32 protein-coding genes and 1 pseudogene are annotated in these 42,310 nt (G+C 62.5%); 15 read left to right on the forward strand and 18 right to left on the reverse strand.

Going from position 1 to position 42,310, the window contains the following annotated elements:
* The 12 genes from yut to CWO89_RS08475 form a co-directional block, all read right to left on the reverse strand.
* Positions 1–1,017, reverse strand: a complete 1,017-nt coding sequence (yut, locus tag CWO89_RS08420; protein ID WP_130578166.1) for an urea transporter — start codon at positions 1,015–1,017, stop codon at positions 1–3.
* Positions 1,018–1,079: 62 nt separating this feature from the next.
* Positions 1,080–2,030 carry an urease accessory protein UreD gene (locus tag CWO89_RS08425; protein WP_130578167.1) on the reverse strand — a complete coding sequence of 317 codons (951 nt, stop codon included), beginning with the start codon at positions 2,028–2,030 and terminating at the stop codon, positions 1,080–1,082.
* On the reverse strand, positions 2,027–2,671 hold the full coding sequence (gene ureG, locus CWO89_RS08430) for an urease accessory protein UreG (protein WP_130578168.1): 645 nt from the start codon (positions 2,669–2,671) through the stop codon (positions 2,027–2,029). The genes CWO89_RS08425 and ureG overlap by 4 nt, the downstream gene beginning before the upstream one ends.
* Before the next feature lie 18 nt (positions 2,672–2,689).
* Positions 2,690–3,475 (reverse strand): urease accessory protein UreF, encoded by a 786-nt coding sequence (locus CWO89_RS08435; RefSeq protein WP_130578169.1) that lies wholly within the window; start codon positions 3,473–3,475, stop codon positions 2,690–2,692.
* Positions 3,393–4,085, reverse strand: a complete 693-nt coding sequence (locus tag CWO89_RS08440) for an urease accessory protein UreE (protein ID WP_130578170.1) — start codon at positions 4,083–4,085, stop codon at positions 3,393–3,395. The genes CWO89_RS08435 and CWO89_RS08440 overlap by 83 nt, the downstream gene beginning before the upstream one ends.
* A gap of 10 nt (positions 4,086–4,095) precedes the next feature.
* On the reverse strand, positions 4,096–5,817 hold the full coding sequence (locus CWO89_RS08445) for an urease subunit alpha (protein ID WP_130578171.1): 1,722 nt from the start codon (positions 5,815–5,817) through the stop codon (positions 4,096–4,098).
* Between the two features lie 40 nt (positions 5,818–5,857).
* Positions 5,858–6,295 carry an urease subunit beta gene (locus CWO89_RS08450; protein WP_130578172.1) on the reverse strand — a complete coding sequence of 146 codons (438 nt, stop codon included), beginning with the start codon at positions 6,293–6,295 and terminating at the stop codon, positions 5,858–5,860.
* Positions 6,296–6,314: 19 nt separating this feature from the next.
* Complete coding sequence (locus tag CWO89_RS08455) at positions 6,315–6,617, reverse strand: urease subunit gamma (RefSeq protein WP_130578173.1); 303 nt, start codon at positions 6,615–6,617, stop codon at positions 6,315–6,317.
* 308 nt (positions 6,618–6,925) lie between these two features.
* The gene (locus CWO89_RS08460; protein ID WP_130578174.1) at positions 6,926–7,561 is read right to left on the reverse strand and encodes a response regulator; all 636 of its coding nucleotides are present in this window, start codon (positions 7,559–7,561) and stop codon (positions 6,926–6,928) included.
* 204 nt (positions 7,562–7,765) lie between these two features.
* On the reverse strand, positions 7,766–8,386 hold the full coding sequence (locus CWO89_RS08465; protein WP_165421060.1) for a response regulator: 621 nt from the start codon (positions 8,384–8,386) through the stop codon (positions 7,766–7,768).
* Positions 8,387–8,458: 72 nt separating this feature from the next.
* The gene (locus CWO89_RS08470) at positions 8,459–9,667 is read right to left on the reverse strand and encodes a sensor histidine kinase (RefSeq protein ID WP_245475824.1); all 1,209 of its coding nucleotides are present in this window, start codon (positions 9,665–9,667) and stop codon (positions 8,459–8,461) included.
* Between the two features lie 357 nt (positions 9,668–10,024).
* Complete coding sequence (locus tag CWO89_RS08475) at positions 10,025–10,738, reverse strand: Bax inhibitor-1/YccA family protein (protein ID WP_130578177.1); 714 nt, start codon at positions 10,736–10,738, stop codon at positions 10,025–10,027.
* 335 nt (positions 10,739–11,073) lie between these two features.
* Here CWO89_RS08475 and CWO89_RS08480 point away from each other — a divergent pair, with 335 nt between their 5' ends.
* The 10 genes and pseudogenes from CWO89_RS08480 to CWO89_RS08520 form a co-directional block, all read left to right on the forward strand.
* The gene (locus tag CWO89_RS08480) at positions 11,074–11,319 is read left to right on the forward strand and encodes a hypothetical protein (protein WP_130578178.1); all 246 of its coding nucleotides are present in this window, start codon (positions 11,074–11,076) and stop codon (positions 11,317–11,319) included.
* 113 nt (positions 11,320–11,432) lie between these two features.
* The gene (locus CWO89_RS08485) at positions 11,433–12,005 is read left to right on the forward strand and encodes a DUF992 domain-containing protein (protein WP_349644870.1); all 573 of its coding nucleotides are present in this window, start codon (positions 11,433–11,435) and stop codon (positions 12,003–12,005) included.
* 205 nt (positions 12,006–12,210) lie between these two features.
* The gene (locus CWO89_RS08490) at positions 12,211–13,281 is read left to right on the forward strand and encodes an HlyD family secretion protein (protein ID WP_130578179.1); all 1,071 of its coding nucleotides are present in this window, start codon (positions 12,211–12,213) and stop codon (positions 13,279–13,281) included.
* Positions 13,278–16,064, forward strand: coding sequence for a ribosome-associated ATPase/putative transporter RbbA (gene rbbA, locus CWO89_RS08495; protein WP_130578180.1), 2,787 nt, complete (start codon positions 13,278–13,280; stop codon positions 16,062–16,064). The genes CWO89_RS08490 and rbbA overlap by 4 nt, the downstream gene beginning before the upstream one ends.
* Before the next feature lie 2 nt (positions 16,065–16,066).
* Entirely contained in the window at positions 16,067–17,179 is a 1,113-nt protein-coding gene (locus CWO89_RS08500; protein WP_130578181.1) for an ABC transporter permease, read from the forward strand.
* Between the two features lie 409 nt (positions 17,180–17,588).
* Complete coding sequence (locus CWO89_RS48800) at positions 17,589–17,711, forward strand: hypothetical protein (RefSeq protein WP_283813520.1); 123 nt, start codon at positions 17,589–17,591, stop codon at positions 17,709–17,711.
* Positions 17,708–18,805, forward strand: a complete 1,098-nt coding sequence (locus CWO89_RS08505) for a transporter substrate-binding domain-containing protein (RefSeq protein ID WP_245475826.1) — start codon at positions 17,708–17,710, stop codon at positions 18,803–18,805. The genes CWO89_RS48800 and CWO89_RS08505 overlap by 4 nt, the downstream gene beginning before the upstream one ends.
* Before the next feature lie 180 nt (positions 18,806–18,985).
* Entirely contained in the window at positions 18,986–19,756 is a 771-nt protein-coding gene (locus CWO89_RS08510) for a Crp/Fnr family transcriptional regulator (RefSeq protein WP_130578182.1), read from the forward strand.
* A gap of 202 nt (positions 19,757–19,958) precedes the next feature.
* Positions 19,959–21,998 carry a beta strand repeat-containing protein gene (locus tag CWO89_RS08515; RefSeq protein WP_165421061.1) on the forward strand — a complete coding sequence of 680 codons (2,040 nt, stop codon included), beginning with the start codon at positions 19,959–19,961 and terminating at the stop codon, positions 21,996–21,998.
* A gap of 104 nt (positions 21,999–22,102) precedes the next feature.
* Positions 22,103–23,410 (forward strand): annotated as a pseudogene (locus CWO89_RS08520) (autotransporter outer membrane beta-barrel domain-containing protein); the annotation flags it as partial.
* A gap of 55 nt (positions 23,411–23,465) precedes the next feature.
* Here the strand turns inward: CWO89_RS08520 and CWO89_RS08525 are convergent.
* From CWO89_RS08525 to CWO89_RS08535, 3 genes are all read right to left on the reverse strand, one after another.
* The gene (locus tag CWO89_RS08525; protein ID WP_130578185.1) at positions 23,466–24,983 is read right to left on the reverse strand and encodes a DASS family sodium-coupled anion symporter; all 1,518 of its coding nucleotides are present in this window, start codon (positions 24,981–24,983) and stop codon (positions 23,466–23,468) included.
* Between the two features lie 87 nt (positions 24,984–25,070).
* Positions 25,071–25,871, reverse strand: coding sequence for a protein-L-isoaspartate O-methyltransferase family protein (locus CWO89_RS08530; protein ID WP_130578186.1), 801 nt, complete (start codon positions 25,869–25,871; stop codon positions 25,071–25,073).
* A complete protein-coding gene (locus tag CWO89_RS08535; protein ID WP_130578187.1) occupies positions 25,868–29,362 on the reverse strand; it encodes an ATP-binding protein in 3,495 nt (1,164 codons plus the stop codon). Before CWO89_RS08535 ends, CWO89_RS08530 begins: the two co-directional genes overlap by 4 nt.
* Positions 29,363–29,505: 143 nt before the next feature.
* Between CWO89_RS08535 and CWO89_RS08540 the strand changes: the two genes are divergently transcribed.
* The 4 genes from CWO89_RS08540 (at position 29,506) to CWO89_RS08550 (ending at position 37,481) form a co-directional block, all read left to right on the forward strand.
* The gene (locus CWO89_RS08540; RefSeq protein WP_130578188.1) at positions 29,506–35,970 is read left to right on the forward strand and encodes a non-ribosomal peptide synthetase; all 6,465 of its coding nucleotides are present in this window, start codon (positions 29,506–29,508) and stop codon (positions 35,968–35,970) included.
* Positions 35,971–36,093: 123 nt separating this feature from the next.
* A complete protein-coding gene (locus CWO89_RS08545) occupies positions 36,094–36,279 on the forward strand; it encodes a hypothetical protein (protein ID WP_130578189.1) in 186 nt (61 codons plus the stop codon).
* Positions 36,280–36,300: 21 nt separating this feature from the next.
* A complete protein-coding gene (locus tag CWO89_RS45765; protein WP_165421062.1) occupies positions 36,301–36,459 on the forward strand; it encodes a hypothetical protein in 159 nt (52 codons plus the stop codon).
* Positions 36,456–37,481 (forward strand): LLM class flavin-dependent oxidoreductase, encoded by a 1,026-nt coding sequence (locus CWO89_RS08550; RefSeq protein WP_130578190.1) that lies wholly within the window; start codon positions 36,456–36,458, stop codon positions 37,479–37,481. Before CWO89_RS45765 ends, CWO89_RS08550 begins: the two co-directional genes overlap by 4 nt.
* Positions 37,482–37,500: 19 nt before the next feature.
* Here CWO89_RS08550 and CWO89_RS08555 read toward each other — a convergent pair whose 3' ends face one another.
* From CWO89_RS08555 to CWO89_RS08565, 3 genes are all read right to left on the reverse strand, one after another.
* On the reverse strand, positions 37,501–37,728 hold the full coding sequence (locus tag CWO89_RS08555) for a hypothetical protein (RefSeq protein ID WP_130578191.1): 228 nt from the start codon (positions 37,726–37,728) through the stop codon (positions 37,501–37,503).
* Between the two features lie 100 nt (positions 37,729–37,828).
* Positions 37,829–39,307, reverse strand: coding sequence for a GH1 family beta-glucosidase (locus CWO89_RS08560; RefSeq protein WP_130578192.1), 1,479 nt, complete (start codon positions 39,305–39,307; stop codon positions 37,829–37,831).
* Positions 39,297–40,310 carry a glycoside hydrolase family 16 protein gene (locus tag CWO89_RS08565; protein WP_130578193.1) on the reverse strand — a complete coding sequence of 338 codons (1,014 nt, stop codon included), beginning with the start codon at positions 40,308–40,310 and terminating at the stop codon, positions 39,297–39,299. Before CWO89_RS08565 ends, CWO89_RS08560 begins: the two co-directional genes overlap by 11 nt.
* A 230-nt stretch (positions 40,311–40,540) precedes the next feature.
* Between CWO89_RS08565 and CWO89_RS08570 the strand changes: the two genes are divergently transcribed.
* Positions 40,541–42,133 carry an EAL domain-containing protein gene (locus CWO89_RS08570; RefSeq protein WP_130578194.1) on the forward strand — a complete coding sequence of 531 codons (1,593 nt, stop codon included), beginning with the start codon at positions 40,541–40,543 and terminating at the stop codon, positions 42,131–42,133.
* The last annotated feature ends 177 nt before the right edge of the window (positions 42,134–42,310 follow it).

Raw genomic sequence — 42,310 nt, forward strand, 5'->3', positions numbered from 1 at the left:
CTAGGTTGTGCGCGCTTTCACGACATCGCCAGCGCCAGCCGCAGTCGGCTCGAAGCATTGGCGCGGAAGAAGGAAGATCCATGTGACGAGCACAAAAGGCGCGGTCAGCGCGGGGATGGCGAACGGCGTCAACGCAACGTTCAGCGCCGCTTGTGCGATGACGGTGAACAGCGTGCCCAGCATGGCGTAGATCGCGACTCGCCAGCTCGGTCGGTAGAACACGGTACCCAGCGCGATCGCGGTCAGTACCGGGCTGAAGCCGAGAAGCCCGCCAGTGATCAGGTCGCTTTCAGCGCCGAAAAGATGGGCCACCAGGACTGCCAGTATCGCGCCGGCGAGAGCGAACGCGGCGGCAGTCAATGAGTTCACGGCCAGGCCAGCGAGCAGCAGCAGGGCCGCCACAGCACTCGCCTTCAGGAAGACCTGTGAGATGCTTTGAAGCACGCCCTGGAAGAGGTCGATGAGCTTGAGCGGGCTGGCCTCATAGGGTTGAAAGGCGGTGATGACGTTGCCGGACGGCAGCGCAGTCCCTACGAGACCGGAAAAACCATACGTAGCCAACAAGAGGAGCCACGTCGTCAGCACGAATGGAAATGTGAGGCTGGATACACCCCAGGGCTTGACGGCGTTGGCAGTCCCGAGCATCACGATGACCGAAACCGACGCTCCCAGCACCACATACACCCACATGAGCGCGCTCGGCGATAAAAATGTAGCCAACGCGAGTCCGACAAGGACGGCGTTGTATCCATAGAGCCCGGAATAGAGCGGCTCGTTATCGACGTGAAGCCATTGCGCCGTTAGGTTTGCCACGACGACCGCGACGATCCCCGCAATTGCCACTCGGGGTACGCCGGCCGCGTATGAACCCCAGGCGATCGCGGCCAGAAAGAGAATCCCGGTCAGCGGGTTGTTCTGAAACATAACTTGTCCGATGCTGCGCAAATTGATGTCCAAGAACCGCAATGCACCTGACGATGCGGAGAGGTGTTCCCACTTTGCCAAGATCGTTTCCATTGCAGCCTCCTTGAACGTGTCGGCACCGGCTGTTGGAGATCATCTGTTGGCGCCGTCGATCCCTATCGCCATAGATAAGGCGGAGGTAGCGCTGCGCCGATGACCTCCTTGCGTACCAGTCCCCAGAACTCCCGTACTTTGGCTTTCACCTGCGCGGTTTCACGGCCCAGCACCTTGAAGATCAGGCCGGCATCATTGGGCAGATGACAGGCGCCGAACGCCACGCCTTCCGCGAGGTTCACATCGGCTTCCGCACGCTCGTGGATGCGTTCTGCCTTGTCCTTGGGGGCGCACAGGATCACGTTGGCGAACACATCAAAGGAGTTCATCACGCCAGTTTGCCGCATCAGATATCGGCGCGGCTCGATCACCAGCTTCTCTGCGAACAAGGGGCGACCATCGGGCCGCGTGGCCGACGTTGATATCGACAATACGGTTGCTCCGAAGCACTCGTCCGGACGATGGTGCTTGCGGCCGGGTTGAATGATTTCCGAAAACAGCAGTGTGGCCGACGGCGCCACGCAGATCTGTGTGTCGCTGAGAAACCGCGAGTGCCGGTGCGGGATCACGGGATCCGGAAGAAACTCCAGGTATGCGTCATCGGCAAGCGTGATAGTCTGGCTCTGCGCCGCATAGTTGGCGTCCATCGCGTGAATCTTGGTTGCCGATTGCGAGGTGAGGTGTGCCTGCGCGCGCGGACCAAGGGTAATGTCAAGAGCGAGCCGGTCCCCCTGCAGCACGCAGCCGGTGGTGGTGATTAGAAACACGCAGGCCATGTCAGGCATTTCTTCATCGCAATGCAGCGCGCGCTGCACCATGTACGGCGCCCGCCGCTGCAAGTTCGCCAGGATCGTTTGGCCGGAGCGGTGCTCGAAGCCCAGACGCAGGGAACCTGTCTTGCCGACACTGCCACTCCTCATCTGCGGCGGTTCATCCTGGAACGGAGCGAATTCCGGCATCGATGCGCCGAGCGCTTCGGCGCGGGCCCCGGGAGGGAAGGCCGCCGGTATCATGCTGGCCGCCGTGCTCGCGGATTGATATCGAACAGAAACTCCCGTTCGATAAGCGCAACCAACTCCGGAATGCCTTCCCCCGTCTTGCAGTTCGTGAACAGGAACGGCTTTCTGCCGCGCATCATCTGTGAATCCTGTTTCATCACCTCAAGGCTGGCCCCGACATAGGGTGCAAGATCGGTCTTGTTGATGACCAGGATGTCGGAATACGTGATCCCGGGTCCGTTCTTGCGCGGGATCTTGTCGCCCGCGGCGACGTCGATCACATATATGAAATAGTCCACCAACGCCGGCGAGAAGGTCAGCGTCAGATTATCGCCTCCACTTTCGATCAGCACGACGTCGCTATCCGGAAAGCGCCGTTCCATATCCTCGACCGCGGCGAGGTTCATGCTTGGGTCTTCGCGCACCGCGGTATGAGGGCAGGCACCTGTCTCCACGCCGAGGATGCGTTCCTGGAGCAGAACGCCCTTGAGGGTGCGCTGAACGTGCTTGGCGTCTTCGGTCGTCACGACATCATTGGTAATGATGAGCACCTTGATGCCGAGATCCAGCAAGCGCGGTGTAATGGCTTCCACGATCGCGGTCTTGCCTGACCCGACCGGGCCACCAATGCCGATGCGCGTGATACTTTTCGACATTCCAAGCTCCATTCAACGTCAGTTCATGAACAGGCGCACATGCGCTCTGGTGTGGACGGCGGCCAGAATTTCCGTCAAAGGCGCAAAGCCTGCCATGTCCGACAGTCGAGCCGCCGCGGCGGTCGCGTACATCTCGTCTAATTGCCCGGTGAGCTCGTAGAGAATCTTCTGCGTCTCGATGTGGCTGACCTTCATCAGTCGCAAGGCCGCGCCGAGGATCGTTGTGGCAACGCCATACTGGTGCACGACAAACGCTTGGTAGGCAGTCAGATTCTGTACGGCGAAATTAATCGCCAATGCGATGGGATAACAACCGGGAGTAACAGACGTCGCTATGCATTCACGCCATCTGTAAAGCAGCGGCGCACCCACCACCTCGACCCCCATCTCCGTGAACTTCTTGCCCATGCGAACCGACATTGCTCGCGCTTCGTCGGAAAGCTTGCGCGCGTATACCTGCGCATCGATTCGGGCGAGGGTGTCGACCTCTCCGGCAGTTGCGGCGCGATGCGCGGCGATCAGCGCGATGCAGTCACCGCGCGCCGCCTGCTCTACCGCGGTGCGCGCGAACGCTCGAAGTGTAGCCGCGTTGGTGACGACGCCCTCCTGAACGGCGGATTCCAGGCCGGAAGAAAACGAGAAGCCGCCGATGGGGAACATCGAGTCACCAAACTGCAGCATCCGCGAGAGAAAAGCGGCGCTCCTCGACGCATCGACACGGTCATTCTCGGTGGTCACGCGCAGAACCGGCCGTTGCCGGCGATGTTTGTCCGTGAGCGGCGGCTCCCGGATGGGAGTGGGCATGCGTCGGCGGATGTCCGTACGCGCGTCCGGTCTCCGCCTCGACGCCGGCATAGCTCTCGTGCGTGTGTGAATGCACCGGCCCCTCCGCGCCACCGAAAAGCCGACGGGATTCATGCGGAGCGAGGTAGGGAACGACCTCTCGTCCGGCTACGAATTCGTATCGGATTCCATCAAAACGGTGCGTATTCATGACAGACGTCATCACCTTGCGATCGACCGTCAGCGGGACATAGACGCGGTTGTCCTTGACCAATGCCGGCCAATGCTGGTTGCCCATGGCATGGCCCAGTTCGACGCATGTGCGCATTGCCATCTCGGGCGCGAGGCTCGTTAGACCGTCGAGGTGCACGATCATCACGTCACGCAGCTCGATTCGAGCGACGAGTGCCGAGAGCGCCTGGGCATTCCAGAGCAGCACGTCCCCATCGTGGATGTGTGTGCCGCGGTCGATAGAGATTGCAACCTCCGCGCCTTTTGTGGTCGTCTTGCGGAAGCGGGTCTTCTGCGCCTCCCACTGGTCGATCTCGATCAGATCTATATCGGCGCCAGACAGCCGCCCAGCCCATTCGGGATCGCCGATATTGCCCAGAACGGTTTTGATGAGGATCATCGCGCATTCCTCAACTGAAGAAATATTTCTGGTTTAGCGAGACCGTCGTCAAAGGCTGCACGGTTGCGTGCTTGCCGTCGACGGTCACGGCGAAGGTTTCCGGACTGACCTCAATTTTGGGCGTCCCGGTATTTCGAACCATGTCGCGCTTGCCGACCTTGCGCACATTTCTCACCGGCATCACCTGCCGGCGGAGCCCTAGCCGCTCCTTGATCCCGGCAGCATGCGCGGCGCCGGAGACGAATGTGATGCAGTTGGCCGGCAACGCATCACCATAGGCGCCGAACATGGGCCGATAGTAGGTGGGCTGCGGGGTCGGCAGCGACGCGTTTGGGTCGCCCATCACTGCCCAGCTAATGAAGCCGTTCTTGATGACGATCTTGGGCTTTGCACCGAAGAACGCGGGCTCCCACAGGACGAGGTCGGCGATCTTTCCCACCTCGACCGAGCCCAGCACGTCGGCAATACCGTGCGTGATCGCCGGGTTGATCGTGATCTTTGCCACGTAGCGCAGCACCCGGAAATTATCGTTGCCCGGCGCGTCCTCCGGCAGCTTGCCGCGCCCGGTCTTCATCGCATCGGCGGTTTGGATACAACGCAGCCAGCATTCGCCGATGCGTCCCATGGCCTGCGAATCGCTCGAAAACATCGAGATCACGCCGAGATCCTGGAGGACGTTTTCCGCCGCGATGGTCTCGGCGCGGATGCGGCTTTCGGTGAATGCCACATCGGACGGGATGTCCGGGCTGAGGTGGTGACACACCATGATCATGTCATACAGCTCCGCCTGCGAATTGATGCCGTAGGGGAGCGTGGGGTTGGTCGAAGATGGCAGGACGTTGGGAAGGCCGGCGATCTTGATGATATCAGGCGCATGGCCGCCGCCGGACCCTTCGGTATGGAACGAATGGACCGTCCGCCCCTCAAACGCTTCGATCGAATCGTCGACAAAGCCGGATTCGTTGAGCGTATCGGTATGGATGCATACTTGGGTGTCCGTCTCGTCAGCGACGGTGAGCGCGGACCGAAGCACCGCTGGGGTGGTGCCCCAGTCTTCGTGACATTTCACGCCAACCGCGCCTGCTTCGATCTGCTCAACCAGAGCCGCTTTGCCGTGTCCGTGCCCCTTGCCGAGAATGCCGACATTGAGCGGCCAGTTTTCGAACGCGCGTAACATCATGCTGATGTTGCCAGGTCCCGACGTGACCGTCGTCGCGTTGGAGCCGTCCGAAGGACCGGTGCCGCCACCGATCAAAGTCGTGGTGCCGTTTGAGAGCGCGGCCTGCGCCTGCTGCGGAGAAATGAAGTGAATATGTGTGTCGATCCCGGCGGCCGTCAGGATGAGATGTGAGCCCGAGATAGCGTCGGTCGCCAGGCCGACCTCCAGGCCGGGCGTGACGCGATCCATCGTCTGCGGATTGCCGGCCTTGCCGATTGCACAGATGCGGCCATCCTTGATGCCCACATCCGCTTTCACGACGCCGAGCACAGCGTCGATCACGGTCACGTTGGTGATCACAAGGTCGGGAGCGCCAGCCGCCCGCGTCACCTGATTATCCATGCCCATGCCTTCACGCATGCTCTTGCCGCCGCCGAAGACGATTTCGTCGCCGGCGCCGCCGCGCAGGTCGCGCTCGATTTCAACGAACAGGCCGGTATCGCCCAAGCGGATGCGATCACCCGTCGTCGGGCCGAAAAGGCCGACATATTCTAGCCGAGACATGGTAGGCATGGTGGCCCTCGTTCAAGAGATTTGCGTTTCACGCCTTCATTTATGAGGAACGAAAGCCTCGCTTCGCCGCCTGCGCCACCGCCTTGGATTTGACTGTGGCGGCGTCACGGCCGGCGGTGGGACCATCGACGAGATTGTTGAAGCCATAAACGGCGCGCATGCCCCCATAGGGGACGAGTTGGACCTCGCGTTCGTCGCCGGGCTCGAACCGCGTTGCCGTTGATGATGGGATATTGAGGTGAAGCCCGAACGCCGCTGCACGATCGAATTCCAGCTCACGATTGACTTCGAAAAAATGGAAGTGAGATCCAACCTGTACCGGCCGATCTCCCGCATTGCGCACCTTGAGCGTCGTCACCGGGCGATCGGCATCGAATGTGATCGCTGCCGAACTGCACACGTAACCGCCGACCGGCACGTTCGCCGTCGCCGGGTCGACATGGGCGGCGACAACGGGGCCCGTTTTTGGTCCAGCCATGTTGACCTCCTGTAGGCATTCACTGGATCGGCGTATGCACCGTTACCAAGCGGCTGCCGTCGGTGAACACCGCCTCGATCTGCACCATTGGAATAAGATCGGCGACGCCGTCCATCACATCAGCCTTGGTCAGGACGGTACGCGCCTCGTTGGTGACGTCCTCGATCGTCTTCCCGGCACGCGCGCCATCAAGGGCGACCGCCGATATGATAGCAACGGCTTCTGGATAGTTGAGCTTGAGGCCCTTGGCTCTTCGCTTTAGTGCAACGTCAGCGACCATGTAGACGAGCAGCTTATCGAACTCCCTCGGAGTTAGCTGCATGTGATCCTCCCGAGCCGTGACTGCCTTACCGGGAAAAGCGGGTGCGCGAGTAGACAACGCGCGAGCAGATAGTTTGGCTGGCCGCCCCAGTTGTGACCGTTGTGAGCATCGTTCCCGGCATTAGGGAGGGCGCACTTGGACGTGTCAATCAGGGTTCTCCGCGGTTTGTTGCTGGAAATGACCTGATGGATTGACCGTCGCGCGCGGACGTTTCGTTTTTGCCGACGACGCTGACGGCTCTTCAGGCGCTGCCCTTGACGTTGGGCGCCTAACCCCGCGCGACGATTGCCCCTGGACTACCTGGGCCGTCAGGGCGCAACCAGCTTCTTGCGAATCGCATAGCGAACCAGCTCGGCCGTGGACGACATGCCAAGCTTGCGCATGGCCGATGCCCGATGGGTTTCGACAGTTTTCACGCTTAGCTTCAATATGGAACTGATGGCCTTGTTGGTATGTCCCTCTGCAATCAACTGCACGACGTTCTGCTCCCGCGATGTGAGGAGCGCGCTGGACTTGTTCTGTTTGTTGAGCTGGTAGTCGGTTAGCAATTTCTCCAACACGACGCTGGTAAAGTAAGGTCGGCCGTCGAGCAGAGCTTCGATTGCCGAAATGAGATGCTTCCTGGCGTCCGATTTGAGCAGGAAGCCACGCACCCCAGTCAAAAGGGCCTCGGTCAGAATCTCCTCATTTTCGTGCATGGTGAGAATCAACACTTCCGACCGCAGGCGAAGCGTCTTGACGCGGCGGCTGACTTCCAGTCCGTTCACGAGAGGCATGGAATAGTCGGCGATGATGATGTCCGGTCTGGTTTCCAACGCCAATGCGATCGCCTGCTCGCCGTCGGGCGCTTCTGCAGTGACAATCCAATTGGAGCGCGTTTCAACGATCGCGCGAAGTCCGGAACGTACGACTTCATGATCATCCGCAATCAGGATGCGTTTCACGGCGTCGTTCCTATGCGTTGGAACGGTCGATAGCGATAGCCGACAGCGAGGTCAGAATCATACTGATTGGCTTTCCGGCAGTTATCCCGCAAAACCCTAGGATTTCGCGGGGAATATACCGAGGTCAGCTTCGCCTCCTGGTCCATGGCAGAACAAACTAGGACGGCGGAAGATCAAGCGCCGGATCGACAGCGCCCCAGTGCGTCATGCTTCCAGCAACCGGGCACGAACCGCGTAGCGAACCAGATCTGCCGTCGAGTGGATGCCCAGCTTGCGCATCGCGGCGGCACGGTGCGCTTCGGCGGTTTTGACGCTGAGGTTCAGGATCGCACCAATGCTCTTGTTGCTGTAGCCCTCCGCAATCAGCTTGACCACCAACTTCTCCCGCGGCGAGAGCCTGTCCCGATCTCCGGTCGAGACCTCGTTCAATTCAGGCGAACAGCTCTCGGTGCAAAATGGCTTATGCGCCAGAAGCGACTCAACCGCCGCCAACAACAGCCTGTTGGCATCCGATTTCAATACGAATGCCCGGGCGCCTGCCTCGAATGCCTGCTGCGCCAGCAGGCTGGAGTTGTGCACCGTGAAGATCAATACCTCGGTCGGCAGACGATATTCCTTGATCCGCCGCGCGACCTCCACTCCCGTCATGCGCGGCATGGAGAAATCGACGATTGCGACATGGGGTTGGTTCGCGATCGCCTCGGCAAGGGCCTTGCTGCCGTCGTTCGCCTCAGCAACGACTTCCCAGTCGGCACGTTGTTCCAGAACCGCTCGCAGGCCCGACCGCACCGCTTCATGATCGTCGGCGATAAGAAAGCGCTTCATGGCAGGACAACTCCAACTCGTATCGGATCGCATGGCTCGGCCGGCGCCAGCGAGGCGAGTTCGGCTGCACGACTAGTGGACCCGTTTGCGCGGACCATGATGGCGGGAACGGCCTTTGGCCGGCTGCGTCTTCCCGGTCACCGCACCGCGCGGAAACACCGCGGATAGTGTCGTGCCGGGACGCCCCGTTCCCGGTCCGGAGCGGATATCGAGGGTGCCTCCGATCTGCTGCAGTCTAACCTTCATCGCAGGAATTCCGACGCCGGGCGGCCCTGCTATCGCTCCGCCGAGGGCCTGGCCGAGCGGCATGCCGCGCCCATTGTCGCTGACCCTCAGCCGGAAGTGGCTATTGGTCGTCTCGATCGCGATCTCGACTTCCGTCGCTTTCGCGTGACGAAAGACATTCGTCAGCGCCTCCTGAACCACCCGCAGCAGCGAGCGCTGCGTTTCGTAAGGTACGCGATCGATCTCGGGCGAGATGCTGGCATCCACTCTCAACGATGTGCGCGCCGCGAACCCTTCCGCATATCTCTCTATTGCCGCCTTCAACCCGGCAACCGTTAGATTTTGCGGATGCAGCAGGTAGGCAAAGGCCCGGATTTCCTTGATCGCCTGATCGATCGACGCATCGATATCGTCGCAAAGCCGCTCGGCATTGGTCGGTTCACTTAAGCTGTTCCGCATCCGCATAATCCCGAGGCTCGCGGCAATCAAATGCTGGCAAGTCGAGTCGTGGAGGTCGGAGGCAATGCGCTGCTGCATGTCTTCCTGAATGGATACCAGCGTGGCGCCCATGCTCGCACCACCGTCCGAAATCGTTCCAAAGTCTTGGGAGGACGCTCCTTCCAGCACGCGATGGCTACCGATAAAGGTGGCAATGCAGCCGGTTACGGGATCGCAGATTGGCGCAACGATCGTCTCGACAGTTCGTGGGGATCCTCCAAGGGTGAGCCGATGCCGGATCCGAACCTCGGCACCTCTGGCGCGACAAGCATCAAGCGCCTCGTGAACGGACCTGGCATCCTGCCTCCCCATACAGTCGCAAACGGCCATCCCTCGGATGTCTTCCGAGGCGATCCCAACAAGCGATTCGAACGCCGGGTTTATATCTTCATAAACAAAGCGCCCTTCGGATGAAGGGCGCATCACAAAGAGAAGGTCGGAGGCTAGCTTCCAGTACAGCCGATCGCTTGCGCTTGCTGCGCCAATGCCTGACCATCCCTCCGCATTGGTTCGATCCGACCCGTACGTGGGAGCACCATGTTGCTTCACGGCACGCACTCGCTTTCCACGCGACTCTCGATAGTGAGAGCCACCCCTTGCCTCGGCCAATCTCCCTGACCCGATCGGATATTGAGCTCCACCATACACCGTCAGGTAGAAAAGCGCCATTGACGTGGGGCGGTCTTTAGGCAGGAACTCGCGAATTCTTGTACACGCCCGCGAGCCGCGACGCGGAGCCTCTTCGTGCACTGCCATTCGTGACATTGGCACTAACCGCATATTGTCCTAAGAAATGCCTAGGGTCGTGCTGAGGACATCTCTGGACGAGACGAAAGAGAAAGCCTTGCGCGACGCGCTCGCCAGCGCGGCCATCGTGCCAGCGGCTTGAGACGGCGGCAGGATCGTCTTGCAGGTCTAGCGCCGAGTGCCCGCAAGGCGCAGCATCATCATGAACAGATTGATGAAATTGAGGTAGAGCGACAAAGCGGCGATGACCGACTTGCGGCCTGCGGAAGTTTCATCGTCCCTGACATCGTACATCGCCTTGATGCGCTGCGTATCGTAGGCAGTCAGGCCGGCGAAGATGCCGACGCCCACGATCGAGATCAGCCAGTCAAGTCCGCTCGAACGGAGGAAGAGGTTGACCAGGCTTGCGACGATGATTCCGATCAACCCCATGAACAGGAAGGTGCCCAGTCCGGATAGGTCACGCCTGGTGGTGTACCCAAAGATGCTAAGCGCCCCGAACGTTGCGGCTGCGATGAAGAACACGCGCGTGATCGAGGAACTGGTGTAGATGTGGAGCAAGGTCGACAGCGACACGCCGACCAGGGCTGCATAGACAAAGAACAACCAGCGTGCGGTCGTGGCCGACAGCGTATGGATGCGTGCACTGATGAAGAACACCAGAGCCAGCGGCGCCAGGATGAAGATCCACATCAGCGGACTCTGCAGTAATGCGGGACCGGTGAACTGATAAGTCAGCCAGGCCACAAGGGCCGTGAGGCCGACACCGGCGGCCATGTAGTTGTAGATGCGCAACATGTAGTTGCGGAGGCCGGCATCGACCGCAATGGCATCGCCGCCGACCGCACCGGAGGTCACTGCATTCTCGTCATAATTGGACATGGCTTATCTCCTCGCGGTCGCGCCGAGCACGGGATGGGCAAGCCTATGATGATGGCCACCATGCGGGATATCAGATGATCACCCGATTTCCGGGGGCGGGAACTACGCTGTTTCGGCGCGTTGGCGCCTTCCTTCGGGGGACATGCCTTGTGTTACTGGAGGTTGCCGCTCGCCGGCTTATCAAGCGCAGTTTCTGCCGCCCGTTCCTACATAGAATTCCGGATGTGCGAGCGGCAAAGTCGCCGATAGGATCGTAGTCATCGGCTGGCGGGCATCCCGCATTCATTGCCGCCTTTGGCGCTTGCGCTATCGCCGATGGGAATATGGAGACGAGCATGAACATCCGACTCGTATTCGGCGCCCTGATCGTCGGCGTTGTCGCAGCCATTGCAGCGCCGCCAAGCCCGTCCGTGGCCCAATCGACTGACCAAGGCGCGGCTGCGCCAAAGAGCGCAGCACCGAATACAAATATGAACCCGCACAAGCATCGCTATTGGCGCCACCGCGGCGGACGGCATCCGCATTTCGGCAGCCGGCGGGTTCGCACCGATGCGCCTGCAGGGCGGCCATCGGCCAATTGAGCAGCTTTTGCCGCCTGTTGCCTGGTGCGACGGACCAATCCGCTCTTGTAATTTGAGCGATCGATGACTGATCGAGGCAGCACAGGAACGAATCCGACGGCGGTGGATGTTCGATGAGCGAGACTGACGGGCAGCGGAGCGAGGGCGGTATGGCCGCGCGGCCGCACCTCACAACACCGAAGACCAAGTCGAGGCCTGAAATGCAGACGATACGGTTGCTTTGCGCTTTGTGCGTTTTCGCTTCAATCTCCGCCGTCGCAACGCCCGCGCAAGGCGAGATATTCAGGGTCGGCCGGCTGTTGTGTTCCAGCAGCCCGCGGATCGGATTCCTTGTTGGATCGACGCAGTCGCTGCGTTGCGTATTCTACCGGCGAGGCTCGTCGCAACGCTACATTTACGCTGGGCGAATAAGGCGTGTCGGTCTTGACGTCGGCGTCACCGGAAGTGGCGTTCTATCCTGGGCCGTCTTTGCCAAGAACTCGCGGATTGGTCCCGGCACCATGCGCGGGAGCTATGTGGGGGCCAGCGCCAATGTTGCGCTGGGTCCCGGCTTTGGCGCCAACGCTCTGATCGGCGGATCGCGCCGAAGCGTCGTGCTGCAGCCGCTTTCCGTCGAGCGCGCGATCGGCGTCAATCTCGCGGCGACGGTGACCCATTTGACCCTTGGCGAAAGGGGGCGGCGATAACGCATCCCCGACAGTTCCTGCCTAAACAATTCGGAACATTGCCGACCTTTGGCTCAGGGTTTCGTCGGATATCGGCGTTGGAGGGTGGAGGGCTACGATCAGCCTTACTGCGACTGGCGGCTGGCTTGGCTGCTTCGTGCTCGGCGCACCGCATAACAGGGCAATGGACCCTGTGTCCGAGCGTGATGGATGAGGTCCGTGGGCAATGACCAAAGGCCGAAACCGCTGGCTGATCGTCCTGCTCGCCGTGCTTCTGGCCGCAGGTGGCTACTACGCCTGGCAGAATTTCGCGAATGATAGTCTCCCGCCGGGAATCGCCAGCGGTAACGGCCGCATCGAGGCGGTCGAGATCGACATTGCAACCAAGACGCCAGGACGCATCCAGGAGATCCTGGTCAGAGAGGGGGATTTTGTCACGGTAGGACAGGTGCTCGCGCGCATGGACACGACGCAGCTACATGCCCAGCTCCGTCAAGCCGAAGCGCAGTTGCGCCGCGCGATCATCAGCGTCGACACCGCCAAGAGTCTCGTCGCGCAGCGAGAAGCCGAGAGGAAATCCGCTACCGCGGTGATTGCGCAGCGTAATGCTGAATTGGATACGGCGGACCGAAAGCTGCAGCGATCCGAGCAATTGATCAAGACCAACGCCGTGCCTCAGCAGGTGCTCGACGACGACCGGGCGGCCGCCGAAGGGGCGAAGGCCGCGGTGGCGGCGGCCGAGGCTCAGCTTGCGGCGGCGGAGGCCGCCATCAGTTCCACCCGGGCGCAAGTGGTCGACGCCGAAGCATCCATCGACGCGGCGAGGGCCGCCATCGAGAGCATCAAGGCCGACATCAACGACAGCATCCTGATAACACCGCGCGATGGGCGCGTGCAGTTTCGCGTGGCGCAGCCGGGCGAAGTCCTTGCCGCCGGCGGTCGCGTGCTCAATCTCGTCGACCTCGGCGACGTCTACATGACCTTCTTCCTGCCCACGGCGCAGGCCGGACGCGTCGCAATCGGCGCAGAGGTCCGCATCGTGCTGGATGCCGCGCCCCAATATGTCATTCCCGCCAAGGCGAGCTTCGTTGCAAACGTTGCGCAATTCACGCCCAAGACGGTGGAAACGGAGGAGGAGCGTCAAAAGCTCATGTTCCGGATCAGGGCGCATATCTCGCCGGACTTGCTGCGCAGACACATCGAACAGGTCAAGACCGGCCTTCCCGGCAGGGCGTTTGTCCAGCTCGACCCGAACGCCGAGTGGCCGGCGAACCTTACTGAAAAGCTGGTACAATGAGCGATCTGTCGACCGCAGAGGAAGCTCGCCCACCGGCGCCGGTGATAAGCCTGGATGCGGTCGAGCTGTCCTACGGCACGACGCGCGCACTTGGTGGCATCACGCTCGACATTCCCACCGGGCGCATGGTCGGGTTGATCGGACCTGACGGCGTTGGGAAATCCAGCCTGCTCTCCCTTGTCTCCGGCGCTCGGGCCGTACAGCAGGGACGCGTCCATGTGCTCGGCGGCGATATGACCGATGCTGCGCACCGGAGGCTGACGTGCCCGCAGATCGCCTACATGCCACAAGGTCTCGGCAAGAACCTCTATCCGACGCTGTCGGTGTTCGAGAATGTCGACTTCTTCGGCCGCCTGTTCGGCCACGACAAGAGCGAACGAGAGCAGAGGATCGATCAGCTCCTGAAAGGCACGGGGCTTACGCCTTTCACGGATCGGCCAGCAGGCAAGCTGTCGGGCGGCATGAAGCAGAAGCTCGGCCTTTGCTGCGCGCTGATTCATGATCCCGACCTCCTGATCCTGGATGAGCCGACCACCGGTGTCGACCCGCTCTCGCGCCGCCAGTTCTGGGAACTGATCGACGAGATCCGCCAAAGCCATCCGGGCATGAGCGTCGTTGTCGCCACCGCCTATATGGAGGAGGCGGCGCGTTTCGACTGGCTGGTTGCCATGAACGAAGGCCGGGTGCTCGCCACCGGCGCGCCTGCGGACCTGCTGCGGCAGACCGGTGCTGATAATCTCGATGCCGCCTTCATTGCGCTGCTCCCGGAGGAGGAGCGGCGGGAGCACAGGGAAGTGGTGATCCCGCCTCGCGGAAGCGAACATGCCGACGACATCGCCATCGAGGCCGAGCAGCTTACCGTGAGGTTCGGCGATTTCACCGCCGTCGACAATGTGAGCTTCCGCATTGCCCGCGGCGAAATCTTCGGCTTTCTCGGCTCAAACGGCTGCGGCAAGACCACGACCATGAAGGTGCTGACCGGATTGTTGCCGGCCAGCGAAGGCATCGCGAGATTATTCGGCCATGAGGTCGATCCGAGCGACATGGATGTCCGCCGCCGCGTCGGCTACATGTCGCAGGCCTTCTCGCTCTATTCCGAATTGACGATCCGGCAGAACCTCGAGCTGCATGCGCGGCTGTTCCGGCTTGCCCCTGACACCATCGAGGGGCGTGTCCAGGAGATGGCACAGCGGTTCGACCTCGTCGACGTCATCGATGCGTTGCCCGATGCGTTGCCGCTTGGGGTCCGCCAGCGCCTCTCACTCGCGGTAGCGATGATTCATGCGCCCGACATCCTGATTCTCGACGAGCCGACATCCGGCGTCGATCCGGTGGCGCGCGACGGCTTTTGGCAAATCCTGTCCGAGCTATCCCGCAGGGACGACGTCACGATCTTCGTCTCGACCCATTTCATGAACGAAGCCGAGCGCTGCGACCGCATCTCGCTGATGCATGCAGGCAGGGTGCTGGTCAGCGACACGCCGGCCAGGCTTGCCGAGCAGCGCGGCGGCGGCAGTCTTGAGGAGGCCTTCGTCGCCTATCTGCAGGACGCGATCGGCAGGACGGACGCCAAGCTGCCGGCCGCCGTACCGGCCGTAGTGAGCGAAGCCGGGCCGGGCGACCAAGCCGCCGCGGCACACCACCGACTCATGCGCTTCTTCGACCTGCGGCGCGTATTCGCCTACACCCACCGGGAGGCGCTCGAGCTGCGGCGCGACCCGATCCGTGCCACGCTGGCCGTTCTCGGCAGTCTCATTCTGATGTTCGTGATGGGCTACGGCATCAATATGGACGTCGAGAATCTATCCTTCGCCGTCATGGACCGCGACGAAACCGGGATTAGCCGCGACTACGTCCTGCAGATTTCCGGATCGCGCTTTTTCACCGAATTGCCTCCGATCACCGACTACGACGATCTCGACAGCCGCATGCGCAGCGGTGAGCTGAGCCTGGCACTCGAGATCCCGCCGGGGTTCGGGCGCGACGTGGCGCGCGGCAGTAACGTCCAGATTGGCGCGTGGATCGACGGCGCCATGCCGTCGCGCGCAGAGACCGTGAGGGGTTATGTGCAGGCGATGCATGCCCACTGGCTGACCGAGCGCGCCAGACTGCTCTATGGCAACGCCGCGGCGTCGGGCGATTTCCAGCTTGAGATACGTTATCGCTACAACCCTGACCTCAAGAGCATCGTGGCGATGGCTCCCGCCGTGATCCCGATCCTCCTGTTGATCATACCTGCGATATTGGCGACGCTGAGCGTCGTGCGCGAAAAGGAGCTCGGATCGATCATCAATTTCTACGTAACGCCGGTAACACGGCTTGAATTTCTCGTCGGCAAGCAGCTTCCCTATGTGGCGCTCGCCATGCTGAATTTCTTCCTGTTGACCGCCTTTGCCGTGTTCGTCTTCCGCGTTCCATTCACGGGCAGTTTCCCGGCCTTCACCGGCGCAGCGCTTCTCTACGTCATTATCACGACGGCGATGGGGCTTGTGATATCAGCGTTCATGAGCAGCCAGATCGCCGCGATCTTCGCGACTGCGCTGCTGACGATGATTCCTGCTACCCAGTATTCGGGCCTGGTCGATCCGGTGTCGTCTCTCCAGGGAGCCGGCGCCGTCATCGGACGAATCTACCCGACCGCACATTTCGTCACCATCACGCGCGGCACTTTCTCGAAAGGGCTCGATTTCGGTGACCTCTCGGGCGAGTTCGTTGCTCTGCTCGTGACCATCCCGGTGCTGTTCGGTCTTGGCGTGGTGCTCTTGAGGAAACAGGCGAGCTAGACATGCATATCGCCAACGTCGTTCAACTCGGCATCAAGGAACTGCGGGGCCTTCTCCGTGATCCGATGCTGATGATCCTGATCGTCTATGCCTTCACGGTTTCCATCTACACGGCCTCCAGGGCGCAGCCCGAGACCTTGAATCAGGCCGCGCTCGCCATCGTTGACGAGGACAAGTCGCCGGCATCGACGCGCATCATCACCGCGTTCAATCCGCCCTATTTCACGATACCGCGCCTGATTTCGCAGTCGGACGTGAACCCCCGCATGGATGCGGGGCTCGACACCTTCGCGCTCAACATTCCGCCGAACTTCCAGCGCGACCTTCTGGCTCAGCGATCGCCGGCCATCCAGCTCAACGTGGATGCGACCCGCATGTCGCAGGCCTTCACCGGGGGCGGCTATATCCAGACGATCGTGAACGAGGAGGTCGGCGAGTTTCTGGCCCGCTATCGATCGGCCGCGCCTCTCCCGATCGAGCTCGCCCTGCGCGCGCGCTTCAACCCCGAGCTCAACAAAGGCTGGTTCGGCGCCATCAATAACGTCATCTCCTCCATCACCATGCTGTCGATCATCCTGACCGGAGCCGCGCTGATCCGCGAGCGCGAGCACGGCACCATCGAGCACCTGCTCGTCATGCCGGTGACGCCATTCCAGATCATGGCGAGCAAGATCTGGTCGATGGGCCTTGTCGTGCTTCTCGCCTCCAGCGTGTCGCTCGTGTTTGTGGTGCAGGGATTGCTGTCAGTCCGGATCGGAGGCTCGATTCCGCTGTTCCTGTTCGGCACCGCACTCTACGTCTTCGCCATGACCAGCTTGGGCATCTTTCTGGCGACTGTCGGCGGGACCATGCCGCAGTTTGGTCTCCTGATGATGCTGGTGCTGATGCCACTGCAGATGTTGTCAGGAGCCACGACGCCGCGGGAGAGCATGCCCGAGATCATCCAGAACATCATGCTCGCCGCACCCAACACCCACTTTGTCATCCTCGCGCAGGCCGTGCTGTTCCGCGGCGCAGGGTTCGACGTGGTCTGGCCGCAGATCGCCGCGCTGCTGGTGATCGGAGCGATTTTGTTCGGATTCTCCCTCTGGCGATTCAGACAGTTCTTGCGATAGCGAAGCAGCTTCGGCGTATTGCCGACGCCGCAATTGGATAGCAACCGCGCTCCACGACGTGGGCGGGCTGTGGGCAGACCAGTCGAACTGAGAAGCCCCGCCAATCCATATCAACCCGGGCGGATATCGGGGGCCGTACCGCAACGCTTATCGCTGGAATGGCTGCCCCCCGGGTTACTGGCGGGGGCCGTGCGGGCGCTGCGGCGACACGCCTTGCCACGGCCGGTTGCCAGGCGGTGGCTGGAAATAGGCCGGGCTGAGGCCCGCCAAACGCGGCGGATCGTAATTTGTTCTGAGTGGCGCGCCAAATTGCCATCATTCTAGTAAGAATTGCATAGTCGGATCCGCGCGGATCTTCTTGGGTTCCGACATTCGGGGGCGGGACAAGCCAAGGCGCGCGGCGAATCCGGTGGAGTTCGAAAATGAATTCGCGCCACTTCACCCGGTCACCTCGTCGGCTTGGGCAGGCAGCGTCGCTGCTGCGGTGAGCGTGCAGAGCGGCGAGATCGGCATCGTCAAGGCGCACCAGTGATTTTGTCGCTTCGATCGGTCCTGATATCTTTTTTATCGCTGGCGATCCTTGCGCTCGTCTGCGGCGCGGTCCGCGCGCAAGGCATAGCCCCCGACAAGGAATTGGTGGTGGCGACCAAGGAAGCCCCGCCTTTCGCGATGAAGCAGCCGGATGGGAGCTGGGGCGGTATCAGCATTGAGCTCTGGAAGAGGATAGCTGATCGCGCGCATCTGAAGTTTCGCCTGGTTGAGACCGAGAATGTGCAGGACCTGCTTGATGGCGTCGCGAAAGGCGCCTTCGACGCCGGCGTCGCAGCCGTAACTGTGACTGCTGCGCGTGCACGCAATGTCGATTTTTCTCAACCTTTCTACAACACCGGGCTCGGGATTGCGGTGCCGATCAATGAGAGCCCCTGGGTCTCGATCGGACGGGCGCTGCTCTCTTTCGGCTTCTTTCAGGCCGTGGGTCTGCTGCTTGGTCTTGCGATGGTGGTGGGCTTCATCATTTGGCTGCTGGAGCGCCGGAAGACGGAACATTTCGGCGGAGGCGCCAAGGGGCTCGGCTCCAGCTTCTGGTGGTCGACCATTGCTATGACGCAGGCGGGAGCTGCCGCAAATGCACCGGCAACGCTCCCCGGGCGGATCGTCGCGACCGGGTGGATGATCGCTTCCGTCATCGCGATAGCCGTGTTCACCGCCGGCATCACCTCCACCCTTACGCGCAGAGAACTGCAAGGCGCCGTTCACAGCTTCAACGACCTGCGATCCGTGCGTGTCGGCGCCGTCGCAAACTCTCCGACAAGCGACTACCTCACGCGCCAGCAGCTTCCCTTCCGGGCATTCCCGGACGCTCAAAGCGGCCTATCCGCATTGAGCCGCGGTCAGATCGATGCCTTCGTGCATGACAAGCCGCTCCTCGCCTGGATCGTTCGTAACGACTTCTCAGGCGCGATCCGTGTCGTCGACACCAGCTTCGGCAGCGAGAGATATGCGATCGTCTTGCCGAAAGGCAGTGCCTTGCGGCCGATGCTCGATCTTGCCGTGCTCGATCAAATCGAAAGCGATCGGTGGCAACAGACACTGTTCCTTGCTCTTGGAAACGCCCGGTCGCCCTGATGATCCCATCGGCTTTCGGCGAACTCAAATCCAGCACGGCGACAATTGTCGGTACTGTCGTAAGGTTGTTCGCACGCATGGGTGGTATGCGGTCGTTCCTCGGAACAGAACTCCGGTGATGGCGTTCGCAACGTCAGGGCTGGGTACTTTGGCCGAAAGTGGCAGAAAGACCCGGGAGGCATGGCCGACGAACTTGGGGAAGCCTATCCTGGCAACCGGTTGTTGCGGGCGCTTATGCTCGCGCGCCTCGAATCCATTTTGCCGCATCTCGAACCGGTGAATCTGCGACAGCACCAAGTCCTTTTTCGCGCCGGCGCACCGATCGATCACCTCTACTTCATAGATCGAGGCTTGGTTTCTCGCGTCAAGGCCATGGAGGATGGTCGAGTTGTCGAGATCGGAGCTGTCGGAAACGAAGGCGTCGTCGGACTTTTCGCTATCCATGGAATCCGGGGCGCGATGTGGGAATATGCCGTCCGGATTCCGGGAATGGCGCTTCGCATCGATCGCGACACGTTCGAGCGGAAGATCACGCAAGCTGGTGAAGCTTCGGCCCTTCTGCGCCGGTACAGCAGTCTGGTTGTCGATGCATTCTCGCAGATCGCCGCATGCAACCGCCTGCACTCGCTTCGGCAGCGCTGCTGCCACTGGCTTCTGGTTGCGCACGACAGCGCTGGCTCGGACAGTTTTCCTCTCACGCACGAGTTGCTCGCCCTGACGCTTGGAGTTCAGCGCTCCGGCGTATCGATCGCAGCCAATTCCCTGCAGAAGGCCGGCTTGATTCACTATAGGCACGGTCGAGTGAATATCCTCGGCCGTGCACGCCTCGAAACGGAGGCCTGCGAATGCTACGCGGCGACGCGTAGACAATTCGATGCACTATTTACGGATACGCGGCGCACGCGACGGACAGCGCGACAATTTGCTGTAGTTTCCGCGCGCATCGGTTGATTAACCAAGTCCCACGGAAGCATTTCTGGGTTGCCTCTTCGAGCAGAAGTCTGTCCGAAATCGAACAGACTTCACGAGTCCCACGGTGTCACGCTTGCGAATCGCAGGCTTGGGGATTCGAATGCTTGCTTCATCACGACGAGAGATGCCTTTGGTCAGGCATCTGCGACACTGGGTGGCACTATCCACGACGTCAGCGCTAATGCTGTACGTGTCAGACGCAAGGGCGATCGACGTCAGCACGCAAGGCGAACTCGACGCCGCGATCGCAACCGGCGCCAATCCGGTCAATATCGTGGTGGGCAATCTGGCACTGTCCGGGAGTCAGGCGTTCGCGCCCAACACTGATGTGACGGTCGCGCCCGGCGCGAGCTTGGCGCTTTCCAACGCCAATCAGATCGTGGGATCGATCGGTGGTGGCGGCATCGTCACGCTTGGAACCCAAGGTCTCGCGGTTGGGGCCAACAATACCGATACGGCGTTCTCCGGCACGATCGACATGACCAACCAGGGATACAACCCTCCTTATGGGACCTTCGCCAAGATTGGTTCAGGTACGCTGACCATCGATGGTGCCACGCTCACGCAGGGTGAAAGCTACATCGTTCAAGGCGCGATGGCGCAGACAAGCGGAAGCACGACGATCACCTATCTCGCGGTGGGTGAGGGCGTCACCGGCGGCACGCCCAATGTCGGTGCGTTGAACGTTTCGGGTGGTCTCATCACCTTCGGTACCGGCTTGCAGATCGGCGACTTCGGTGGAGTGGGCACGGTCAATCAAACGGGCGGCATAGTCAGGGTGACCCCTACCTGCGGCGACATCAGTCACTGCGCCTCGATGAACATCGGCAACCAGGGTGGCGTCGGCACATACAACATCAGCGGCGGCGAGCTTTACCTCGACGGTGGCCTCAACGGCCTTGGGCGTACCTCTGGCACAGGCAGGCCCGGAAGTGCCGGCACGCTCAACATCGGCGGTGGTGTCGTCGATCTGTCCGGCGGTGGCCGTCTCATCGTCGGATATGGCAACACGGATGCGGCTCAGGCGCAATCGCAGGGAGTAATCAATCAAACCAGCGGCATCCTGCGCGTCCACAATGGATCGACGCTCCATCTCTCCGGCCTCAACACCAGCACGGGCACATACAATCTCAACGGCGGCGCGCTCGAGATCGGCGGCAACAGCCTGCTCGCTTCCTACAACAACAATAATCCGGATTATCAGTTCAATGTCGGCGGTGGCACGATCAGGGTGATCGAGGCCCCGCTCGTGACAGGCGTGAACGCGACGTTGACCGGTGGCGTCGCTACGATCGACACGAATGGGTTGAGCGCAACATGGAATGGCGTGCTGTCGGGGACCGGCAGCCTCGCAAAGAGCGGAGCCGGATCTCTGGCGCTGACCGGCAGCAACAGCTATGCCGGTGGAACGTTCCTGAATGAGGGCACTCTGCAGGTGACCGCGGATAGCAATCTCGGTGCGACCACGGGCGGACTGACCTTCGATGGCGGCAGCCTTCAGCTTGGCGCCGGCTTCAATACGGCGCGTGGCGTTACGCTGAACGGCAATGGCGGCGCGATCGATACGAACGGCTTCAATACGACCTTCTCAGGGACGTTCGGCGGGACGGGCGGCCTCACCAAGACAGGTGCGGGGATGCTGACCGTCGCGGGTGCCGGCTCTTACGTGGGCCCGACTCTCGTCAACGCCGGCACGCTGCAAGCGGGCGCGGCGAACGTGCTTTCCCCCAACAGCGCCTATACGGTCGCAGGCGGGACCACGCTCGACCTCAACAGCTTCAACCAGACCATCGGATCGCTTGCGGGCGCAGGTCAAGTCGCGCTGGGCTCGGCTGCGCTCACGGCCGGCAACGACAACACCTCTACGGTCTTCTCCGGCGCCATCACCGGGTCCGGTGGGCTGGTCAAGAGCGGGTCGGGCACATTCTCGCTGACAGGCGCCAGCACCTACACTGGACCGACCAACGTGAACGCGGGTGTTCTGGGCGTGGATGGCTCGCTGATATCGCCGGTGTCGGTCAATGCCGGCGGCATGCTGGTGGGCAATGGCACGATCGGCGGCCTGAGCGCAGCAAGCGGCGGCGTCGTGGCGCCGGGCCATTCGATCGGCACACTGAATGTCGCCGGTAATGTGAGCTTCGCACCAGGATCCACTTACGTTGCGGAGCTGAATCCCACGGGCCAGGCCGATCTGATCGCGGCAAGTGGACACGCCAGCTGACAGGCGGGACGGTACAGACACTTGGCGCTTTCACGCCTGACCTCGCCTACACGATCCTGACGGCGCAAGACGGTGTCAGCGGCAGCTTCTCCGGTGTCTCGTCGGCTACCGATTATGCGTTCCTCAGTCCGATTCTGAGCTACACACCGACCTCCGTGCTGTTGACGCTCGAACAGGTCAGTAGCTTCGCGAGCGCCGCCATCACTCCGAACCAGACGAGCGTTGCCGAGGCGGCTGGCGCGCTGCCTGCGAGCAGCCCTCTATTCCAGGCGTTGCTCACCCAGCCCTCGGTTGCGGGAGCCCGGCAGGCCTTCGATGCGCTCTCGGGCGAGATACATGGCAGCGTGCAGACGACCATGCTCGATGACAGCCGCTACTTGCGCCAGGCGGTGCTCGGACGCCTGCGCCAGGCATCCTTTGCCGACCAGTTGGGACCGTTCGCAGCCCTCACGGCCGGCGGGCCGCTGCTGGCACATGCCGATTCCGCCGCGGGCAATACCGGCGCCGCACTTGCCTATGCCGGCACGAGAAGAACGGCCTTCCCCACGAAAAGTCCGCTCGCCCCGGGGCCGCCGCGCGGCCCCGATATTGCCTGGTGGGCGCAGGGCGTCGGCGCCTGGGGCAAGATAGGCAGCGATGGCAATGCTGCCGACGTGAGCCGCAACCTCGGCGGTTTCTTCTCCGGCGTCGACAGCAGCTTCGGCGCTAACTGGCGTGCCGGCATCGCCGGCGGCTATACCAATTCGAACGTGCGGGTGAATGCGCAGGCAAGCGCCGCCAATGTCGACACGGCGCATCTGGCCGCCTATGCCGGCGCCGCATACGGCCCCTGGAACCTGCGTTCAGGCGTAGCCGGGAGCTGGAGTACGATCGACACCAGCCGAGCTATCCTGTTTCCCGGCTTCGCCGACCAGGCAACGGCACGTTACAACGCCACCACCGCCCAGGTGTTTGGCGAGGTCGGCCATAGCATTCGCTTTGGCAATATCGCCGCCGAGCCGTTCGCCGGTCTGGCGTGGGTGCACCTGGATACGGACGGCTTCAGCGAGCGTGGAGGTCTTGCCGCGCTCATCGGATCGTCGACCCGCGACGATATCGGCTATTCCACCCTCGGAGCACGCATCGCCACCGGCGTCCAGCTCCAGAACGGCATGATGCTGACGCCGCGCGCCGCGTTGGCGTGGCAACATGCTTTTGGCGACGTGACGCCGGGCGCGGCGCTCGCGTTCCAGAGTTTGGGCAGCGCCTTTAGCATTTCCGGCGTGCCTCTGGCGCGCGATGCCGCGCTGGTCGAAAGCGGCGTCGATCTGAACATCAATCCGAGCGTAACGATCGGCGTGTCGTATCTGGGACAGCTTTCCGACAGAGTGAATGATCACTCGGTCAAGGGTAACCTGAGCTGGCGCTTCTGAGCGGCGGAACGCACTTGGCCGTCCACATGCAGGACGGCTCGCCCTTCGTTGGGGTTCAGACGTATCCGAGCCAATGCCAATAGGTGGCGCCGAGCAGCATTACCAGCGCAAGCGCGACGATGGTGAGCACAAGGCCGGTGCGAACGAAGTCCTTGGCCTCGAAGGTCTCGGTCCCATAGGCCACCATGTTTTGCGGCGCGTTCACCACGAGAATGAAGCCGAAACTCACGACGAACTGCAGCAACATGGTCATGCCCACCATATTGATGCCGGGCGTTGCCACATGCTGAAGGACCGCAATGACGATCGGGATCATCGCGGAAGCGAGCGCGGTCGCGCTGGCGAAGCCGAGATGGATCACTGTCAAGAACAGGCTCATCACGCCGAGGATGAACAGCGGGCTGGCGTTCTGAAGTCCAAACTTGGTCACGACCAGATTGGCCAGCCAGACGGCGCCGCCGGTCTGCAGCAGGGCGGTGCCAAGGCTGATGCCGACGCCGAACAGCACGACGGTCCCCCACGGGATCTTCGGCTGCGCCTCCTTCCACGTCATGATTCCGACGCCGGGCATGAACATCAATGCAACGGCCGCGATGGTGGTCGATGACGTATCGAAGCGGTGCAGCACGCCCTCGGTCGCCCAGAACGCAAGCAATGTCAGCGAAATCGCAAGCAGCTTCTTCTCGGACGCTTTCATCGGCCCCAATTCGGCGAGCGACTGCCGGATCGCATCGCGACCGCCGGGTACCTCCTTGACTTCCGGCGGCATCATGCGCGTCGTCTCGAAATAGAGCACCACCGACATGATGATCCCGAACGGCGCCGCCGCGACGAACCATTCGCCCCAGGTGATGCTCTGGTTCAGCGTCTTCTCGATGAAACCTACGGCAACCATGTTCTGCGCCGCCGCGGTTTTGATGCCGACATTCCAGATGCTGGCCGTCTGCGTCGCGGTGATCATCAGCATGCCGGCAAAGGCGCCCTTCTTGCTGACGCCGAAGGCGGCGATGATGCCGAGCATGATCGGAACGATGCAGGCGACTCGCGCTGTCGTCGAAGGCACCAGAAACGACATGATGAAACCGACAACAATCGCACCAATCACGACGTGGCGGGTTTCGGTGCCGACGCGGGAGAGAATGAAGAGGGCGATGCGTCTGTCGAGCTTTGTGGCTGTCATGGCGGCGGCGATGAAGAGCGCGGACGCCACCAGTGCCAATGCGGTGTTGGCGAAGCCGCTGAAAGCAAGACCCAAGCCCGCGCTGGTGCCCATTGCTACGGCCGGATTGGTCAGGCTCGGTGCCGTGCCGAGCAGAAAGGCCATCAGCGCGGCGATGACCACGCCTGATACCGCGTAGTCGAGCGTCTCCGTCATCCAGACGATCACGGCAAAGGCGAGCACGGCCAGCATGCGATGGCCCGACATCGACAATCCCTGTGGTGTCGGTAACACAAGAGCAATGACCAGCACGGCAATGGCCAGCAGAAGCCCCCAGTTGGAGCGGAGCCAGGACGGTTGAGCCGGATCACCAGAGTGTGCGCCAACGGATACTGATGAATCTGCAGTCGACATGAAGTGCTCCTCTCGTCGCTCAAGACTTTGCGCGACGATTGCTGCGCTGCTTTGAGGAAGATCAAGAGGCGATGCAGATGACGGCCGCTATGCTTTCCGTTCTGACGGCAGCCCCTGCTCGATGCTTTGAAACCGCAGCGGTGCGAGGGCGACGGCACGCTCCCACCAGTCCGTCACGCGCTCGGCGAGCGCGGTGCTGCCTCGGCCCTTGCCGGGGACGATCCTGATGCCCCTGACGGCTTCGGCATGATAGCCGCGGGCGAGGCGGGTGATCTTGATGACGATGCCGGCCCGGCCCCGCTTGGTCAGCGGGACCAGCAGGCGGCCGTTGCGGCGGAGCGATTCGATCCACAGCGGATGCGGATGATTGAAGCCGGCATGGACGATGATGACATCGGCCGGCCCGCCCACGTCGTTGCAGCCGTCGCCGTGGATCACTTCGACATTCTTGTATCGCCTCAGATTGGCGGCGGCACGGCTGGCCAGTGCCTTGTTACAGTCGATGGCAAGCACCTTGCCTTGCGCGCCGACGATCCTGGACAGGATCGCCGAATAATAGCCGAGCCCGCAGCCGATCTGCACGACGCGTTCTTTCTCCTTGAGGTCGAGTACATCGAAGAAATGCGCCCACAGGCTCGGCAGTCCGGTGTCGAGCTTGCGCCGTTCATCGATCGCGACCAGCACGTCGTCATAGAGATGAACGGGGTCGGCATCGGCGGTGGAGCTGTAGCCGCGTCCGGCCTCGCGACGGATGCGCCAGGGGCCATCGCCCGCAAAGTGCTCGCGCGGTACCGTGGCGAAAGCCCGCAGCAGGCATGCGGAGGAAATCTGCTCGCCTTGCCCGATCGCTTTCGCGTAGCCTCGTCTTGCCGCCGCCAGATCGCTCATCCCGCCCGGTGTAGCCCTGTCTGGTCCGCCCACGGATGCTGCCTTGATGGATTCGCGCCGAGTTCCTCCATCAGATTCCACGCCTCCTTCAGGTCCGGCGTGCGGAAGCCCTCGGCGAACTGCGCCGCGACCGGCACGAGCAGTTCGACGGCCTGCTCGCGCTTGCCGGCATCGCGCCAAAGGCGTGCCAGGCTGACGGCCGACCGCAACTCCCATGCAAGCGCGCTCTGCTGGCGGGCCAGCTCCATCGAACGGCGGAACAGCTCCTCGACGTCGTCGGCCACAGCTAACCCGCCTTGGGCAAAGGTCGTTTCACCCTGCAGGCGATAAACCTCGGCGAGGAAGAAATGGTCGCCGGTCCGCCTCGCAACCGCGAGGGCGCCGTCCAGCGTTCGCAGCGCCGCTTCCAGCCGGCCGGCTTTCGCATAGGCAGTCGCGAGCAGGCTCCTGAACCAGCAGCTCGCCAGCCAGGCGTCCATGGCTTCATAGCCCTCCAGTCCCACCCGCATCTGCTTCAGCCCTTCGTCGATCTCGCCGAGTTCGGCCATCGCCCATGCGCGCAGGATGCCTGCCTGCTGCTTCCAATGCTGGAAGCCATGATCCGACGAGACCACCATGGCGCGGTCGGCATAGTTCATGGTCCCCTCGACATCGCGCAGGTGCTGGCAAAGATAAGCGCCGAACTCGAGGGCAAAGGCGAGCGTGAATGGATGGCGCAACTGTTCGGCGTTGACGATCGCATCCTCGGTGTGCTGGCGCGCCGCATCGGGGCGGCCGAGAAACCACTGGAGATATCCGAGATAGGACAGCGAGACGACGCCGGGATCGATACCGTGCCGTTCGGTCAGTTCACCGTGCAGATCGGGGGTATAGAGCCCGTTGCAGCGCTGCAGATGATAGTGCGAAGCCGCAAATCGCCCGCGATAGAGCATGGTCATGGCAATCGACCTGTGGGCCTCGATCAGATACCCGGCATGCTGCTGTATCGATTGCGGGGTTGCGTTCGGGCGTACCCGCTTCGCGAACTGCAGGAGCTCGACGCTGAGATCATGGGCGCGCTTCAGATCGGCACGGATGAAATGGTACACCCAAAGCCCGCGGGTCGCCGTGAACACATTGGCCTCATCGTCAAGCTGGCGGCCGAGCTCGAGCGCCTGGGTGTAGTTTTCCTCGACCTCCTGCGCGGCGTAGCCCTTGGCGGCGATCAAGGCGTTGCCCAAAGCGGTGCGAAGCTCCAGCTCCATTTCGTCGCGTCGCATCATCTTGGGATGGCTTTGGGTGACGCCGAGGCCACGCCGGAGATGGCTGATCGCTTCCAGATTGGCGCCCGCTTTTGCGGACTGCTTGCCCGCCTTCAGCCAGAAACCAACGGCCGGTTCGGCTTGGCCGGATTCGGTCAGGTGATAGGCGAAAAGCTCGGGCTCGCGCTCGGTGCGTTCCGGATAGATCTCCGCGATCACCTCCGCGATTCGCGAATGCAGCCTTCGTCTTTCGCTGTGCAGGAGGCTCGAATGCGCCGCGTCCTGGATCATCACATGCCTGAAGGCATAGACCGCATCTGGCTGATGACCGCGGCGAACGATCAGCCCCGCTTGCTCGAGATGATCAAGCGCCGCCTCGATCTGCTCCGCCGGCGATTCGGCGACCGCACAAAGGATCTCATAGGAGAACTCCCGGCCGATCGTGGCCCCGATCTGTGCGATCTTCTTGAACGGCCCCATGCGATCGAGGCGCGCCATCAGCGAGTCGGTCAGGGTGGCCGGGATCGAGAGCTGGCGCCATGGTCCGGTGAAGACGTAGCGCCCATGCCGCTCGGTGAGCAGGTTGGATTCGATGACGGCCTTGGTCAGCTCTTCCAGGAACAGCGGCACGCCGTCGGTCCTGACGATGATCTCCTCGACGACTTCCCTCGGCAGCTCCCGCCGGCCTGCGACCCGCTCGACCAATGTCGTCCGCAGTTGCCGGCTGAGCCGGTTGAGCGTCAATGCCGTGATGTGGCGATGCGCATTCCAGCTCGGCTTGAATTCCGGGCGGCAGGTGACGATCACGAGGATGGCCGCGTTCTGAGCCCTCTCTACCAACAGATCGAGCACTTCCCGCGAGGTAGGATCGATCCAGTGGGCATCCTCCAAGGCGATCATCAATGGCCGGTCGCGCGCAAGCCCGACCAGATGGTTCACCAGCGCGGCGACCGTCACATCCTTGTGCTGCTGTGGCGAAAGCTCCGGCAGCGCGTGCCGATCGCCGGTCGAGATCGACAGCAGCGCCGCAAAGATCGGCACCACCTGCTGTACATTGCCCTTTGCGGCGGCCACGGCTGCCTCGAGGCTCGAAAGCGCCAGCACAGCAGAGCCTTCGCGATCAAGTCCGATCGCGAATTTGAACTGCTCGATAAACGGATAGAACGCGGTGCCGGTGTAATAGGGAGAACACTGGAACGACAACTGCCCATGGTGCTCGCCGGCGACCCGCTCGTGAATCTCCTGGAAAATGCGCGACTTGCCGATTCCAGGCTCTCCCGACAGCAGCACGACCTGGCCATGACCCTGCTTGGCCTGTTGCCAGCGTCGCATCAGCAGCGCGATTTCCTCCTGCCGGTTGACGAGCGGCGTCAATCTCGCGCCCATCGCCGCAGCGAAGCGTGTTTCCATGCGCGCGCGCCGGACCACGCGCCAGGCCTGGACTTTTTCGGATATCCCCTTGAGCGTGTGAATGCCGAGGTTCTGGTAGTCGAACTTTCCCCTCAATAGGGATTGCGTCGAGGACGCGATGACCACCCCATTGACGGGGGCCAGCGGCTGCAGCCTGGCGGCGAGGTTCAGCGTTTCGCCGATGGCGGAGTCGCGTTCCTCGGTGCTCTGTCCGATCAGGTCTCCGACGACGGCAAGGCCGGTCGCAATTCCGATGCGAACCGCTGGCGTGTAGCCGGACGCCGCTCGCGACTCGCCGCCTTGCGCCGATGACAGCGCCTCGACGATCTCAAGCCCGGCGCGCACGGCACGCTCGGCGTCGTCTTCATGCGCATGCGGATAGCCGAAATAGATCAGGATGGCGTCGCCGATATAGCGCGCGGCGAAGCCGTCATAATGCTTCACGATCCGGACGCAGGTCTCCCTGAAGCGGCCGATGATGTCGCGCACGTCCTCGGGATCGAACTGCTCGGAGAGAGAGGTGGAGCCGACCATGTCGCAGAACATGGCGGTGAGCTGGCGCCGCTCGGCGACATTCCCTGTTCTCGGCGGGACGCTGCGACCCGCTACCGGATTGCTCGCCGGTGCGATCGGAATGAGCGAACCTATCGCGCGCTGCAGGCGCCTGCGATCACCCATCGGCAAACCAAGCTTCGCCAGATCCTCTTCGGTCAGATCGGGGATGACATCGAGGCCGATGCGGTGCTGGATGAAAAGATCGCCGTATTGGCCGAGGCCGATCTCCTCAAGCCAGTGCTTCAAGCCATCTGTCGTTTCAGAACTTGGCTTATTCTCCGGCATAATTATCCGTCGGGCTGCATCTCAGGAGAAAGGACGTGTCTCCGTTTGGTTGCGCACATTTAGGGGACTTTTGCCCGACCTTGGTCTGGACGGATTGGCGAAGTTCAAGAACAATAGCTCAACTCGAGCAAAAAGGCACGAGCTTGTCGGACGTCGCAGCCACACCGTCGCAAGGACCGGCCGGCAGCAGCACCGGAGGCCAAGCCCTTTCGTGCATCCAAGCCTTTTCGTGCATCGGGGATATCCTTGATTTCTATTCCCGCAACGCGCCCGATCGGACCGCGGTGCTTGCTCCCGGACGCGGTGCGGTGACCTATGCCGAGCTTGCCACGCGCACCAGTGATACCGTCCGTCAATTGCGCGGGCTCGGCATCGCCCAGGGCGATCGCGTGGCGCTGGTATTGCCGCGGGGCGTCGATAACGCGCTGGCCCTTATTGCGGTAGCAACAGCAGCCGTCTGCATCCCGGTCAATCCGGATCTGACCGGGGATGAATTGCAGCGCTATTTCAGTGAGCTGGAGCTTGCCGCGCTCGTCACGGCTGCGGAAGCGGGCTCCGCAAGCCGGGCCGCCGCGCACGCGTTGGGGGTTGCTGTGATCGATCTGTCGCCCCGGGCCGGCCAGGGTCTTGGCGCCTTCGAATTGGCAGGTTCGTCGGTTGGGCCTGCCATTGTGGGCGGGGCCGCGCGCGGAGAGGATGATGCCTTCATCCTGCTGACCTCGGGTACGGCGTCTCGTCCCAAGATGGTACCGCTGACCCATGCGAGCGTGTGTCTTTCGGCCTACAATGCTGGGGTCGTCTTCGCGCTCGGGCCACAGGATCGCCTGCTCAACATGCTGCCGCTGTTTCACGCGCATGCCCTGGTATCCGGCCTGCTCACGGCGCTCGCGGCTGGATCGAGCGTGATCTGCACCGCGGGCTTCGATCCCGTGTCCTTCTTCACCTGCCTGAAGGAGTTGAAGCCGACCTGGTATACTGCGGTGCCGACCATCCACCGCGCGCTGCTGTCCGCTTCAGAGCATGACACAGAGATGACGCGGGGGTCTTCGCTGCGCGTGATCCGCTCGGCATCGGCGTCGCTTGCCCCCGCGATCCTCCAAGGACTGGAAGCGCGGTTCGGCGTGCCCGTGATCGAGATCTACGGCATGACGGAAGGCGCATCCCAGATCGCCGCCAACCCTCGCCACTTGCGCAAGCCGGGCTCGGTCGGCCTGCCCGCCGGTCCCGAGATCGCGATCATGGACAATGAAGGCCGGCGGCTGCCCGTCGGCGAGCGCGGCGAGATCATGTTGCGCGGCCCCACCATCAGCCGGGGCTATTACAACGATCCCGAGGCGACCAGATCCGCCTTCCGGGACGGCTGGTTCAGGACCGGCGACCTCGGCTACCTCGACACGGACGGTTATCTCTTCATCGTCGGCCGCATCAAGGACGTCATCAACCGCGGCGGGCAGAAGATTTCGCCGCTGGAAGTGGAAGAGGCGTTGCTGAGCCATCCCGATGTGCTCGAGGCCGGCGCCTTCGGAATTCCGCACCAGAAGCTCGGCGAGACCGTCGGCGCAGCGATCGTGCTGCGGCCGCAGTCCGGCGCCACAGCGCATCAGCTTCGGCAGTTCGCGCGGCAGCGGCTCGCCGCCTACAAGGTGCCGAGCCTGATCCGGATGGTTCAGGCGTTGCCGAAAGGGGCGAGCGGCAAGCTCAAGCGAAGCGCGCTTGCCGCATTGGTATCGGCCGGACCGGCAAGCGAGGACACCGAACACAGGCGTTTGCCCCGCTCTGAGTTGGAGCGGCAATTGGCCGAGATCTGGGCGAGGCTCCTGGAGGTGGAGCAGGTCAGCGTCGATCAGGACGTCTTCGCGCTGGGCGCGGATTCGCTTGCGGTGACACAAATGCTATCGCGCCTGCGTGAACAATTCGGCACCGATCTCTCGTTCAAGGACATTTTCGACGCGCCGACGGTCGCTGAGCTTGCTGGGCGGCTGCAATCGCGCGCAGCGGAACGCGACGTCGCGCTGCCGGGATGGCGCAAGACCGCAACGGAGTCAGGCCGTGCGCCGCTCTCGTTCCAGCAGCAGCGGATGTACGTCCTCACCCGGCTGGACCAGACCAGATACAATTACAATGTCGTCGAAGTGGCGCGCCTGTCCGGCCGGCTCGACGTTGCCGCATTCGAGGCGAGCATCGCAGCGCTTTGCGAGCGGCATGAGGTCTTGCGCTCGACCTTTTCCGAATGGCTGGGCGAGCCGGTGCAACGCGTCGACGCGGCGATGCCACGGCTCGAACACGTGGACCTGAAGGGATGCGCAAAGGGTGAACGCGAAACGGCGACCCGGCGGGAAGCGCTGAAACTGGCGCACCACCAATTCGATCTCGAACATGAGCCGCCGCTCAAAATCAGGCTGCTGCGCTTCAGCGCGACCGATCATGCGCTCGTGATCAACATCCATCACCTCGTCACCGACGGCTGGTCGCAGCGGCTGTTCTGGCAGGAGCTCGAAGCGCATTATGCGGCGAGTTGCGCGGGACGCGTGGCCGCGCTGCCTCCGCTCGCTTTCCAATATCGCGATTTTGCTGCATGGCAGCAGGATTGGGCGACAACGCCGGCGGCGAAGGAGCAGTTGAGCTATTGGCGCACGCAGCTCGATGGCGTCACCACGCTGCCACTGCACACCGATCGCCCGCGTCCACAGACGTGGAGCGGTCGCGGCGCCCGGCATTACCTCGAACTGCCGCAAGGCCTGTCGGCGCGGCTGAGGTCGCTGAGCCAGGCGAAGGGCGTCACGCCGTTCATGACGCTGCTCGCGGCGTTTCAATGCCTGCTCCATCGCTACACCGGCCATGAGGATGTCGCGATCGGCTCGCTGATCGCGAACCGCAACCAGATCCAGACCGAACGCCTGATCGGGCTATTTGCCAACACCGTGATCCTGCGAACCGACTGCCGTGGCGATCCGACCTTCGGCGAGCTGCTGCGACGGGTGCGGCAGGTCACGCTCGATGCCTATCGCAACCAGGATCTACCGATCGAGGAGGTGCTGCAGGCGCTGCAGGTGTCGCGCAGCCGCGACGGCAATCCGCTATTTCCGGTGATGTTCATCCTGCAGAGCGCTTCGATCGAGGCGGCGACGTTTCCGGGATTGTCGACGCAGCGTCTCGAGATCGATCCGCAGATTTCGCGCTTCGACATCACGCTCGAGCTGGTCGAGACCGACGGCCGTTTTTCAGGCTTCTTCGAATACAGCACCGACCTGTTCGATGCTTCGACGATTGCGGGAATGGCGGCACATTTCGAGCGGCTTCTGAGCGCTGTCATTGCCGATCCCGAGGAGCAGATTTCGCGATTGCCGCTGCTGTCGCCGGCGGAGCGCCGCCGCGCGCTGGCGGATTGCAATGGGGTCGAAGCCGATTTCAGTGTCTTCGATCTCTGCGAACGGTTCGACCAGCAGGTCGCACGTGCGCCGGAGGCGATCGCAGTCTCCGCAGGCGAGATGCGTCTCAGCTACCGTGAGCTCGCCGATCGCATTGCGGCGATCGCCGCGCGGCTCGCGCAGGAGGGGATAGGCGACGAGAGGCTGGTCGCGCTGTTCGTCGAGCGAAGCCCCGATTTGCTGGCTGCGATGCTCGCAGTACAGCGCGTCGGCGCGGCCTTCCTTTGCCTGGACCCGGCGCAGCCCGCCGCGCGGCTGGCCGAGATCCTGACATGCAGCGGTGCGGGTTTGCTGTTGGTCGGTGCAAGCTGCTCCTCGGCGCTACAGGAAGTGCTTTCCCGCTCGCCCATTCGGCAGCGCATGCCGATTGTCCATCTTGAAGGCCTGGCCGCCGCCAATCCGGTCAAGCCGGCGCGGCGCGCGCCATCGAGTCTTGCCTATGTCATCTACACCTCGGGCTCGTCGGGGACGCCGAAGGGCGTGATGATCGAGCAGCGCGGATTGTCCAATCATCTTGCGTCCCTGATCTCCGAGCTTGGCCTGTCGTCTGCGGACGTGATCGCGCAGACCGCGCCGCAGAGCTTTGTGATCTCGGTCTGGCAGTTTCTCGCCGGTCCCGTAGTCGGTGCGCGCGTCCACATTTGTGCCGACGAGATCGTGCGCGATCCCGAACTGCTCGCGCCAGAAATCGAGCGGGCAGGGGTGACGGTGCTGCAGATCGTGCCATCGCTGCTGCGGGTTATCCTTGAACAAGCCGACCAACCGCCGGTGCCGCGCGCTTTCTCCCGCCTGCGCCTCCTGATCTCGACCGGCGAGCCGCTCGCCGTCGATCTCTGCTGCGCCTGGTTCAGGCGGTTTCCCGATGTGCCACTGGTCGACGCCTACGGCGCATCGGAGTGCTCCGATGACGTCGCGCTCCATCGGTTGACCGGACCGCCGGCGCTCGCGATCAGCGTTCCGATCGGTCGCCCCTTGCCAAATACGCGCCTCTACGTGCTCGATCCGCATCTGCAGCCGGTGCCAGCAGGGATCGTGGGGGAGCTCTGTGTCGGCGGCGCCGGTGTCGGGCGCGGCTACATCAATGATCCCGGGCAGACAGATGCGCGCTTCCTGCGCGACCCGCTTTCGCAAGATGCGGACGCGCGTTTGTATCGGACCGGCGATCTCGCCCGGCGCCGCGCTGACGGCACGATCGAGTGCCTTGGCCGTATCGACGATCAGGTGAAGATCCGCGGCTATCGGGTCGAGCTGAAGGAGATCGAGCATGTTCTGCTTGATCATCCGGATATCCGTGCCGCCATCGTCGAGCCGCGCGACGCCGGCGGTGAGATCCGCCTGGTCGCGCACATCGTTGCGGCTTCGGGCAGCCGGCCGGATGCCGGTGCACTGCGCGATTTCCTCAAGAACAGGCTGCCGGGCTACATGGTGCCCGCAGCCTTCCTGTTCCTCGAACGCATTCCGCTGAACAGCCACGGCAAGGTCGACCGTGTTGCGCTGAGGGGAGCGTACCAATCCGAGCCGACGGCCGCCCGCGTGACGATATCGGCGCGGCGCGGCACCGAGAAGACGCTGACCGATATCTGGATCGATCTGCTGAAAGTCCCCAGCATCGGCGTCACCGACAATTTTTTCGACCTTGGCGGCCATTCATTGTTGGCGGGCCAGGCGATGGCGCGTGTCGCGCGGGCGTTCGGCGTGTCGTTGCCGATCAAGACGATCTTCGAGGCGCCGACCGTGGCAGAACTCGCGCAGCGCATCGACGATGCGTTGGCAAGGAAACCGCAGCAGGTTCTGCCGATTATTCCGGATGTCGTGGAAACGGGTTCGCGCCTGCCGTCCATCGCGCAGGCCCAGATGCTCGGCGTCGAGCGCGAGCTTCCGGGGCTTCCCCTGTTCAACCTGCCCTTTGCATTGCGGCTGCAGGGGCCGCTCGATCTCGCCGCGCTGAAGAAGAGTCTTGGTGAGGTGATGCGCCGTCACGAGTCGCTGCGCACCGCCTTGGGCTGGGATGGCGACGAGCCTGTGGTCATGATCACGCCGCCCGGCAAGCGCGCCGCGCCATTGAACGTCGAAGATCTGACGGTGCGCGGATCGCCGGGCGACAAGCGCGTCAGCCAACTGCAATTAAGGAAGGCCAGGCTCCGCGCCGAGCAGGAAGCCCGGACGCCATTTGACCTCACACGCGCGCCGCTATGGCGGGCGCGCCTGTTGCGATTGGGGCCAGACGACCATGTGCTGCTGCTCACGATCCATCACGCCATCGCCGATGGCTGGTCAATCGGAATCCTCTTTGACGAGATCTCGCAACGCTATGCGTCGCTCGTAGATCGTCGCTCGGTACCGGCGCTGCAACCGGCGTTGCCGTTCTCCGATACGGCGCGTCGTCAGCGCGGATGGTGTGCCACCGATGCGGCGGAGCGGCAGGCCAGCTATTGGAAGGAGAATTTGCGCGGGGCCGCGCCGGTCTTTGGCAATGCCGCTGGCGTCGCGCCAGCCCCACCCAGCGATCATCAGCCGGTGCGCCTGTCGGGCGATCTGGTCGCAGCGCTGACCGCCTTTGCGAGCCGGGAGAACGGCACGCTGTTTATGGCGCTGTTGACCGGCCTGAAGACACTGCTTGCGATACAAACCGGCCGCGATGACATTTGCGTTGCCACTGCGATGGCCAATCGCTCCCGGCCTGATACTGAGCAGGTGATCGGACCATTCGAGAACACCGTGATCGTCCGCACCCGCATCGATCCAGGACTTTCGTTCCGACAGGCCTTCGCCCGCGTGCGCGACAGCGTTCTCGAAGCTCATGCCAGACAGGAATTGCCCTTCAACATCCTCGCCGCGCGGCTCGCGGAAGCGGGCATCGATCCCGCCTCCCTGATCCAGGTTTACTTCACCTTGCAGAATCCGCTGCGCCAGCCGCTGAAGTTTTCGGATGTGAAGATACGCACGCTTGGAAGCGCCTACCGCGAAGGACAGCCCGTGCTGCCGGTCGATCAGACCTGGCTCTCGCTGATGCTGAAGGAGCGGCCGACTGGCATCACCGGCTCGTGCAGCTACAAGCGCGAGCTGTTCGGACACCATGTGATTCCACAATGGATGGAGGATCTTGTCGTGATCCTCACGCGCGCTGCAGCGCAACCCATTGCGTCGTTGCAACGTTTGCTCCGTCGTCGCGCCGCGTAATGCGCGCAGTCCGCAATCACTCCAGGCTGTAACGAGCGAGAAAACTACCTTGATTATTTGTCGCTTCGCGAGCAACATTGTTCTCGCGCCTGACAAGGTCGCGGGAAACCCGGGGTATTTACTATGGGATTTGTTCCGTATCTTGATTTCGATAAATTGACACCCGACGAAAAGAAGAACCTGAGGGATTTGCTCAAAAGTGAGCGGGATCAGCTCAGGATCGCTTTGGCCTTGGCTGAAAAGGGTTTGGCGAAGTTGGGCAAGTCGGCCAAGAAGGCCAAAAAGAAGAAGAAAAAGAAGAGCAGGTAGACGCTGCGCGAGATCGATGCCATGCGCATCAGGGCGCGAGGCCGCGGGCTCGATCTGCCGTTCGATCAGTTTTCAAGGCTGATCTCCGGCCGGCAGATCGGCTTCGGGCCGCGCATCTCGGACGATCCTCCCATCGTGCATCGCCCATGGTCGCTCGCGCGCGGCGCTTGCCCGGCATGACCGCGAGCAAGCGCAAACCCCGATCATCCGAGCTGTCGGCGACGAAAACCAGGCTCCGCGTATTCCCCGCCGTTTCGCGCAACCGCGATCCTACAAAATATGCCGACGAGCTGATGCGGATCGCGCATTTCGCCGACCGCAACGGCTTCGAAGGAATCTTGCTGTTTGCCGGCAATGACGTATTCGTCGAGCCGTGGGCGATGGCCCAGCATATCCTCGCGCACACGCAACGTTGCGCGCCGCTGATCGCGGTCAATCCGGTCTATCTGCATCCGTTCACCGCGGCGAAGCTGATCTCCTCCTTTGCACTGCTCTACGGCCGGAAAGTCTATCTGAACATGATCACGGGGACCGCGCTGAGCGATCTGCACGGGCTGGGCGACGAGCAGTCCCATGCAGAGCGATATGCAAGGCTAGGCGAGTTCATCGCCGTGGTGCGCCAATTGCTCACGAGCGCGCGGCCCCTCAGTTTCCGGGGCAGGTTCTACACCACGAACGATCTGCAAATCTGGCCGCGCATGCCGGCGGAATTGATGCCGGAATTCCTGATCGCGGGCCAATCGGACGATGCGCGCCGCGTGGGAGCGGAGATGCAATGCCTGATGATGCAGATGCTCCCGCCTGATCTCGAGCGGGGAATAAAGGCTCCCGGATTGAATTTCGGGATCTTTGCGAGGGAAAGCCGCGAGGAGGCAAGGCGGGCCGCAAAGCTTCGATTTCAGGACAGCGACGACAATCGCGAATTGTTCAAGCTGACGATGGAAAACACGGATTCCGTCTGGAAGCGGCGGCTTGGCGACGATGAGCAGGACGGCGCGATCCACGACAACGGCTATTGGCTGCTTCCCTTCCTGACCTTCCAGGCGGATTGCCCTTACCTCGTCGGCAGCTATTACGAGGTCGGTGCGAAGCTGCGCAGCTTCGCGGAGTTGGGCGTCGGCAATATCATCCTCGACGTGGTTGCGGACGAGGAGGAACTCGAGCATGTCCGCAAGGCGCTCGCCTGCAGCGGCGTGTTCTGATGGCGCATTGATTTGCTGCTTACTTGGTCGGGCGGCGTCCCGTGCGCGGATTGAGCGGAGCGGTCGGCGGTCGCCGCAGCGCTTCGGGCAGGAACGGCTCGTCCGGCTCGGGCGAGGGATCGGCGCGGACATCGGCCGCGGTCTGCGCCCGCTCATGCGGGCTCTGATTGTCCTTGAACTTGCGCTTCACGTCGACGCCGCTGACGGGATCGTTGACGCCATGCTGGATGTCTCTGGTGTCTGTCATGATGTGTCTTCCGAAAGATCGGCGCTTCCAATTGAGAACGCCCGTGGTGACCCGTCGTTCCTCGGGTTCCCGGCCGTTGGCTGCACGTCGGACCCAGCCATCAAACCCCGATCGCGTTCTTCGCCACCACGTCGCGATAGAATTCCGCACTCAGTTTCGGCACCCGCGCTTGCGTCTCGAAGTCGACCCGGTAGAGCCCAAAGCGCTTCTCGTAGCCGAAGATCCACTCGAAATTGTCCATCAGGCTCCAGAGAAAATAGCCGCGCACCGGGATGCCCTCCGATGTCGCGCGCTGGAGCTGCGTCAAATAGTTGCGCAGATACATGATGCGATCGAGATCGTAGACTTTGCCATCGGCCGTAAGCTTGTCCTCGGACGAGGTGCCGTTCTCGCTGATATAGATATTTTCGATATTCCAGATCTTCGCCGCGAGCCTTGGCGCCCAATAGATCGTCTCCGGACCGATTCGCAGCCATTCCGAGTTCATGTGCGGGAACGAGGTCGGGAACGGGAGTACGTTGAAATGCGGCTTGCGGTCTGAGGCCGTGATGTAGAATTGCGGCGCGTAGATGTTGAGCCCGACGAAATCGGTCGGCGAAGCGATGATCTTCAGTTCCTCGGGGGTGAATTTGGGCGCGTTGGCACCGGCATATTCGAGGAAGCCCTCGGTGTATTTGCCCTCCAGGATCACGCCGAGGAAACCCGCGTTCAATTCGCGCGTGGCTATCTCGGCGGCGCGGATGTTTTCCGGCGTTGCGATCGCGGGCACGCAAGCCGCGATATTCTCGGCGACGCCGACCCTGGTGCCGGCGCGTCCCTTGGCGCGGATCGCCTGCACCGCAAACCCATGACCGAGCGCGACGTGATGGCGGACCTGGTTCAATTGCGCGGTCGGCAGTTTGAGTCCGGGAGCGTCGATGCCCCAGCCGTAGCCGAAATTGACGAACCTGCCGGCCTCGTTGACGGTGAAGATGTTCTTCACCCGGTCGGTGATGTGCTCCGCGATATAGGCCGCATAGTCGCCGAACGCCTTTGAGGTCTCGCTCGATTGCCAACCGCCGACGCGGTCTTCCAGCGCTTGCGGCAGATCCCAGTGATAGAGCGTGGCGTAGGGCTCGATGCCGTTGGCGAGCAATTCGTCGATCAGGCGGTTGTAGAAGTCGAGCCCTTTCGGGTTCGGCGCACCTGCACCTTCCGGAAACACCCGCGGCCAGGCGATGGAGAATCGATAAGACTTGACGCCGAGATCCCTGATCAGGGCTACGTCCTGCTTGTAGCGGTGATAGTGCTCGTTGGCGCGGTCGCCATTGCTGTTGTCCTCGATCTTGCCGGGCGTGTGGCTGAATGTGTCCCAGATCGAGCGGCCGCGGCCGTCCTCGTTGACCGCGCCCTCGATCTGGTAGGACGAGGTCGCGGTGCCCCAGACAAAGCCGGCGGGAAACGGGCCGGGCGCGTGCGGGTCGGCGGCAGCGGCCGGAGTCACGTTGCGCTCTGCGGCAGCGGCCGGCGTCGCCGCCATGCCGAGCGCGGAAATGCCCGCAAGCTTGGCGAAATGCCGGCGCGAAAATCTACCGAACATCGGTCACTCCGGTCGGGTTGGCATCGATCTGATAGGCCGAGATCCGGTCGATCTCGAAGGCGATGCTTTTGGGCGAACTGGCATCGACGAAGCCGACGCCGAGAAAGAATTTCGATCCCATCGCAAGATTGACGATCATGTACATCGGATCGTCGTATCCGATGGGGACCCTGATGTCGGACACCGGCTTGCGGTCGATCAAGTAGATCAGCCGATCCTCTTGCCACAGCACACCGTAATTGTGGAATTCGGATTCCGCGCCGGGGATGTTGAAATCAAACCCACAGGACTGGATGCGCTGTGTCGAAGGAATCCGCCAGTGCGTCGTCATCACGATGTCGCCGGGCCGCTCGCCCCGTCCTTCCACGACGTCGATTTCCGGAGGCCAGCCGCCGTCGTCGGCGAGCATCCAGAACGCCGGCCACACGCCGCGGCCCAGTGGGATCTTCGCGCGGATTTCGAAATAGCCGTATTTCTGCGAGAACTTGCCCTGCGTCGTCAGGATGCCCGAGATGTACTCATTGTCGAACAGCGCCGGCTTCAGATCGGGCGGCGTGCGGCTGGCGACGATTGACAGCACGCCGTTATGAACCCTGAACGGGTCAAGTCCCAGCGGGGTGTTCATTCGGCCGCCATAGCGGGGATCGACATAGATCTGCTGCTCGCCATTGGCGCTGGTCTTGCGTTTGAAATCGGAGCCGTCGCCGCCCCAATAGCGGGCCTCCGGCCACGCCGCACCGCCGGCATAATGCGGCACCCACCTTCCGTCCGCCAGCGGATGTTCGTTGAAATCGTCGCTGAAGGTCCGGTGCAGCGACCGGAAGGTCAGCGACGTGGGCGGCTGATCTTCGACGCGGCGGCACTCAGTGGTGGTTGGATCGGTGGTCACCTGCAAGGTGAGCGCTGCCGGCGCCGCTTCGAGATCGTCCTGGGCGAGGGCGGGCGCCGTCACGGCGACATAACCGATCGCAAGCAGAACTCTCGGGGTCAATTCGCCGATCATCTCCGGCCTGCAAGGGGTAGGTTAATCCACGTTAACCTTTCACGCCACTTTCGGGCAAGTCGCGTGTGGGGGCGCATACGGGACATCGTACTGGAATGTAACGCAGCGGTGATTGCCGCGGCGGTTCCCGTTAACCTGATGTCAACGATCCAAGCAGGCGGCGCTTCAACAGAATGTTAGCGGCTTCTACTCATAGTGGGTCGATCGTCCAGGGGTGTGTGCGTGCGTTCATGATGCGGCGATGGCCCTATCTGGCCAGGAGTGCGCTGGTCGCGGCCAGCGTGGCCGCCTTTGCGGCAGGCGGACATTTTGTCGCGACCACCGCGATCGACGCGCAGCAATCCAAGCAGCTTGAGGAATTGGCCAATATCGCGCTGCGACGCTCCGAAGTCGCGGTGGATTCCAGCGTTGCCACGCTCAACGACGTCATGCGGCGCGGTCCGATGACCTGCGATGCGGCTTCCCTCCAGGCCGTGCGCCTCAAGGTCTATCAGCGTTCCCAGGTCAAGGACATCCGCCTCGTCAACCGGGAAGGATCGGTGATCTGCTCGGCCTATTCGGAGACGCTCGAGTTCGACAATGAATGGGTCACGCGGCCGCGCATGCTGCGGACCGCCGATCACAGCCTCCTGCGGTTTCGGGTCGACCAGATCAATGGCGTCGCGCTTGGCGTCTTGAAGGACATCGATGCGAAGTCTTCGCTGGTCGCCATCCTTGGCGTCAGCGCCACCCTGTTTGACATCCTGCCCGCGGAATTGCGTGACCACGGCGAGGTGGTGGCCCAGCTCGACAACAGCGCCGATATCGGGCGATTTGCCGCCTCGCAGGTGTTTGACGCGACCGACGCCGTGACCTTCAGCAGCGCATCGCACCGCTATCCCTTGCGCGCACTGGTCCGGGTCGCGCCCGACGCCCTGCGGCATTGGAACAGGGACGGCTATTGGCCGTCGATGCTGCTCGGCGCCGTGCTCGGCCTCGCTTTCGGCCTGTTGCTGACGCGGGCAGTGGCGCGCCTGGAAGGGCCGATTGCCGATATCGACCGCGGCTTGGCGCGGCACGAATTCGAGCCGTACTTCCAGCCGACCTTCGATCTGCGCTTTGGCGCGATCAGGGGGTGCGAGGTGCTGGCGCGTTGGGTGCACCGGGACGGCAGCGTCACGCCGCCGATGAATTTCATTCCGCTTGCTGAATCCAGTGGCCGCATCGAGGCGATCACCTGGCAGATCCTCGCATTGGCCTTGAAGGAGATGCGCCCGCGGCTTGCGGCGGACAAATATTTCAAGATGTCGGTCAACATCACTCCGCGCCATCTGCTCAGCGAGGGTTTTGTCGACCGGCTTCGCCGTGAGGTCAGGGACAGCGGCGTCTCGGCGCGCCAGATCGTGATCGAGGTGACCGAGCGCGAAGCATTTCCGGACCTGGAGAAGGCGGCTGCCGTCATCGAAGCGTTGCGCGAGCACGGTTTCAAGGTCGCGATGGACGATGTCGGCGTCGGCCACAGCGGTCTGTCCCAGATCAAGCGGCTCGGGGTCAACACCATGAAGATCGACAAGTTCTTCGTCGATACCATCGTGCAGGATGGTTCGGCTGCGACCATCGTCGAGATGCTGGTGCGGCTCGCGGCGAAGCTCAGGATGAACGTGATCGCCGAGGGCATCGAGACGGCCGAACAGCGCCAGGCGCTGCTCGGTTGCGGCGTCGAGGCCGGCCAGGGCTACCTGGTGTCGCCGCCATTGCCCTATGCAAAGTTCGACGAATTCCTCGTCGCATATGAGGCCCGGATAGAGGCCGAGGCGGTTGTTCGGCAGGCCTCGGTCGCCTGACTGTGGTGCCATTTAGTTGAAGCTTCACCTCTCCCGCTTGCGGGAGAGGCGTAGGCCGCCTTCGGCGGCCGTCCTTGGAGAACGCCGAAGCGGCGCTTCGGCTATGGCGCAGCGCCGGGTGAGGGCTCTCTCCTACGGTCGAATAGCGTGAATCGCGGATAGAGCCCCTCACCCCAA

Origin of the sequence: Bradyrhizobium sp. Leo170, from assembly GCF_004296405.1 — a bacterium.
Classification (GTDB): domain Bacteria; phylum Pseudomonadota; class Alphaproteobacteria; order Rhizobiales; family Xanthobacteraceae; genus Bradyrhizobium.

Coding starts and splice junctions, on each gene's coding strand:
- yut (WP_130578166.1), bottom strand. CDS start 1,017: ATGGAAACGATCTTGGCAAAGTGGGAACACCTCTCCGCATCGTCAGGT.
- CWO89_RS08425 (WP_130578167.1), bottom strand. CDS start 2,030: ATGATACCGGCGGCCTTCCCTCCCGGGGCCCGCGCCGAAGCGCTCGGC.
- ureG (WP_130578168.1), bottom strand. CDS start 2,671: ATGTCGAAAAGTATCACGCGCATCGGCATTGGTGGCCCGGTCGGGTCA.
- CWO89_RS08435 (WP_130578169.1), bottom strand. CDS start 3,475: ATGCCCACTCCCATCCGGGAGCCGCCGCTCACGGACAAACATCGCCGG.
- CWO89_RS08440 (WP_130578170.1), bottom strand. CDS start 4,085: ATGATCCTCATCAAAACCGTTCTGGGCAATATCGGCGATCCCGAATGG.
- CWO89_RS08445 (WP_130578171.1), bottom strand. CDS start 5,817: ATGCCTACCATGTCTCGGCTAGAATATGTCGGCCTTTTCGGCCCGACG.
- CWO89_RS08450 (WP_130578172.1), bottom strand. CDS start 6,295: ATGGCTGGACCAAAAACGGGCCCCGTTGTCGCCGCCCATGTCGACCCG.
- CWO89_RS08455 (WP_130578173.1), bottom strand. CDS start 6,617: ATGCAGCTAACTCCGAGGGAGTTCGATAAGCTGCTCGTCTACATGGTC.
- CWO89_RS08465 (WP_165421060.1), bottom strand. CDS start 8,386: ATGAAGCGCTTTCTTATCGCCGACGATCATGAAGCGGTGCGGTCGGGC.
- CWO89_RS08475 (WP_130578177.1), bottom strand. CDS start 10,738: ATGTCCAATTATGACGAGAATGCAGTGACCTCCGGTGCGGTCGGCGGC.
- CWO89_RS08480 (WP_130578178.1), top strand. CDS start 11,074: ATGAACATCCGACTCGTATTCGGCGCCCTGATCGTCGGCGTTGTCGCA.
- CWO89_RS08485 (WP_349644870.1), top strand. CDS start 11,433: ATGAGCGAGACTGACGGGCAGCGGAGCGAGGGCGGTATGGCCGCGCGG.
- CWO89_RS08490 (WP_130578179.1), top strand. CDS start 12,211: ATGACCAAAGGCCGAAACCGCTGGCTGATCGTCCTGCTCGCCGTGCTT.
- rbbA (WP_130578180.1), top strand. CDS start 13,278: ATGAGCGATCTGTCGACCGCAGAGGAAGCTCGCCCACCGGCGCCGGTG.
- CWO89_RS08500 (WP_130578181.1), top strand. CDS start 16,067: ATGCATATCGCCAACGTCGTTCAACTCGGCATCAAGGAACTGCGGGGC.
- CWO89_RS08510 (WP_130578182.1), top strand. CDS start 18,986: ATGGCCGACGAACTTGGGGAAGCCTATCCTGGCAACCGGTTGTTGCGG.
- CWO89_RS08515 (WP_165421061.1), top strand. CDS start 19,959: ATGCTGTACGTGTCAGACGCAAGGGCGATCGACGTCAGCACGCAAGGC.
- CWO89_RS08525 (WP_130578185.1), bottom strand. CDS start 24,983: ATGTCGACTGCAGATTCATCAGTATCCGTTGGCGCACACTCTGGTGAT.
- CWO89_RS08530 (WP_130578186.1), bottom strand. CDS start 25,871: ATGAGCGATCTGGCGGCGGCAAGACGAGGCTACGCGAAAGCGATCGGG.
- CWO89_RS08535 (WP_130578187.1), bottom strand. CDS start 29,362: ATGCCGGAGAATAAGCCAAGTTCTGAAACGACAGATGGCTTGAAGCAC.
- CWO89_RS08545 (WP_130578189.1), top strand. CDS start 36,094: ATGGGATTTGTTCCGTATCTTGATTTCGATAAATTGACACCCGACGAA.
- CWO89_RS45765 (WP_165421062.1), top strand. CDS start 36,301: ATGCGCATCAGGGCGCGAGGCCGCGGGCTCGATCTGCCGTTCGATCAG.
- CWO89_RS08550 (WP_130578190.1), top strand. CDS start 36,456: ATGACCGCGAGCAAGCGCAAACCCCGATCATCCGAGCTGTCGGCGACG.
- CWO89_RS08555 (WP_130578191.1), bottom strand. CDS start 37,728: ATGACAGACACCAGAGACATCCAGCATGGCGTCAACGATCCCGTCAGC.
- CWO89_RS08560 (WP_130578192.1), bottom strand. CDS start 39,307: ATGTTCGGTAGATTTTCGCGCCGGCATTTCGCCAAGCTTGCGGGCATT.
- CWO89_RS08565 (WP_130578193.1), bottom strand. CDS start 40,310: ATGATCGGCGAATTGACCCCGAGAGTTCTGCTTGCGATCGGTTATGTC.
- CWO89_RS08570 (WP_130578194.1), top strand. CDS start 40,541: ATGATGCGGCGATGGCCCTATCTGGCCAGGAGTGCGCTGGTCGCGGCC.